Source organism: Nocardia sp. CNY236 (assembly GCF_000482385.1).
GTDB lineage: Bacteria > Actinomycetota > Actinomycetes > Mycobacteriales > Mycobacteriaceae > Nocardia.
Map to the genome: position 1 here is coordinate 57672 of NZ_AXVD01000017.1, position 57671 is coordinate 115342.

The window sequence follows — 57671 nt, forward strand, 5'->3', positions numbered from 1 at the left end:
TCGCCACCGGCGAGCGAGGATGCGAAGTGATCTCCTCGCTCGCCGGTCGCATCCGCACCCCGACCATGCCCGAGGGGCAGGTGCGAGTCGGTGGTTTCGGCGGCGCGGACGGACTGCGTGCCTGGCTCGTGGACAACGAGGTGGACCTGGTAGTGGATGCGACCCATCCCTTCGCCGAGGTCATCACCGCGAATGCCGCAATTGCTGCGCGCACCGCGGGGGTGCCGTTGATCCACCTGCGGCGTCCGAGTTGGGCGCCTCAGCCGGGGGACCGGTGGATTCGAGTGTCCGATCTCGCGGCGGCCGCACACGTGGTCACGGAGTTCGGTGAGCGGATCTTCCTGACCGTCGGCCGCCGCGGGGTAGAGGCGTTCGCGGACCTGACGCGGCAATGGTTTCTGATCCGGGCCATCGATCCACCCGAAGGCAAGCTGCCGGCTCGGCACGAAATACTGCTCGCCCGTGGTCCTTTCGCGGTCGAGAGCGAATCACGACTGATGGCCGCGCATCGAATCGACACGGTCGTCACCAAAGACAGCGGCGGCAGCGCGACCGAGGCCAAACTCGTTGCCGCCCGTGCGGCGGGGATCTCGGTTGTCGTCGTCCAACGCCCGCCTCTGCCGGAGGGAGGCCAGACCGTGGACAGCGTGGCAGAAGTCATGGGTCGGCTTCGCGCCATGCGAGCCGGCCTGGGATGAGCGCACGCGGGTGCGGTTGTGGCCGACCCGAAAGCCGTCATATCGACAGCCGACGCAGGCACTGCTAGCACAGATCAGCTACATGAACCTATGAAAAGTAGGTGATCTTTGTCGTTCGGCGGGGAATATGCGCTGAACGGTGAGCTTTCGTACGCTCCGTCCGTACGGGTGTCAACGGAAGGGGTGCACGGCATGACACCTCTCGTAACTGGTGCCACTGCCAATATCGGCAGATTGGTGGTCGATCATCTACGGGCGGCGGGGGCCGAGGTCCGGGCATTGACCAAAAATCCGAAAAAAGCTGCACTGCCTGCAGATGTCGAGGTGATCGAAGGATATCTCGGCGAACTCGACACGCTGCCACCAGCGTTCGAAGGCGTCGAGCGAACGCGTTGGAGTGGGCCGAGCAGATCCGCGGCAAAGGCGTGGTCGAGGCGGCGTATGGCGGCGCCACGTTCACACCCATAGACCTCGACGATATTGCCGCTGCTGCTGCGGCCGCACTTCTCCACCGCGGTCATCGTGGTACTGCCGACCTTCGAACAGATCACCGGTCGACGTGGAGTCACGTTCGCGCAGTTCGTCGCGGCGCACGCGGATATGTTCCGTTGAGCGAGTCCCGGACGGGTCGGGGGCGAATCACGCAATCCACCGTGGGCCGTCGAGGACCCGGGCTTCGGCATCGTGACGGTCAGCTGTCGAGCAACTCCGGCAGATGGTCGAACCATTCCAGCACTGCGCGTTCGTGGCGGATACCGAAATCTCGTGCGGCGCGGGCGAAGACGGACAGGGTGTCGGAGTCCTCGGCCAGGTAACGGGTGAGCCGTTGTTGGTGGATTTCTCGGTTGGCCAGGACGATGCCATCGAGTCGCGCGCGATCGAGATGCTCCCCGAACGAGAGGGTGAGCAGCAGTGGCGCCCGAATGGTCTCGCGACCGGGATCGCGGCAGACCCATTCTCGGAACGCTTCTCGTCCAGCGGTGGTGATGTGGAACGGCGTCCGTTCGCGAGCGCCGGTTTCCCCTTTCGTGACCAGCCCCGACGCGTCCATCGCTGCGAGTTCCCGATAGACCTGGCTTTGGGTGATCGTCCAGAAATCGCCGATTCGCCTGTGCGCCTCGGACACGAGGTCCCACCCCGACTTGGGGCCTTCATGCAAAAATCCGAGCAAAGACGCCGCTGTCGCGTTCAATGGCTTGTGTGTGTTCGGTGTGCGTGTGGTCGCGGTATCGGTCAACGACTGCTCCCTTCACTCTCGACGTTCCATAGTGGAATGTAAGCGGCATGTCGCGGCCACGACCTGTGCGATCCATGATGCGTAGGCGATCCTACGCGCCACCGGCTGCTGGGTCGCGTACCTGGCCGTAGCGTCGGGAGGTGTAGACACGGGCGCCGTGTTCGCTGTCGAAGGTCGTGGTGGTGGACGCGCCGATGATCAGCAGCGTGCGCATGTCCACTTCGGTGGGGTCGAGCTCGCCGAGCTGGACCACTCGGACCGACTCGGAAGGTCCGCCGACGTCGCGCCCGAGCACCACCGGAGTGCTGGGTTCGCGATAGCGCAGCACAATGTCGCGCATCGCACCCACCTGCCAGGTACGTTGCGGCGACGCCGGGTTGTAGACCGCGATGGCCATGTCGGCGGCCGCCACCGCCGAGAGCCGCTGCGCCACGGTGTCCCATGGCTTCAGTCGATCCGACAGCGAGATCGTTGCGTAGTCGTGCCCGAGCGGGGCGCCGACTCGGCTGGCCACCGCGTGGGCCGCGGTCATTCCCGGCAGCACCCGCACCGGTACTGCGCGCCATTGCGGATCGGTGGATTCTTCGATCACGGCCGCGGCCATGGCGAAGACCCCCGGATCGCCGGAGGAGACCACGGTCACGCGAGCGCCTCGTCTGGCCAAGTCCAAGGCCATCGCGGCGCGTTCGGACTCCACCCGGTTGTCGCTGGCGTGGCGGCGCTGACCGGGCCGTTGCGGAACACGGTCGAGGTAGGTGGTGTATCCGACCAGGTCGGTGGCGCACTCCAGGGCCACTCGCACCTCCTCGGTGGTCCATTCCGGCGCGCCGGGGCCCAGTCCCACGACGGTGACCTCGCCGATACAGTCGGTGGTGTCTTGCGCGGCAATTCGTCGGTCGGCGGTCGCGTCAGCGGAGGGCAACGGAGTGGTCGGCTGCGGTCCAGGCAGTACTGCGATGGCGAAGTAGGGGACCTCGGCGGCGTCGACCGCATCGGCGTGCTGGACGCGTTGATCGGGGGAACTTGCGCGTTCGACGTAGTAGGCGTCGGCGAGCCGACCGGAGTCGGCAAGGGCTTGGCGCACCGCCGGATAGGTTCGACCCAACTTCATGATCGCCGCGGCGTCGGTCGTGCGCAGTCGGCGGGTGAGTTCGTCGACCGGCATCGTGCCCGGAAGCACGGTGAGCACCTGCTCGCCCTCGACCAGCGGCATGTGTAGTGCGGCCGATGCGGCGCTGACCGAGGTCACTCCAGGGACGATATCGGTCTCGAATCGGTCGGCCAGCCGTCGGTGCATGTGCATGTACGAGCTGTAGAACAGCGGGTCTCCGGCGGCCAACAATGCGACCGTGCGACCAGCGGTCAGGTGCTCGGCCAGCCGTTCGGCGGCGTGTTCGTAGAATTCGTCGATCGCGCCGCGGTAGCCGCCGGGATGGTCGGTGGTTTCGGTGGTCACCGGGTAGATCAGATGTTCCTCCAGTTGACCCGGGCGCATGTACGGCGCCGCTATGCGGCGGGAGATACTGCGGCCGTGACGGGCGCTGTGGAACGCGACCACATCGGCGGCCTCGATCACTCTGGCCGCCTTGACCGTCACCAGTTCGGGATCGCCCGGGCCGAGTCCAACACCCCACAGCTTGCCCGGCGCACTCATTCCTGTTCGCTCGCGATCGCGTTCACTGCGGCTGCGGTGATGGCGCTGCCGCCGCGCCTGCCGCGAACCGTGAGGTATTCGAGGTCACCGGCATCGATCAGCGCGTCCTTGGATTCGGCCGCGCCGATGAAGCCGACCGGGATACCCAGCACTGCGGCCGGGCGGGGGGCGCCGGCGGCCAGCAGATCCAACAGGTGCAACAGTGCGGTCGGGGCATTGCCGATGGCGACGACCGCGCCCGCGAGTTCGTCGCGCCACAGCTGCACTGCCGCTGCGGAGCGCGTGGTGCCCATGCTCGCGGCGAGGTCCGGTACCCGTGGATCGGCGAGTAGGCATCGCACCGCATTGGCCGCGGGCAGGCGCGTCCGGGTGATGCCGGAGGCGACCATGGTCGCGTCGCACAGAATCGGTGCACCCGACCGCAGTGCCGCGCGCGCCGCGACGACCACTCCGGATGAGAAGGCGATGTCCTGCGCGAGATCCACCTGGCCGCTGGCATGGATCATCCGCACCACCACCTGCGCCACGTCCGGAGGGAACCCGTGGAGATCGGCTTCGGCGCGGATCGTCGCGAACGAGCGACGGTAGATCTCCGCCCCGTCGGTGAGGTAGTCGGCGCGCACATCGGACATGCGATCCACCCTATGGGTCCCTGGCCGCATCGCTCGGTCCGGGGCGTCGTCGTGGGCGAGCGGGTTGTGGACTCACGTACGCGGACGTTCGAGTATCCGGGACATCACGATCGAACTTCGCGTACGCCCCACCCGTGCGTTCTGCCGAATTCGCTCCACAGTCCCTTCGATCTCGGCCATATCGGTGGCCATCACGTGCACCAGGGCGTCGGCTTCCCCTGCAATGGTCCATACGCCGACCACTTGCGGAATCGGTTCCAGGCTGTGTTCGAGCTCGGCAGGGGAGATGTTGTCGCGGTAGTAGACCTCGACGTAGGCCTCGGTTGTCCACCCCAGGGCGGCCGGATCGACCACCGCGGTGAATCCGGTGATCTGGCCTTTGGCCACCAGTCGGTCGACTCGCCGCTTCACCGCGGGCGCCGACAGCCCGACCGCGCCACCGATCTCCTGGAAGGACGCGCGCGCGTGCTCGAGCAGGTGTTCGAGAATTCGACGGTCGAGGTCGTCCATGTCGCCGTTCTCCCATCACGCGCAATGAGCAGCCGATATCTGGGCCGGATGCACAACGAATCGTGCTTACCCGCGCAACAGTAGGCGATCTACTGTGGTCCGGCAGAGGTTCGCGTCGACCCCGGAGTTTCGTTGACATCTGTCGCTGCTCGCCCCGCCGCATCCGCCGCGCATCGGTCCTCGCCGCGGCGGTTCGTCATGTGTCGCCCCGACTATTTCGACGTCACCTATTCGATCAACCCGTGGATGAATCCTGCTGAGCCGGTCGACCGCTCGCGCGCGATCGGTCAGTGGGAGCAGTTGCGCGCCGCATACGAGCAGTACGGACACCAGGTCGATGTGGTGCCGGCTGTGCCCGGGTTGCCGGATATGGTGTTCGCCGCAAATGGCGGGCTGATCGTCGGTGATCGTGCCATGTCTGCGCGTTTCACCCATCCGCAACGTGCCGCCGAGGGTCCTGCCTTCCATCGCTGGCTCACCCGGTCGCAGCTGGCGGCTCCGGTCGCGGCTACGGAACCGAACGAGGGCGAGGGCGACTTTCTCGTCGTCGGTGATCGAGTCCTGGCAGGCATGGGGTTTCGTAGTTCACCCGCCGCGCACAACGAAGTGTCGCGCCATTTCCAGCTGCCGGTCGTCTCGTTGAGACTGGTCGACCCGCGCTTCTATCACCTGGATACGGCATTGCTCGCCTTGGGTTCCCACTCCGTCGCCTACTATCCGCCCGCGTTCGATTCAGCCGCCCGCGCGATCCTGGCCGACCTGTACCCCGATGCGATCGTCGCTACGGCCGCCGACGCCGCCGTGCTCGGATTGAACGGCGTCTGTGACGGGCGCAATGTCTTCCTCAGCAGTGGCGCCGACGAGTTGAGCGCGGCTCTGCGCGCCCGTGGCTTCCATCCGGTGGGGATCGATATGTCCGAACTGCGTAAAGCGGGCGGCGCTGTGAAGTGCTGCACTCTGGAAATCCATCGACGGTGATGGCCGATTCTCAGAGATCCGGCGGTGGGCTCGTCGAGGTGCTCGAGGAGCGGTCGATGCGATATCCCGCGTGCGTGGCCACGATGTCGGTGACCTGACCGCGCGGGCGGCCACAGCGGCGTTCGCAGCCGGACCAATGCTGGCGTCCACGCGGGGCGTCCTGCGTTGCGGTTGTCGACTCGCCCGCGGCCGTCTCGGGCGGCATGCGTCCGGTGCCGACCGCGGCGGCGGCGTCCGCCCGCACATCGGCGTGCGACTTCGCGCAGCCCGGCAGGCCCGCGCACGCGCTGACCAGGAGCCAGGGCGAATCGCGGTCGAAGATCAAACCCATCGGGGCCAGTACGCGCACCACGGTGTCGGCGGCTGCCTCGGACAGGTCGGTGAGCACCAGACTGCGCCACGGGGTGAGGATCGTCGGTCGTTCGGTTGCGGCGAGGAACTCGGCGGTACGCGCGGAGAGTGTGCCCAGCCGCACCCCGGCGCCCAGGCCGATCAGGCCATCGTTCTGCTCGAGCCACCCGATCGGAATGCTCGGTGTCGCGGTGAATTCGAGTCGATCGGCAGTGGGCGTGCAACCGAGCCGATCGATCAGGTGTCGCGAACCGTGTTCGATGTCGCTCAACCGCCAATAGTTCGACGTGTTCCCCCGCAGTTCGAGGAATGCGTGCGCCGCCGCGAGCACGACCTCGACCACATCTTCGGCCGCGAGACGCACTCCGCTGTCGCTGCCTGCCAGCACCAACGCGAATTCGCCCTGGGCGAGGGCGTGGACGCCGATGTCGGCACCGAGTCCGCTCACATCGCCGCGCCCGTCGTCGAGGGTGAACAACACGCGGCCAGGTAGATCGGCCAGTCGCGGCGCGGCCAGTATCCCGGCGTCGAGTGCGGCAGCCAGGGGGTGTACGTCGACGCCGCCGCCGATGCGTCCCGACAGCGGCGAGGCAACGATATTGCGTACTCGCTCGTGGGTGCGGCTGGGCACCATGCCCACCTCGGTGAGCCGGCGGGTCAATGCGCTCACATCGTGCACGCCGCGCACCTGGACGTTGCCGCGGGCAGTGAGTTCGAGTGGGCCATCTGCCGCATCCTGGGCGACCTGAGCGAGCGCGTGCATCTGTGCAGACTCGAGCCGGCCGCCAGGAACACGGATGCGCGCCAGCGGGCCGTCGGCCGCCTCGTGCAGCCGCAGCACCCCAGGACAAGAATCCGGACCACGTCGTGTCATCGCCGATCCAGCCTACGGCGCTGTGACGATCACTGCCCCGCCGGCTGGCCCGAATCGCAATCGGGCCCGGAGGCGGTATGGGCGCAACGAGCCCAGCCGGGCGGACAGGTACCATCGGCGTGCTCGGCGGGCGACGAGGAGCCGGCGACAGTCCCGCGCGGTGCGCCACCGAAGCGCGACCCTCTCCGGCGAGCAGCGAACCTCTGACGGGCGCCGCCCGAGGAAGGCTGCCACTGTGATCGTGCTGCTGTCCACCTCCGACACCGACTTGCTCAGTGCCCGCGCCAGCGGCGCCCCTTATCGGTGGGGCAATCCGGCTCGGCTGTTGCTCGACGACCTGCCCGCGCTGCTCGACGGTGCCGACGCGGTGATCGTGCGCCTGCTCGGTGGCAAGCGTGCGTGGGAGGACGGGTTGGCAGCGCTGCGTGCCAGCGGAATTCCGCTGGTCGCTGTCGGTGGTGAAAGCGCCCCGGACGCCGAACTGATGGAATGCTCCACTGTGCCCGGCGGTGTCGCGGCGGACGCGCACAACTACCTCGCCGCGGGGGGCCCGGACAATCTGCGCCAGTTGCACAACTTCCTGTCCGACACCGTACTGCTCACCGGACACGGCTTCGAACCGCCGATGCAACTTCCGAGCTGGGGAGAGCTGGACCGGGCCGGCGCCCCGCGAATCGACGGCCCCACGGTCGCAGTGATCTACTACCGCGCACAACATCTCGCCGGCAACACTGCCTATATCGAGGCGCTGTGCGCCGCACTCGAACAGTCGGGCGCGCGTGCGCTACCTCTGTATTGCGCGTCCCTGCGCAACGCCGAACCGGGCCTGCTCGCGGCGCTGCGTCGAGCCGACGCGCTGGTGGTGACGGTGCTGGCTGCGGGCGGCAGCAGACCGGCCACGGTCTCGGCGGGGGGCGAGGACGAGGCGTGGGATGTCGGTGCGCTGGCCCAACTGGATGTGCCCATCCTGCAGGCTCTGTGCTCGACCACCGGTCGGGAGCAATGGGCGGCCAATGACGACGGAATGTCACCGCTGGATGTAGCCACCCAGGTCGCGGTGCCGGAATTCGATGGGCGCATCATCACGGTTCCGTTCTCGTTCAAGGAGTTCGACGCCGACGGCCTGTCCACCTATGTGCCCGATCCCGAACGCGCCGCCCGTGTAGCCGGCATCGCTACCCGGCACGCCCGGCTGCGCCACATTCCGACCGCCGACAAGCGTGTCGTGGTCATGCTGTCGGCCTACCCCACCAAACATGCGCGTATCGGCAACGCCGTCGGTCTGGACACGCCGGCCAGCGCGATTCGTCTGCTCACCGCGATGCGTGCCGCCGGGTACGACCTGGGCGCGCCCGGCGACGTTCCCGGCTTGGACGAACAAGACGGTGACCTCTTGATTCATGCGTTGATCGAAGCAGGCGGACAGGATCCGGACTGGTTGACCGACGACCAGTTGGCAGGCAATCCGATTCGCATCGACGCGGCGACCTACGCCGCGTGGTTCGACACCGTGGCCGACGACTTGCGCGCCGCGGTCGTCGAGGCGTGGGGACCTCCGCCGGGCGAACTCTATGTCGATCGATCCTCCGACCCGGCCGGCGAGATCGTCATCGCCGCACTGCGCTTCGGCAATGTCGTACTCATGGTGCAGCCGCCGAGGGGTTTCGGCGAGAACCCCGTCGCGATCTACCACGATCCCGACCTGCCACCCAGCCACCACTATCTGGCGGCCTACCGATGGCTCGGTGCGACCGAGGGATTCGGCGCCGATGCGATGGTCCATCTCGGCAAGCATGGAAACTTGGAGTGGCTGCCGGGCAAGACACTCGGCATGTCCGCTGCGTGCGCGACCGACGCCGCACTGGGCGATCTCCCGCTGATCTACCCCTTCTTGGTCAATGATCCAGGCGAGGGCACGCAAGCCAAGCGGCGAGCCCACGCGACGTTGGTCGATCACTTGATTCCCCCGATGGCCCGAGCCGAAAGCTACGGCGACATTGCCCGTCTGGAACAGTTGCTCGACGAGCATGCCACCATCTCCGCGCTGGATCCGGCCAAGCTTCCCGCTATCCGGCAGCAGATCTGGACCTTGATGCGGGCGGCGAAAATGGACCACGATCTCGGGCTCACCGAGCGCCCGGACGAGGAATCCTTCGACGATATGTTGCTGCATGTCGATGGCTGGTTGTGCGAAATCAAGGATGTGCAGATCCGCGACGGGTTGCACGTTCTCGGCCAGCCCCCGGTCGCGCAGAGTGAACTCGACGTGGTGTTGGCCATGCTGCGGGCTCGCCAACTGTGGGGTGGCGAACACGCGGTGCCCGGTCTGCGTGAAGCGCTCGGCCTCGATGAGTCCGGCGGTGCGGCGCGCGAGCGAGTCGACGCCGTGGAAGCCAGCGCCCGCGCGCTGGTCGCGGCATTGCAGGCTGCGGACTGGGCACCGGATGCGGTCGACGCCATCACCGACAACGTGGAGGTTCGGCGTGTGCTGCGGTTCGCGGCTACCGAGGTCGTGCCGCGGCTGCGGCAGACCGGCGCGGAGATCGACCGGGTATTGCACGCCCTCGACGGCGGGTTCGTCCCCGCGGGCCCGAGCGGTTCGCCGCTGCGCGGCCTGATCAATGTCTTGCCGACCGGACGCAACTTCTATTCGGTCGACCCGAAAGCTGTACCGTCGCGACTGGCCTGGGAAACCGGGCAGGCGATGGCAGAATCTCTGGTGGAGAAGTACCGTACCGATCACGGTGCATTCCCACGCTCGGTCGGTTTGTCGGTCTGGGGTACATCCGCCATGCGCACCTCGGGCGACGACATCGCCGAAATTCTTGCCCTGCTGGGCGTTCGGCCGGTCTGGGACGAAGCCAGCCGGCGCGTCTGTGGGCTCGAGGTGATCTCGCTCGAGGAACTCGGGCGTCCCCGCATCGATGTCACCGTGCGGATCAGCGGTTTCTTCCGCGACGCCTTCCCGCATGTACTGGCCCTGCTCGACGACGCGGTCGGCTTGGTCGTCGACCTGGACGAGTCCGCGCAGGACAACTATGTGCGGGCGCACGCCGAGGCGGACATGGCGGTGCACGGCGATCGGCGACGCGCCACCATCCGACTGTTCGGTTCCAAGCCCGGCACCTACGGCGCGGGTCTGCTCCAACTGATCGACTCCAAGAGTTGGCGCACCGACGACGATCTCGCGCAGGTGTACACCAGCTGGGGTGGCTATGCCTACGGACGCGGTCTCGACGGCGCTCCCGCCGCGGAGGACATGCGCGGTGCGTACCGCCGCATCACGGTGGCGGCCAAGAACACCGACACCCGAGAACACGACATCGCCGATTCCGACGACTATTTCCAGTTCCACGGCGGGATGGTTGCCACCGTACGGGCGCTGACCGGCGCCAATCCAGAGGCCTACATCGGTGACAGCACGCGTCCCGACGCGGTGCGTACCCGGACGCTGTCGGAGGAGACCACCCGGGTGTTTCGCGCACGGGTGGTGAATCCGCGCTGGCTTTCGGCGATGCGGCGGCACGGCTACAAGGGCGCGTTCGAGATGGCGGCAACCGTCGACTACCTGTTCGGCTACGATGCCACGACCGCGGTGATGGCGGACTGGATGTATGAAAAGCTCGCCGATAGTTACGTTTTCGACGAGGTGAATCGCAAGTTCATGGAGCAATCCAATCCCTGGGCGTTGCACGGTATTGCCGAGAGATTGCTGGAATCTGTGGAACGAAAGCTCTGGGAACATCCAGAACCAGATACTCTCGATCGTTTGCGCAGAATCTACCTCGAAACCGAAGGCACATTGGAATAGTCGAAATACGTTGGCGGTGGCGCGGACCGGCGAACTGCTCGAGCACGCCGAGAAATTCGGACATCGACCTACTCCAGCTGTAGCTATGTCTATCATGCATGGCTAGTGAGATCTCCTGGCTGTATCCGGAACACGACGATCGCATCGGTTGGAGGATGGACAGGCTCATGACAATCGAGAAGTTGATGGCGACCACGCTGCTGACCATTGCCGCCACGGGTATCACGGCAGCGACGGCCTCCGGCCGGGCCGAGGTCTCGGCCCTCACGATCGGTGGGGTCGACCGGGGTGTGGTCTATACCGCGACTGCCGCGCCGGACCGGTCGAGTGCGACGATGACCCTTGCCTCCGGCACATTCGTCGTGACCCCGAATGCTGCGGTGTCGGTCCTGGCGCCCAGTGGCGAGGTGGTCGCGACCGTGCCGACCACGCTGCGCACTGCGACGAACGAGGAACTTCGGGTGGCCCCGACAATCGACGCAGCGGCAACCACATTGACGTTGACGCCGGTCAGGTCGGCGACCCCGGAACCGGGCGCTGCGCGGTTCATCGGCGACACCGGCAGCATCGTCGGCGGCGCATTGCTCGGCTGTGTACTCGGTGGGCTCGTCGGCATCGTCGTCTTCTTCATCGGAGCGGTGCCCGGATGTGTGATCGGCGGACTGATCGGAGGCATAGGAGGCGCCAACCAGTGAGCCGCGCCCGGGCGGCCTATGCCGGGCAGTGCCATGGCGAAGTCGGGAGGGTCACGATCGACCACACCCCTCGAGCGTTGCGCGGGCCACCTCGGCGATGACGTCGCCGATTTCGCCGCGCGCCCGGAATGCCGCCACTTGCCGGCACGCGCCATTGCCGCGGATGAGCAGGCGGGCGAACGCCTCATCGACGAATTGCCGATCGCCGGTCGCCTCGAGTGCGGGCGCGGCATGGTCGATCAACCGGGACAGCAGGGTCGGGACGGGCGCCACCTCGCCGTCGTGCGGGTCGACACCGTCGCCGACCAGTCCCGAACGAGCCGCCTTCCAGTACGCTGCCCTGAGCACTTCAGCCGACACCGCCGGTGCGAGCCGCCCGTCGGCCAAGGATTTGCGCGCCATGACCACGATTGCGCGTACCAAAGCGGCCAACAAGGCGGTTTCCTCGACCGTGGCGGGAATATCGCTGACGCGCACTTCGACGGTCGGGAATGCGACCGACGGGCGGACATCCCAGTAGACCATCTGCTTGTCCAGGATGCTGCCGCTGTTGAGCATCATCGCGACCATGCCCTCGTAGTCGTCGGCGGATTCGAAATACGGGGGTGGTCCGGCGCTGGGCCATCGCCGCCACAGAATGCTGCGCCAACTGGCGAACCCGGTCTCGGTACCCCGATAGATCGCGGAGTTGGCGGTCATGGCCAGCAATTGCGGTAGCCACGGCCGCAGGTAGTTGCTGACCTGGATCGCGGTCTCGCTGTCGGGGACGCCGATGTGCACATGACACCCGGACAGTCCCTGTTCATGGGCCAGCAGGCCGAAGTTCTGCGCGATGCGCCGATAGCGGGGGGTGTCGGTCACCGGGAACTCGTGTGGGACCGTCGGGGGGATTCCGACTGCGAGTAGTCGCCCGTCGTTGTGTTCGGCGCAGGAGGCAACGCTGCGGCGAAGGTCACGCAGTTGTTGCTGCAGCGTGCCGATCTCGGTGTGCACGCCTGTGCTGGCCTCGACTTGGCAGCGGGTCAACTCGAGTTGCAGGTCGACGCCGACATGCTCGGCGGTGCGCGCCACCTCGACATTGCGTGCCAGAGGTGCGCCGGTGCGTGGATCGGCCAGGAGAAATTCTTCTTCTACTCCGACGGTCACGCCACCATCGTCCATGCAGGTGAGAATACTCACGCCCCGAGGAGCGGGAAGGCGGTTCACTCCAGTGGACGGGGCCTGTCCATTCGTGGACCGCGGCGTGCGGCGTTCTCGACGCCCAACAGCGCATGGACCGACCTCGGGGTCCACCGGCGATCGGCGCCGGGACGGGTGGCCAGATACCCCGCAGTCGTCCACGGTGACCACCCGTGGGCCGTGCGCAGCCCCGTCGCCAAGTGCCGCAGGTAGGCGGGGGCCGGAGGGTTGCCCGGGAGGTCGCGATAACTCCAGGGAGCAGTGAACGTCAAGACGGGATGGCCCTCGTGGACGCCCGCACAGACCACTGTCTCGTACCTGCCGGGACCGAGGGTCGATATCCGCCTGGTGGTCACGTCGGCGAGGTCGACCACCGCGCCCGGACGGCGATACATTTCCTGAGCCGCGATATCGCAGAATTGGGTCGCGGACAGCAGATGCGCGTGCACGGGGACCTCCCCGGGGCAGTGCGGATCGTAGAAGGCACGCCCACCGGACCAACTGATGGATTCGGTGGCGAAGTAGAGCAATCCGGACAGCACGAGCGGCATGGAGCGGATCGGGTCGGCGGTGTCACGGCAGCCGGGTGTATGGCGCGTTGCGCCGTCGGGCAGGCCCCCGCGAAGGTAACTGCGCAACCTGGCCGGATTCATGTTCGAGCCGTAGGCGGCGTACCAGACCAGGTCGGTGTGTCGCGCCGACACCGCGCTCGGCCTAGGCCGATTCTGCCAGTCCCGCCGAGCGCCAGACGTCTGCGAGCTCGTCGAGTGGAAGGGCGAGCACGCGGCTGAGCGAGACGATGGTGCCGAAGGCCGGCGAAGGCAGTCGGCCGGTCTCTATCTTGCGTAGCGTCTCCGGTGAGATCCCGGCCGACCGGGCGACTTCGGCGAGGTCCCGGCCGGCGCGCGCGTTGCGCAGCGCCGCTCCGAGGCGGCGGCCCGCATCGATCTGCGCTGGGGTCAACGGAAGGCGCACCATTGCTTCACGCTACCGATGGTCCGCCACTGTGGGCAACCCGGTTCGATTCCAGCCGATCCCGACCGCTAGCATGGTATTAAAATACCGGTAGGGAGAGGGTCGATGGTCGAGTTGAAAAGCCGCGCGGAGATCGCGCGGATGCGAGAGACGGGGCGCTTCGTTGCCGAGGTACTCGGCGAACTGCGGGCGCAGGCACAGGTCGGGGTGAACCTGCTCGACCTGGAGGCCTATGTGCGTCGACGCATTCGTGAGCGGGGTGCGCAGTCCTGCTATTGGGACTACGCCCCGTCGTTCGGGCGCGGACCGTTTCGCAATACGGTCTGCCTGTCGGTGAACGACGCAGTGCTGCATGGGCTTCCATTCGACTATGCATTGCGCGATGGCGATGTGCTGAGTATGGACCTCGCCGTCGGCATCGACGGCTGGGTCGCGGATTCGGCAGTGACGGTCGTGGTCGGCACCGCCGCTGCCGAAGACGCACGGTTGGTCGAGGCCACCGAGCGAGCGCTGACCGCCGCGGTCGCCGCCGCGCTGCCGGGTAACCGCATCGGCGACATCTCCGCGGCCATCGGCGCGGTCGCCGAGGACTACGGCTATCCGGTGAACACCGAATTCGGTGGCCATGGCGTCGGTCGAAGCATGCACGAGGACCCACACGTGCCCAATCGAGGCCGTCGAGGTCGCGGATACACCTTGCGATCGGGACTGACCATCGCGATCGAACCGTGGTTCGCGCGGACGACCGACCGCGTCGTCACCGATCCCGACGGCTGGACGATCCGTTCGGCAGACGGATCGCGCACCGCTCATGCGGAACACACGATTGCCATCACCTCCGATGGGCCGCAGGTGTTGACGACCATCGAGTAGCCGCGCACCGGCACCGTGCGGTGCGGCCTTCAACGCGAGGACCGCGCCGGCTGCTGCCCGAATCGTCGATCGGGTGCACCGCCCGGGAAGCGGATACGCTGGCCTGCATGACGAATGCGTTGGGCGCCGTGGCCGGGGCCGACTATGTGCTGCTCACCACATACCGTAAGGACGGAACACCGGTCGCCACGGCGGTGTGGGCAGTGACCGAGAACGACAAGATCTATATCTGGACAGCAACCGACAGTTGGAAGGTCAAGCGGCTGCGGCGCAATCCGGCAGTCACACTGCAACCCTGCAGCGCAACCGGCAAGCCGCACGGTGAGGTGATCGAAGGCACCGGCAGGATCCTCGACGCGAACGGCACCGAACGCGTGCGTGCTCTCGTGCGACGCAAATACTGGCTGACCGGGCCGCTGGTCGTTCTCGGTAGTACGCTGCGTCGCGGCAAGTCCGGCACCGTCGGCATCGAGGTCGTTCCCTCTGCCTGATGGCGCCTGCCGCCGAGACCGTGGAGGTATCAGGTCGCTCGACTGACCGAGGACATGTGAAAGTCGGGAATCCGCACGGGCGGCATTGCGGTTCGGGTGAACCAGTTCTTCCCTTCGCGCGGCAAGGTGGCCTCGGTCGAGCCGACGTCGGTCGCCCGGCGCAGGAGGTCCAATGGGCTTTCGTTGAATCGGAAGTTGTTCACCGCGGCAACGACCTCGCCGTCCTCGACCAGATACACCCCGTCGCGGGTGAGTCCGGTGAGCAGCAGGGTCGCGGGATCGACCTCGCGGATGTACCACAGGGTGGTCAGCAGCAGGCCACGCTCGGTGCGTGCGATCATTGCGTCGACGGTGGCATCCGAGCCTCCGCTCAGCAGGAGATTCTCGCCGGGAACCGCCACGGGCGCGGCGTATTCGGCGGCCGTCGCACGCGGGTAGGTCAGCGCGGAGATCACCCCATCACGAACCCAGTCGACCCGCTCGATGGGCAATCCGTTGTCGAACACCGATATCGACTCCGACGACGCGGTCGCCGCGACGAACGGGCGGCATTCCAATCCCGGTGCGTACGGGTCCGAACAGAGCGTCAGCGGGATATCGGTCAGGCGCTCACCGACCCTGGTTCCGCCCGCCCGTGCAAATGCCGTGTGCCCCTCCTGCGCGCCCCGGCCGTCCATCGACCAGGCGAGGTAGAGCATCAGATCGGCGACCGCGGAGGGTGGCACGACGGTGTCGTAGCGCCCCGCCGGCAGCGCAACGGTGCGTTCGGCCCAGTCCAGCCGCCGCGACAGGGTGGCGAGCACCGCGGATACGTCGATGTCGGCGAAGTCTGCGGTCCCCATTCCGGCCCAGGCACTGCTGAGATCGTCGCCGTTGCCGCGCTTCGCGTTGATCTCCACCGAACCCACCGGTTCGACGAAGCGCCGCCGGATTCCGGTCGAGGTGCCCAGCCAGGTGGTGCGCACCTGATGATGAGCGAAACCGTACAAGTGATCCGCGCCGTCGAAGCCGGTGGCCAAGTCGTGCGCGAGGTCGGTGAATCTCCCGATGCTCGTCCCACCCGCCGGCTCGGCCCAGTCGTCGTCGACGGCGCCGGATTCCAGCAGGGGCATGGCGTCCTGCGCCGGTTCGGCGACCCGGGCAGCCGCCTCGGCGGCCCGCACCACCGATTCGATGTCCTCGCCGTCCATACCGGTCGAGCCGACCGTGCCGACGCGGGCGCGGGTAGGCCCGTCGCGAAACACCGAGATCACCGTCCAGTCCCGTGACACCGCCAGCCCATTGGTGGTCATCGAATCGCGCGCCCACCGCAGCGACGCTTCGTGGTGGTCGCGCACGATCACCATGGTCTCGTCCGCCGCTGCCAGCGACAGTGCTCGTTCCACGATTGCACTCGCCGCGAACAGCACCGTAGTCACCGCCCGGCCTCGGTTCGGGTGTTGAGCACGGTGATGCCGCGCGCCAGAATCGACGGACATCCATGGCTGACCGCGGCGACCTGACCCGGCTGAGCTTTACCGCAATTCGTTGCGCCGCCGAGTCGCCAGGTCGAGGGCCCGCCGATGGCTTCCATCGCCCCCCAGAAGTCGGTCGTGGTGGCCTGGTAGGCGACATCGCGCAGCTGACCGTGGAGTTCACCGTTGCGGATACGGAAGAACCGCTGGCCGGTGAACTGGAAGTTGTAGCGCTGCATATCGATCGACCACGACCGGTCGCCCACGACGTAGATGCCCTCGTCCACCCGGGAGATCAGCTCCGTGGTAGTGGTATCGCGCTGCGGGTCCGGTTGCAGACCGACATTGGCCATGCGCTGGATCGGGACGTGATGAGCCGAGTCCGCATAGGAGCAGCCGTTGGAACGGGTCGCGCCCAGTCGTGGTGCGAACACTCGGTCCAGTTGATAGCCGACCAGGATGCCGTCGCGGATCAGGTCCCATCGCTGCCCGGCGACTCCGTCGTCGTCGTAGCCGACGCTCGCCAGCCCGTGCGGTTCGGTGCGATCGGCGCTCACCTGCATGATCGGCGACCCGTATCGCAGGGCGCCCAGTCGGTCCGGGGTGGCGAACGAGGTCCCGGCACAGGCGGATTCGTAGCCGATGGCCCGGTCGTATTCGGTGGCGTGGCCGATGGACTCGTGGATCGTCAACCACAGGTTGGTCGGGTCGATGACGAGATCGGTCGGCCCAGCCCGCACGCTGGGGGCCGCCACCTTCTCGGCCAGCCATTGCGGGATCCGGTCGAGTTCACCATCCCAATCCCAGACACCATCGGCACCGGTGACGTACTCCCAACCACGACCCACGGGTGCGGCCAGTGTCCGCATCGACTCGAACACTCCAGCGGCGGCGTCCACCGTGATCGCGGTGAGGCTCGGATGTAGCCGAACCCGCTGCTGGGTGATCGCCGATCCTGCGGTGTCGGCGTAGAAAGTCTGCTCCTTGACCTGCAGTACGTCCGCAGTGACATGATCCACGCCGTCGGCGCAGGCCAAACGCCTGGAGTAATCCTGCAGCAGCGCGGTCTTATCGCTGGTGGGCACAGCGAACGGGTCCAGCTCATAGGGCGAGACCCAATGCACGTCGGCATAGCGAGGTTCGTCGGCCAGCTCGACGCGCTCGCGGTTGAGCGGGTGCAACGTCTTGGCAATGGTAACGGCGGTCGTGGCCACCTCCGCAGCGGTGTCGGGGGTCAGCGCGACATGTGAGGCGAAACCCCACGTGCCATCGATGATCACCCGCACCGCGAAGCCGAGTGCGCTGTGGTCGGTGACAGCCTCGACCCGACTGTCACGCACCCGGATCGATTGGGTCAGCAGTCGGTGTACCCGCAGGTCGGCATGTTGAGCACCGGCGCGGGTGGCCGCGGTGAGCGCGGCATCGGTGAGCGCGGCTGCGGGCAAAGCGAGAAACTCGGCGTCCACATCTCTGGTACTCCCGATGCTCACCCGCACCAATGTAGCCCTTGTCGGATCCCGACGGGGTAGTCTTTCTCGGACCCCGACGAGTAGTCTGTGTCGGACCCCGACGGATTGTGCGCCGCGCACCGCGGGAGCCGACCGAATGGTGAATGGTCGAACGGGTCACCCGACGGTGTGGACATGACCAGGACCGCCCCTACGCTGAACCCCGTGGATCGGATCAGTTCGTGGCTCCGGGACAAACCCATCGTCGCCGATTCGGCGCTGGCGAGCATCCTGCTACTGGTCACTGCTGTCGTGGCGGACAACGCCAAGACTGCACCCACCTACCTCGCTGTCAGTGCGCTGATCTGGATTCCGGTCGCACTGCGCCGCACCTATCCGCGGGCCGCAGCGCTCGCAGCCCTGGTGCTGGCGTTCGCTGCGTCCTTGGTGGGTTTGGCGGCCGACTCCGATGAAGACCTCTTGTTGCTGCCGCAATGCATCATGCTCTATACGCTGGTTGCCTATGTCGGTCGGCGCGCGGGATGGTGGTATCTGCTCGGCCTGCTCGGGCCATCGGCGGCGATGACTGCTCTGGTCGATCTCGGCGCGCAGCACATTGTCTTCCTTGCGGTGTGCTATGTGCTGTGCTGGACGCGCGCGGAGTTCGTCGGTGCGCGGCACGCCTACCATGCCGAGGTCGCCGCTCGACTCGCCGTCGCCGAGTCCGACCGGGAGCGCCGCGCCCACGATGCCGTGTCGGCCGAGCGCACCCGCATAGCCCGCGAAATGCACGATGTCGTGGCACACGCGGTGAGTGTGATCATCGTGCACGCCGACGGGGCCAAATATGTGCTCCGCCGCGACCAGGACGCAGCCGAACAGGCGCTCGCCACGATCGCCAGAACCGGCCGTGAGGCGCTGCGCGAGTTACGCAGAACCGTCTCCCTGCTGCGCACCGAACACGCCCCCGAGCAGCTGCCCCAGCATGGCGTGGCGGGCCTGGCGGCGACTACGGAGATGATGCGACGCGCCGGCCTCGCCGTCGAGCTCGAGTCGGTCGGCGCGCTCGACGACATCACGCCCGAGGTCAGTCTCGGTGTGCAGCGCATCGTGCAGGAATCGCTGACCAATACGCTGCGGCACGCCGGCCCGGTACCGAGAGCCTGGGTACGGGTGCGCCGCACCGACTCGCGCGTGCTGATCGACATCACCGATTCCGGGATACCGGAGGGCGCCGCCGCCCCTCTGGTCGAGGGTGCGGGCCTCGGGCTGGTCGGGATGCGTGAACGCATCGCCGTACTGGGCGGCACCTTGAGTGCGGGGCGTGAGGCCGATGGCGCCTGGCGGGTGTGTGCGAGCATCCCGTTGGACCCCGACTTCCCGGAGTGACCAGGTGGCCGACTCCATGGGTGACCGGTGGGCCGAGCCGGTATCGGTCACGTCCGGCCGACTCACCGATGTGGGCGCGGACGATACATTGGGAGCGTGCCGATTACCATTCTCGTTGTCGATGATCAGGAACTGATGCGCATTGGACTGAAGATGGTGCTCGGCGCACACAGTGACATCGATGTCATCGGGGAGGCCGCCGACGGTGCAGCCGCAGTCGCCGAGGCAGCGGCGCTCCGCCCGGACGTCGTGTTGATGGATGTGCGGATGCCGGTCGTCGACGGGGTGGCGGCAACCACCCAGATCGTGCAGGCCGGGCACGGCAGTCGGGTGCTGGTGATGACCACCTTCGATCTGGACGATCATGTTCTGCAGGCGTTGCGCGCCGGGGCGAGCGGGTTTCTGCTGAAGGACACGCCGCCGGAGGACCTGGTCTCGGCGATCCGTAGCGTCGCCGTGGGTGATGCCGTGGTTTCCCCCAAGGTCACGAAGCGACTGGTGGACCGCTTGATCGCCGAAGACCCGGTGCGTCCCCTGGATCCGCGCGTGCTCGATCCACTGACCACTCGCGAGCGTGAGGTGCTCGAGCAGATCGCTGCGGGGCGCTCCAATGCAGAGATCGCGCAGCACCTGTACTTGTCCGAGGCCACTGTCAAGACACATGTGGGCCGGGTATTGACCAAGCTCGGTCTGCGCGACCGGGTTCAGGCGGTGGTGATGGCCTACGAGACCGGGCTGGTACGCCCAGGACGTTGACCGGTGGTCCCGACCCATCCGCACTCTTGTCCGCGTGACCGGGAGCAAAATCCGGCCGTCGGACGTTGACTCGGTACATCGCCGGAAAGGGTCGTCATGGCTGCATTGATGTTCGTGCTGTATGCCACCGTCGAGATCGCAGCGTTCGGTGCGGTCGGTTGGTGGATCGGCGTACTGCCGACCATCCTGGTGCTGCTCGCCGCGTCTGCGGTGGGCATGCTGATGGTCGCCGCGCAGGGGCGACGCGTACTCGAGCAATTGCGCCGAGCCGGTCGCGGGCAGGTCGGGCCGGACGTTGTCGTGGCCGACGGCGTCATGGTGGCCGGGGGCGCAGTGCTGCTGTTCGTACCCGGGCTGGTCACCTCCCTGTGCGGTCTGTTGCTGCTTGTACCCCCGGTGCGCCTGCTACTGCGCCCGGTGCTCACCGCGGTCGCCGCCCGCCGATTCGCCGAGGCCACTGCTCGGGCGCCCTATGGTGGCGTGATCATCGATGCCGACTCCGTGATCGACGGCGACCGAGGGATCGGCGCCGAGACCAGGTGAATGGCGGCACGGCCCGGATTCGGCGGGGCGGGCCACGACGAGCGACGGCACGATGAACGACGGACCGAATCCGCCGAATCGGGCATACGGCAAACTGGTGTGTCGTGAGTACCCAGTTGCTGACCGGCGGTCGCTTCTATAGCGCGAGTGCACCCGATGCCACGGCCATGGCGGTTACCGACGGGACCGTCGTGTGGCTGGGCGCCGAACAACCCGGGCGCGCCCTGCATCCGGATGCCGAGATCATCGACCTGGACGGCGCCTTCGTCGCCCCGGCGTTCGTCGATCCACACGTGCACGTCACAGCGCTGGGCCTCAGACTGACCGGCCTCGATCTGTCGCAGGCGACCTCACTGCGAGACTGCTTGCACCTGCTGGGCGCATTCGCCGATACCCACCCCGGCGACACGGTCCTGGGCGATGGCTGGGACGAGACCACCTGGCCGGAAGGCCGACCACCCACGGTCGAGGAGATCGATGCCGCGGTCGGTGTGGGCCGAGCGGCCTACCTTGCACGGGTGGACGGGCACTGCGCTGTTGCATCCTCTGCCCTCCTGGACACGGTGCCCGGACTGAGCCGTACCGACGGATTCGTTCGCGGCGAACCGGTCCGCGCCGATGCGCACCACCGGGTGCGCGAAGCCGCTCTCGCGAGCCTGTCTCGGCAGCGACGAGATCGGGCACGCGCGGCGGCGCTGGACCACGCGGCCGCCCGGGGCGTGGTCGCGGTCCACGAATGCGCGGGACCACAGATCGCCGGGCGCGCCGATGTAGCGGAGCTGTTGCAATTCGACCACGGGGTGCAGGTCAGAGCGTATTGGGGAGAAGCGGTGCGCAGCGCGGAGCAGGCCCGCGCCCTGATCGCCGAGCTCGGCGTCCATGCCCTCGGCGGCGACCTGTTCGTCGATGGCTCCATCGGGTCGCGGACCGCATGGCTGCGCGCACCGTACGCCGACGAGTCGGGTTGTGGACGCTCCTATCTCGACGTCGAGGCAATCGCCGATCACGTGCGTGCATGCACCGTCGCCGGAATCCAAGCGGGTTTCCATGCCATCGGCGATGCCGCCATCGACGCAGTTGTCGCGGGGATCGAGCAGGTGGTCGAGGAACTCGGCGGCCCGGCGGTCGCCGCACTCGGACACCGTGTGGAGCATGCGGAGTTGCTCGCCGACGAGCACATCGGCAAGCTTGCTCGCTGGGGTGTGATCGCCAGTGTGCAACCGGCATTCGACGCCGCCTGGGGAGGAACCGACGGTATGTACGCTGCTCGCCTGGGCGTCGAGCGTGCTGCAGCGTTGAACCCACTGTCCGGGATGGCCTCGGCGGGTATTGCCCTCGCAGTGGGCTCGGATGCGCCGGTCACCGCGCTGCATCCGTGGGCCGCGGTGCGGGCTGCGGCCAACCATCGGACGCCCGGATTCGGTCTGTCACCGCGCGCTGCCTTCGCCGCGGCGACCCGCGGCTCCTGGCGTGCAGGCGGGGTGCGTGACGGGGTGGCGGGCACGCTCGTACCCGGCGCGCCTGCGTCTTACGCGGTCTGGGAGGCGGACGAACTCGTGGTCGCCGCGCCGGCCGACTCGGTTCAGCGGTGGTCCACCGATCCCCGGTCCAGAGTGCCGGGCCTTCCGGCGTTGGAGGATGATGCACCGCTGCCGAGGTGTTTGCGCACGGTGCATCGAGGAGCGACGATCTATGCGGCATGACCTGAGCTCGGCGATACGGACAGCGGCGGGTACCGCGTGCCGAGCGGCGGCGGTCCGCGGTCAGGTGGTGGCTCGATGACGATGCGGCCAGTGCCGGGGTGGCATTCGATGCCGGCCACGATGCTGTCGGCGGCGTCGGAGGCGGTGGGTAGGCATCCGGCGTGGGCGCGCCTGGCGGCCGCGACCCTTGCCGGGGTGCTGCTGTTCGCCAGCTTTCCGCCCCGGTCGTGGTGGTTGCTCGCGCCGCTGGGGGTCGGTGTGCTCACTCTTGTCGTTCGTGGGGTCGGTACCCTGCGGGCGGGCTTCGGGTACGGCTTCGTGGCGGGGGCGGCGTTCTTCGTTCCACTGTTGCCGTGGACCGGGATCTATGTGGGTCCGGCGCCGTGGTTGGCGTTGTCCACCGCCTGCGCGGTCTATGTGGGTGTGTTCGGAGCGCTCGCGCGGCTCGTGGGCACGCTGCCCGGCTGGCCGCTCTGGGTGGCGCTGGCATGGAGCATCGCCGAGTGGGGCAGATCCAGCTTTCCATTCGGTGGATTCCCGTGGGGCCGTCTGGCATTCGGTCAAGCCGACGGCTGGTTTCTATCGCTGGCGGCACTCGGCGGAGCCCCCCTGGTCGGATTTGCGGTGGCGCTCACCGGAACCGGCGCGGCGGCATTGGTATCGCACATGTGGTCGAGTCGAGTTTTCCGTGATGCGTCGGGGAGGGGCGCCGCATCGGACGATGGTGGCACTTTCGCGAAATTGTTCTCGCATGCCCGTTTTGCGGCCGAACTGCCGTATATCACAGCGGTTTTCGCCTGTGCGGTCATGCCTTTGGCTGCGCTGCTGTTTCGGCCGATTGCATTTGCTCCGGGCGATTCCCACCGAACGGTCACCGTCGCGGCGATACAGGGTAGTGTTCCACGACTCGGATTGGACTTCAATGCCCAAAGGCGGGCTGTGCTGGACAATCATGTGCGGCGCACGGAACAATTGGCCGCCGATGTGGCGGCCGGCCGCGTTCCGCAGCCCGATGTGGTGATCTGGCCGGAGAACTCCTCCGACATCGATCCGCTGCGCAATGCCGATGCTGCGACGGCGATCACCGCGGTGGCGGTGCGGATCGGTGCGCCGATTCTGGTGGGTGCGGTATTGGTCGATTCGGATCGAACCACGACGAACACGGTGATCGTCTGGGATCCAGCGGCGGGTCCGGGGGAGCGGCACGACAAAAAGATCATTCAGCCCTTTGGGGAGTATCTCCCCATGCGGGGCTTTTTCCGGTTGTTTTCCGAATACGCCGATCGGGCCGGGTATTTCGTACCTGGCAGTGGCGATGGCGTCGTCCATGCGGCAGGCATAGATATCGGTATCGCCACCTGCTACGAGGTCGCCTTCGATCGTTCGTTCGACGACGCGGTGCGTGCTGGCGCCCAAGTGTTGGCCGTGCCGACGAACAACGCGACCTTCGGTGACAGCGAGATGACCTATCAGCAGTTGGCCATGTCGCGCCTACGGGCGGTCGAGCATGGGCGGGCGCTGGTCGTCGCGGCTACCTCGGGGGTCAGCGCGATTGTCGCGGCCGACGGGAGTGTACGGCAGGAGTCGGTGTTGCTCGAGCCCGCTGCTTTGGTCGCAGAAATCCCGGTGCGCAACGACAACACTATCGCAACCCGAATGGGATCTGCGGTGCAGCCGCTGTTCGCTATTATCGGTGGTGCCGCCGCGGTCACCGCGGTCTTTCGGCGGAGGGCAAGGAGTAACGATTGCCTGGCCACATGCGATGTCGTCATTGATCGGCCGATCGTGCGACGAAATCAGAGATAACCGAACATCAGTATCTTTTTGCCCCGTCATCCGAAAACAACAGGTGTGGCACTGGGTTGCGTACTATTCGCCTACAGCTGAACCGATTTGCGAAGTATCATTGAGAAATCTGGTCGGGCCGGTAGGGTTTCGGTTCGGCAACGTCGAGTCGCAATACGAGTCGCAATATTTGCGGAAATGTGACCAACCAAAGTTGCCTTCTGCCAAAGGCGTTGGATGTGAAAAAAGTCCACAACGCCGGCGATCCGGCTGATGTGATGCTTCGAATCATAGGACGTGAATCACGTCCTTCGGCTGGCGCATGCGCGCTTGCTGTCGTGGTGCTCGGGGAGTTGCGTCTACAGCGGCAGAACGGAGTGATTTGATGAGTTCATTGGCCACCTATCGTGTCGACCAATGTTCATCCGACGAATTTTCGGCACAACCGTTTGCTCTGTCACCTGCACAGACGGCTCTCTGGTACGCACAGCGCATCCGTCCCGATGTACCTTTGAACATCTCTCAATGGGTCGAGATCCATGGCGACCTCGATGCAGGTCGTTTGTTGTATGCAATCGAGCGTTTCGGCGCCGAGACCCAGGTGGGTCAGGTTCGCCTGGTGGAGATCGATGGTGTCCCGTACCAGGTCGTCGACCCGGTACGCCGGCCGGCGTGGGTACGGATCGACTTGCGCTCCGAGCCCGATCCTCATGCGGCGGCTCTTCGTTGGATGCACGAGCACACCAGTTCACCGATCGATCTGGAGCACGATTCGCTGACCTTCAATGCGGTATTGCGAATCGGGGACGCAGACTACATCTGGTATTCGTTTGCTCACCATATTGTTATCGACGCTTACGGAGCGATGAACGCGCTCACCCGGACGGCCGAGATCTATACCGCGCTGGAGAACCGGACCGAACCGTCCACGTCGCGAGCGACGTCGCTGGCCGAGCTGTATGCAGGTGAGGCCGACTACCACGACTCCCATCGCTTTCACAGTGATCGCGAATACTGGTTCGAGAAGCTGAGGGGAGTCGGCGATCCGGTCAGTCTCGGTGGCGTCAAGGTCACCGCGGATACCCACGACGCGGGTCGCAGACTGGTCAGCGAGGTGCTGCCCGAGGACTACCGCTCCGCATTGGATGCGGTGACCAGCGCGTGCGACACGACCGATCCGGCCGTATTCGTGGCCTCGGTAGCGGCCTACATCCGGTCGGTGACCGGTAACCCCGATGTGGTGTTGAGTCTGCCCGTCGCAGCACGTACGACGGTGTCGCTGCGGCGATCGGCGGGCGTGGTGTCCAATGTGGTGCCGATCCGATTGAATTTCGACGACGCGATCACGGTATGCGAGCTGGTGAAGGCGGCCGAGTTGCAGATCACCGGCGCGCTGCGTCATCAACGGTATCGGCACGAGGCCATCCGTCGCGACAGCGGTTACTCTCGCGATGCACGCGGGTTCTTCGGCCCGATGGTCAATATCATGCTCTTCCACGGTGAGTTGCGGTTCGGCAGCTTGGTCGGTTCGATGCACCTGCTGGCGACCGGCCCGGTGGAGGATCTGTCGGTCAATGTGTACTACGGAGCCGGTGGCAACTTCCACGTCGACTTCGAAGCCAATCCACGGCTGTACGGCGAGACCGAGATCACCGACCATCACGCCCGCTACCTGGACTTTCTCGACCGGTTCCTGGAGGCCGATCCGAAGGACCCGGTCGAATCGCTCGTCGCGATCACCCCCGCCGAGCGCGAGCACGTGCTGTGCGAATGGAACGCCACCGAGGTGCCTCGGCAGGAAGGAACTCTCGCCGATCTGTTCGCCGAGCGCGCGGCGCTCGACCCGGACGCCATCGCACTCGAATTCGGCAACGAGATCCTGACCTACGGCGAGTTGGACGCGCGAGCGAACCGCCTGGCCCGAATGCTCATTGCCCACGGCGCCGGTCCGGATACGACCGTCGGGCTGTGCCTGCGGCGTAGCCTCGACTTGGTCGTCGGCATGTATGCGATCGTGAAGTCGGGAGCGGCCTACCTTCCCTTGGACACCGATCATCCGATCGAGCGGATCGAGCAGATCGTGCGCGACGCCGAGCCGCTGTGCGTGCTCACCGCGGCCCGAGACGGCCTCACGCTGTCGGATGCGGCGAAGCGGCTGGATATCGACACCGAACGCGCATCGAGGTTCGACGATGCGCCGGTCACCGATGCCGACCGTCGTGGCCGGCTACGACCCGATCATTTGGCGTATGTGATCTTCACCTCCGGCTCGACCGGAAAGCCCAAGGGCGTGGCCGTGACTCATGCTGCGATCGTCAATCGGTTGCGGTGGATGCAGCACAGCTATCCGCTCGACGGTACCGATGCGGTGCTGCAGAAGACTCCGGTGACCTTCGACGTGTCGGTGTGGGAGTTCTTCTGGCCTTTGCAGGTCGGGGCACGCTTGGTCGTGGCCGCCCCGGATGGTCACCGCGACCCGCTCTACCTCGCTCGGATCATCGCCGAGAAACAGATCACGACAGTGCACTTCGTGCCGTCGATGCTGTCGGTGTTCGTCGCCGAGGCCGATCTGCACGACTGCACCGGTCTGCGCAGGGTGTTCTGCAGCGGTGAGGCATTGCCCGCCGCTACCGTCCGTGAATTCTACGCGGCGTTGCACGAGTCCGACCTGTACAACCTGTACGGACCGACCGAGGCGGCCGTCGATGTCACGGCTGCGTCGTGCGCGCCCGAACGCAGTAGTGTCTCGATCGGGTCGCCGATTTGGAACACCCGAACCTACGTGCTCGACAGTCGACTGCAGCCTGCCCCTCCTGGCATCGCCGGCGAACTGTACCTCGCCGGTATCCAGCTGGCTCGCGGTTATCTGGGACGGCCGACGCTGAGTGCCGATCGGTTCGTCGCAAATCCGTTCTCCCCGGGCGAGCGCATGTATCGCACCGGCGACCTGGCACGGTGGCAGGTCGGTCGCTCCGACTGCGAATCGGGCGTATTGGAGTATCTGGGTCGCAGCGATTTCCAGGTCAAGATCCGCGGTATGCGTATCGAACTCGGGGAGATCGAGGCAGCATTGCTCGACGACCCAGCTGTGGCCCGCGCGGTCTGTGTCGCCCACCGGGGGCGGACCGGCGACGAGTTGGTGGCCTACGTGGTTGCGGCACCGCCGCAGGAGGACCCCACACCGGCGGACCCGGCAGCGATGGCGCACGGGGCGATGGACACAGCTTCGGTTCTGACCTCCCTGCGACGCAGGTTGCCGGAGTACATGGTGCCGACCTCACTGATGGAACTCGACGAGCTCCCGTTGGGTAGCAACGGCAAGATCGACCGCAAGGCGCTACCCGAGCCGGTCGTCGCCGAGACCACGATCCGCCCGATCACCGAGCCGCGTACCGAGATCGAGCGGGTTCTCGCCGGGATCTTCGCCGAGGTTCTCGATACCGAGATCGGTGTCGACGACAGCTTTTTCGACAAAGGCGGCAATTCACTGGTCGGCGCTCGGGCGGTGGCCAGAATCAACGCCGCACTCGGAACGGCGTTGACCATCCGCGACCTGTTCGAGGATCCGACGATCGAGGCGCTGACCGGGCGATTCGGCGCGCGAAGCTCCGATGCTTCCGCGCCGCGGTTGGTGCCTGCCGAACGGCCGGAGCGGATACCACTATCGCAGGCACAGCAGCGACTATGGATTCTGAACCGGTTCTCCGAACACGCCGCCGCATACAACATGCCGCTGGCCGTCCAGGTCGACGGCCCCTTGGACGTGCAAGCATTGCGGTGGGGGCTGGTCGACGTCATCGCCCGGCACGAGAGTCTGCGTACCACGTTCCCCGACACCGAACAGGGACCCTATCAGCTGATCCACCCAGCAGAAGCCATCCCGTTGGCTCTCGATCCGATCGATGTCGACGATGTCGACGTGGCCGCGTTGGTGACCGAATTCGCCAGTTACGGATTCGATCTGCGCAACCAGGCGCCGATTCGGGTGGCGTTGTACCGTACCGGGCCGCAGCAGCACGTCTTCCTGGTCGTGTTGCACCACATCTGTAGCGATGGGTGGTCGATCGCGCCCCTGGCCCGGGACCTGATGACGGCCGTGGCGGCACGAGCACGCGGCGACGTGCCGCAGTGGACTGCGCTACCGGTGCAGTACGCCGACTTCGCGCTGTGGCAGCGCGACCTGCTCGGTGAAGAGTCCGACGAACACAGCCCGCTGAGCCGCCAACTGAACTACTGGCGCACGACGCTCACCGGACTGCCCGACCAACTCGATCTCCCGCTGGACCGACCGCGCCCGCTGCACCGGTCCACTGTCGGCGCGCGGGTTCCGTTCACCGTTCCCATCGAAATTCGCCGGGCCGCAGTCGAGTTCGCGGCCAGCCGAGGCGTGAGTATGTTCATGGTGCTGCACACGATCCTGGCCAGTGTGCTGTCGCGGTTGTCCGGAAGCAGGGACATCGCGATCGGAACCCCGATTGCCGGGCGCGCCGATCCGGCCTTGGACGAACTGGTCGGAATGTTCGTCAATACGCTCGTGCTGCGCACCGACGTCGACCCGGCCATGGGATTCGACGGCATGCTGGACGTGATCCGGGAGACCGACCTCAACGCCTTCGCCAACGCCGACGTACCGTTCGAGCGACTGGTCGACGTGGTCAATCCCGAGCGTTCCCCTGCCCGCCACCCGTTGTTCCAGGTGATGTTGTCCTACGACCACGCGCCGGACCTGCACATCGAACTGCCCGGTGTGCGCGCCACCGAGATGCCGATCAGCTGGGACGTCGCCAAGTTCGACCTGCAACTGGTGGTCCACGACGACGCTACCGACGGGCCGCTGTCTGCCGAATTCGGCTACGCCACAGATATTTTCGACGAGATCACGATTCGCTCCCTGGCCCGCCGATTCGTCACGATGCTGGCCGGTGGCGTCGCGGCACCCGACCTACCGATGGGGGACCTGCCGATCTTGGATCACGCCGAGCACGAAGCCCTGGTGCCCATCAGCGGCGCCCCGGCCGAGCCGGCGACCACCCTGGCGATGCTGCTCACCGACACCGCGGCCCGGGTGCCGGACGTGATCGCCGTACGGTACCTCGGCACGGACACCACCTACCGTGAGCTCGACCACCAGTCCAATGTCCTGGCTCGCGCTCTCATCGATCACGGTGCGGCGCCCGAGGCGATTGTCGCGATCGCCCTGCCCCGCGGGTTGGACGCGATCGTTGCTGTATGGGCGGTCGCCAAGACGGGCGCAGCGTATGTGCCGATCGACCCGAGCTATCCCAGCGAGCGGATCGCTCACATGATCGGTGATTCGGGCACGGTACTCGGTCTGACCGACGCCGCGGGGATTGCCACCGTGCCTACGGAGCACAGTGGCGAGGATGCGGTCGAGTGGTTGGTGTTCGGCTCGCCGGAGCTGTCGGCCGAACTCGCCGAGCAGTCTGCGAACCCGATCACCGATGCCCAGCGGCGCCATCCGATGCGGGTGGGCAACCCGGCATATCTCATCTACACGTCTGGATCCACCGGTATCCCCAAGGCGGTCGTCGTCACCCACGGGAGCATCGCCTCGTTGGCCGCCGAGCAGACGTCCCTGTTCGAGGTGTCGGATTCGTCTCGGACATTGCACTTCTCCTCGCCGAGTTTCGACGCGTCGGTGCTGGAAATGCTGCTGGGGTTTGCCGCGGGCGCCACCATGGTGATCGCGCCCGCGGGCATGTATGGCGGGTCCGAACTGGCCACGTTGCTGCGCGCGGAGCGGGTCACACACGCCTTCGTCACGCCTGCGGCGTTGGCCACCGTGCCGAACGACGGGTTGCCCGAGCTGGAGGCGGTCATCGTCGGCGGCGATGCCTGCTCGGAGGAGCTGGTCGAGACCTGGACCACCGGACACCGCATGCACAATATGTACGGACCGTCGGAGGCCACCGTCGCTGCCACCGCGTCCGGGCCGATGACCGCCGGCCAACCAGTGCCCCTCGGCCTGCCCGTGCGCGGCAGCCGACTGTTCATCCTGGACCACAGGCTGCACCCGGTTCCCCCGGGCACTCCGGGTGAGTTGTATCTGTCCGGGTCCGGCTTGGCTCGTGGCTACCTCGGTCGTTTCGGCCTGACCGCGCAACGCTTCCTGGCCAACCCCCATGGTCGACGTGGCGAGCGCATGTACCGCACCGGTGACCTGGTGGTCATGCAACGGTCGGGACAGCTGCGCTTCCTCGGGCGGGCCGACGACCAGGTCAAGATCCATGGCTTCCGCATCGAACCGCGTGAGGTCGACAACGTGCTGCGCAGGCATCCGGGTATTCGATTCGCACTGACTCTGGTGCATGCCGACGAGCGTGGCCGTAGTCGGCTGGTGTCCTATGTCACCTCCGACCGGCCGGTGGATTCGCGGGAAATCGTGGAGACCGCACGTCAGCGGCTGCCCGGATACATGGTGCCCGCATCGGTGATGGTCTTGGACGAGGTCCCGATCGCCCCCTCGGGCAAGCTGGACCGAAAAGCGTTGCCGAAGCCGGTGTTCGCTGCTGCAGGGGCATCCCGGCCACCGGTCACCGAGCTGGAGCGGAAGGTCGCGGGAGTCTTCGGCACGATCCTCGGCCACCCGGTCACCGGCGCCGAGGACAGCTTCTTCGATCTCGGTGGAAACTCACTGTTGGCGACCAGGCTCGCCGCCGCGGTGCAGGCCGAGTTCGGCGTGGAACTGCCGGTGCGGACGATCTTCGAGACGCCGACCATCGCCGGAATCGCTGGGCAACTGGACAACGCGCCGCAGACGCAGAGACCGGCCTTGGCAGTACAGACGCCGCGTCCGGCGCGTGTGCCCTTGTCGCTGCCGCAGCAACGCGTATGGTTCCTCAATCGCTACGCCCCGGAGTCGGGCGCCTACAACATTGCCTTCGTGATCCATATCACTGGTGCATTGGATGTACCGGCCATGCGCGCGGCGCTCGCCGACCTGGTCGGGCGTCACGAAGTGCTCCGAACCATCTTTCCCGAGGACGCCGAAGGCGCACAGCAGGTGGTCTTGCCGATCGAGCGGGTAGCGCCGAATCTGGTGGTCACCGATCACGACGAATCCGGCGCGCACACCGCGCTGGAGGCGCTGGCACACACCGGATTCGATCTGACCACCCAGACGCCGGTGCGGTTGTCGTTGATGCGGACCTCGCCCGAGCGGTATCTGCTCGGTATCGTCGTGCACCACATCGCAGCCGACGCCTGGTCGCTCGGCCCGCTGGCCAAAGACCTGGCCACCGCGTACGTCGCTCGACACGACGGTGACTCGCCATCGTGGGCGCCACTGCCGGTACAGTACGCCGACTTCGGGCTGTGGCAGCGCGCCTGCCTCGGCGCGGACACCGATCCCGACAGTGTCGCGGCAACCCAGTTGCGGTATTGGCGAACCGCGCTCGAAGACATCCCCGACCAGCTGCCGCTGCCCTACGACCGACCGCGCTCGGCCACACCGACGCAACAGGCCGGGACCGTGCGATTCTCTGTGCCGGAGTCGGTGCAACACGATCTCGCCGCAGTCGCGCGCGACCAGGGCGTCAGCATGTTCATGGTGGTGCGCTCGGCGTTCGCCGTATTGCTGCGCTGTGTCACCGGTGGTCGCGACATCGTGATCGGCACGCCTGTGGCCGGCCGTAGCGATATCAAGCTCGACGACGTGGTCGGGATGTTCGTCAACACCGTGGCATTGCGCTCCGACGTGGATCCCGATCGCACCTTCACCGACCTCCTGCACGCCGATCGCAACACCGAGTTGGCCGCCCTGGCGCACGCCGACGTCCCGTTCGAGCGAATCGTCGAGGAGCTCGGCAGCGAGGCACGAGCATCGGGGCTGCACCCGCTGTTCCAAGTGGCACTGAGCATTCAGGACGGGCCGGCGCCGCCGCTGCGTCTGCCCGGCTTGGCGCTGCGCGCAGAGCCGTTGGACATCGCACTGGCGAAGTTCGACCTGGAACTGCGCGTGGAGAATCTCGGCCTCGGCGTCGGCGATCCGCGCAGCAGCTTCGAATTCGTCTATGCTGCAGACCTGTTCGACATGTCGACAGTGGCGGCATTGGCCGAACGATTCGTGACCGTGCTCGCCGCGATTGCTGCCGATCCACGCGTCCTCGTCCGCGAGATCGACGCACGCACCGACCACGAGCGCCGCACCCTCGCCCCCGCACGCGGAGTGCCCGGCGCCGAACCGTGCACGCTGGCCACCTACATCACGGACACGGCGCAGCGGTATCCGCAGAACACCGCCCTGTGCTCCGGAACCACCTCGATGACCTACGCCGAGGTCGATCGACAGTCCAATCGGTTGGCGCGGGCACTGATCGCCCGTGGGCTCGGCCCAGGAGACCGGGTCGCGCTCGGTCTGATTCGTTCGATCGACTCGGTGGTGGCGACGTTGGCCGTTGCCAAGTCCGGCGCCGCGTTCGTGCCGATCGATCCGAAATACCCCGCCGACCGCATTCGGCAGATGCTGGTCGACTCCGGGTGCGCGCTCGGCGTCACGGTCAGCGCGCATGTCGACCGGTTGCACGCCGGCGCCCCTGCAGGACGGGACCTCGAGTGGCTGTTGTTGGACCGCGCGGCATTCGGCGCCGAGCTTGCCGCACACGACGATGCCTACATCGATGATCGAGAACGCACCCGATCGATTCAGGTGGCCGACCTGGTCTACCTGGTCTACACCTCCGGATCCACCGGTACGCCGAAGGGCGTCGCGGTGACCAACAGAGGTCTGTCCAATCTCGCGCACGAGATCCGCGACCGGATCGGAATCGACGAGCATTCTCGGACACTGCATTTCGCCACCCCCAGTTTCGATGCGGCGATCCTCGATCTGTTGATGGCATGGGGGGCCGGTGCGGCTATGGTGATCTGCCCCACGGATATCTACGGTGGCGACGAACTGGCAGCGCTGATCGAACGTGAGCGGATCAGTCACGGCTTCCTGACCCCGGCCGCTCTGGCCACCATCGACCGTGAACGGTGGCCGCTGCCGCACTTGCGCGGACTGCTGGTCGGGGGCGAGGCGCTGGCGCCGGACCTGGTGGCGCGATGGGCGCCGGATCGTCTGATGTGCAATGTCTACGGCCCGACCGAGACCACCGTTGTCATCACGATCTCCGGTGCACTGCACAGCAGTGAACCGATCACGATCGGCAGTCTGGTGCGCGGAGCGCGTGCGCTGGTGCTCGACGAGCGATTGCGCCCGGTTCCGGTAGGCGTGCCCGGCGAGCTGTATCTGTCGGGGCAGGGCGTGGCGCGGGGATACCACGACCGCTTCGGGCTGACCGCCTCGCGGTTCGTCGCCGATCCCTATGGCCCGGCCGGCGCCCGCATGTATCGCACCGGTGACGTGGTGCGCTGGAACGCCGCAGGCGAAGTGGTGTATCTCGGCCGCAGCGACCACCAGGTCAAGCTGCGCGGCTTTCGCGTCGAACTCGGCGAGATCACCGCGGTGCTCGGTGAGCACCCGGCGGTACGGTTCGCATACACCGAGGTGCGCCGGATCGCTGGCGTCGACCGAATTGTCGCCTACGTCCAGCCCGCCGACGGCATGGCCGGGGTCGATGTCGACGCCGTGCGCGCAGCGGTCGCCGACCGCCTGCCGGTGCACATGGTGCCGGCGAGCATCACACTGCTGGACACCATCCCGTTGACTCCGGTCGGCAAGCTGGACACCAAGGCATTGCCCGAACCACAGTTCGCGGTGAACCCGACTCGTCACGAGCCCAGGACCGCGATGGAACGTCTGGTCGCCGGGGTGATGGGCGAGTTGGTCGATGCCGACGACATCCGAGCAGAAGACAGCTTCTTCGACATCGGCGGAAACTCCTTGCTGGCCACCCAATTGGTTGCCCGCCTGGCTTCCGCCACAGGGGTACGGCTGGCCGTTCGTACCGTGTTCGCGACTCCGACGGTGGCCGAGTTGGCCACGCTCGTGGACACCGGCACGCAGTCCGACCAGACCCGTCCCCCCCTGCGCCGGCGTGAGCGACCCGAGCGAGTCCCGCTGTCGGCCGCACAGCGGCGACTGTGGTTCCTCAACCGATTCAACGCCGGCGTGACGGACACCGACCGGTCCGCGGGCGCCTACAACGTGCCGCTCGTGCTGCGGATCACCGGGCGCCCGAACGTCACCGCGCTGGCTCGCGCACTGGATGCGGTGCAAGCCAGGCACCAAACGCTGCGCACCGTGTTCCCGGAGATCGACGGCACACCGAACCAGGTCGTTCTCGATCCGGCCGAGGCGGCGATCTCGATGGCCCGCACGACCGTGCGGGCACACGACCTCGAAGCCACGGTGCGGCGTTTCGCCGCGGTGGGCTTCGACTTGTCCACCGATGTCCCGATTCGCGCCGCACTGATCACCGTTGCAGCCGGTGACCCGAGCGATTGCGCGGAGTCCACAGAACACGTTCTCGTCGTGGTCGCGCACCATATCGCCATGGACGGCTGGTCGCTCGAGCCACTGGCCGCCGACGTCTCGATCGCCTACCGTGCCGCCTGCGCCGGCCAGGAGCCCGACTGGCCGGAACTCGAGATCCAGTACGCGGACTACACACTCTGGCAACACGATGTGCTCGGTGACGAGGACGACCCGGACTCCGCCGTGCGCGGACAACTCGACTACTGGCGCACCACCTTGGCCGGGATTCCGGAATTGTTGACCGTTCCGGCCGACCGCCCCCGGCCTCCGGCGCCCAGCTACCGAGGCGGCACCGTGGAGTGCGCGGTGGATCGGGTCACACACCGTGAGCTCCAGATGATCGCTGGTAGCAACAATGTCAGCGTGTTCATGGTGCTGCATGCTGCGCTCGCGGTGTTGCTGCACCGGATGACGGCTGCCGACGACATCGTCGTCGGCTCACCGATCGCCGGCCGCGGCGACGCCGCATTGGACCGGATGGTCGGCATGTTCGTCAACACGGTGGTTCTGCGCACGTCGATCGACCCCGACGCTCGGTTCACCGATCTGCTGCACACGGTGCGTGAGACCGATCTGGATGCCTTCGCGCACGTAGATCTTCCGTTCGAGCGACTCGTCGAGGTACTCAACCCGGCCAGATCCCGCGCGCATCACCCGATGTTCCAAGTGATGTTGTCGGTCCGCAACGAACCGGTCGGCGGACTTCACCTGCCGGGATTGCAGATCGAGGCTGTCGACCTGGATACCGGCGTGGCCAAGTTCGACCTGCAATTCACCCTGACCGAAACGCAGACCGCGCAGCGGGATCCGGCCGGCATCACCGTCGCGGTGAACTATGCGACCGACCTGTTCGACGAGTCGACCGCGCAGCGACTCGGTCGGCGATTGACCCGACTGCTGGCTGCGATTGCCGCCAATCCCACCACCGCGGTCGGCGATCTGGAACTGCTCGATCCCGCCGAATGGTCGGAACTGGCTCCGGTGCGCGGCGCGAAACCGGACCGCCCGGTGACCTTCCCCGAGGCGTTCGACCAGGCGGCGAATGTCGACCCCGAGGCGGTCGCCCTGGTCTCGGACGGGGTGGCGATGACCTACGACACCCTCGATCGTTGGACCAACCGGATCGCGCGCGTGCTCATCGCGCGCGGTGTCGGCCCGGAAACACTGGTGGCGCTGGGTATTCCGCGGTCGGTGGAGTCGGTGGCGGCGGTGCTCGCGGTGGCCAAGGCGGGCGCGGCGTTCGTCCCGGTCGATCCGCTGTACCCGGACCAGCGCATCGCCCACATGTTGTCGGATTCCGGTACGACGTTGGGCATCACGCTGTCGGGCCATCGCGACCAAATGCCCCAGGACACCGACTGGATCGTGTTGGACGACCCACACGTGCATCGACTGGTGCACGACTCGTCCGACGCCCCGATCCTCGACACCGACCGCAGCGCGCCACTGCGGGTCGACAATCCCGCCTACGTGATCTACACCTCGGGATCGACCGGCATCCCCAAGGGGGTCATGGTCACCCACGGTGGGTTGTCCAACTTCGCCGCCGAAACCGCCTACCGCTTCAACGTCCAGCCCGGAAACCGGGTCCTGCACTTCGCCACACCGAGCTTCGACGCGGCGATGCTCGAACTGCTACTGGCGCTCGGGGGTGCGGCGCAACTGGTGATCACCCCGCCCGGGGTCGTGGGCGGCGACGAACTCGGGCGGGTGTTCGCCGAGCAGCGAATCACACACGCGTTCATCACCACCTCCGCCCTCGGGACCGTCGATCCCACCGGGATCACCGAACTGCAACATGTCCTGGTCGGCGGGGAAGCCTTACCGCCGGACCTGGTGACCCGATGGGCACCCGGGCGCAACCTGTACAACGTCTACGGTCCCACCGAGACCACGATCGTCACCGTCATTTCCCACCCGATGACCCCCGGCGAGCCGATCACCATCGGCGGCCCCATTCGCGGGGTCAACGCCGCGGTCCTCGATGCTCGCCTGCACCCCACACCGATCGGCGTGACCGGTGAACTGCATTTGGCCGGCGACGCATTGGCTCGCGGCTACTTGAACCGGCCCGGGCTGACCGCGCAACGGTTCGTGGCCAACCCGTTCGGCAAACCAGGGGAGCGGATGTACCGCACGGGCGATTTGGTCCGGTGGTGGAACGGGGCGAGAGGACCCGAGCACGGTGCCCACGGCACGCAGGAGATCGAATACGTCGGTCGCACCGACCACCAGGTCAAAATCCGCGGCTTCCGGATCGAACTGGGTGAAATCGATGCCGCACTGGCAGCGCACGGGCAGGTCGCATTCTCCACGACGATCGGGCACCGCGCTCCCTCGGGCGCGACAGCACTGGTGTCGTATGTGAAGGCGCACCCAGGGGTCACGCTCACCGCGACCGAACTGACCGACCACCTGGCCACGTTGGTGCCGAACTACATGATTCCGCAATCGATCATGCTGCTCGAAGACGTGCCGCTGAGTCCGGTGGGCAAACTGGATCGGACTCGATTGCCCGAACCGGTGTTCGCCGCGGCCGAAGGCTATCGCGCACCGACCACACCGATGGAGACCGCCTTGTGCGCGGCCTTTGCCGACGTGCTCGGCATGGAGACGGTGGGTGTCGATGACGGGTTCTTCGAACTCGGCGGCAACTCGTTGCTGGCGACGAAGGTCGTCGCCCACGTGCGGGAGGCCGGCATCGACCTTCCGGTGCAGTTGATGTTCGGTGCCGCGACACCCGCTGCCATCGCGGCGCACCTCGACGGCGCACAAGCGGACGCCGACGCGGCCGTCGCCGCGATGCTGCAACCGGTGCTGCCGATCCGCCCGAGCACCGCGCAAAGCCCGCCGCCGCTGTTCTGCATACACCCGGCGATCGGCTTGGCCTGGTGCTACTCGGGGTTGCTCGCCCATCTCGCGCCGGATCGCCCGGTCTATGGGCTGCAAGCCCCCCATGTGGCGGGAGAGCCGGACTACACGACGATCACCGAGGCCGCGCGCAACTACGTGGCCATGATCACCACGATCCGACCACAGGGGCCCTACTACCTGCTGGGCTGGTCGCTCGGCGGCCTGATCGCACACGAGGTGGCCGTACAACTGCAGCAGGCCGGCCACGAGGTCGCACTGGCGATGATGGACAGCTACCTGCTGTCCGACGAGTTGATCGACCAAGCGACCCCACGCGTGTCGGAGATCGTCGCCGAGTTCGGCGCCGAACTCGGCGAGGACATCGATCCGGATCTCAGCGTGCGCGAGGCAGCCGCGTTGTTGCGGGAGCGCCCCGGACCGTTCGCGGCGCTGACCGTCGAACACCTGGAGCGGTTGTACGCTGGCTATGACAACGGCGCTGTGCTCGCGCACAGCTTCCGGCCCCGCATCTTCGACGGCGATCTGGTGTTCTTCACCGCGGGCGAGGACGAGATCAACCGAACCCAGCCGGACCGCAACTCCGCAACGTGGCAGCCGTTCATCACCGGTGCAGTCCACGACCACGAGCTACGGTGCGAACACTCCCGGATGACGACGCCGGAAGCGCTGGCGGTGATCGGGCCGGTGCTACGGGCTTGGCTGGAGACGAGGGAGATGCACCGGTGAGTTTGGCGGTCGAGGTCACAGGCCTACTGAAAAACTATGGCAAGGTCCGCGTGTTGGACGAGATCGACCTGCAGATTCCTGCCGGCACGGTCATGGGCTTGCTCGGTCCCAATGGCGCGGGCAAGACCACGACCGTGCGGATCGTGACGACATTGCTGAAACCGACGGCCGGATCGGTGCGGGTGGCCGGCGTCGACGTGCTGCACAATCCCGCTGCAGCGCGCAAGCGGATCGGCCTGTCGGGCCAATACGCCGCGGTGGATGCCAACCTCACCGGCTACGAGAACCTGCGCATGGTGGCGCGGTTGTATGGCATGTCGACGCGACAGGCCACCGCGCGCGCCACCGAACTCCTCGGCGTGCTCGGACTCGACCACGCTGCCCACCGCAGAGCGGGCACCTACTCCGGCGGTATGGCCCGGCGACTCGACTTGGCAGGCGCGCTGGTCGCCCAGCCCGCGGTGGTTGTGCTGGACGAACCGACCACCGGTTTGGACCCCCGCGGCCGGATGGACATGTGGCGGGTCATCGGCGAACTCGTCGATGACGGCACCACGGTCTTGTTGACCACACAATATCTGGAAGAGGCCGATCTGCTGGCCGATCGCATCACGGTCATCGACCACGGTCGGGTCATCGCGCGTGGTTCGGCCGACGAACTGAAGACCTCCATCGGCGGTGATCGCCTCACCGTCACCCTGGCCACCGGGCAGGACGCCGGTCCCGCGCTGGCGGTACTGGCTCATGTCGGTGTCGGAGAACCCAGTCACGAGGCCGGCACCAGCGAGGCATCGGTGGTGGTGGGCGATGGCTCGCGCACCATGGTGGAGGCGTTGCGTCGCCTCGATGACGCTGGGGTGTGCGTAGTCGATGCCGCGGTGAACCGCCCGAGCCTCGATGACGTATTCCTGTCTCTCACCGGCAAGCCCGCCCAAGCGCCGGCTACCGAACCTCAGATCGATGACGTCCACGAGGAGATCATGTCGTGAGCACGGCAGTGGCTACCGTAAAAGCGTCTCCGACCGGCCCGGAAACAGCCGCCGTCCAGGTGGCGGCCGGTCCGCGGTTTCGGCTGCTGCGCGATAGCGCGATCGTCGCGCACCGCAACCTGCTGACCATCCTGCGCGTGCCGACGCTGTTGCTGACCGCCACCCTTCAGCCGCTGATGTTCGTGTTCCTGTTCGCCTACATCTTCGGCGCATCACTGGGCGGCGGCCAGTATCGCGAATTCCTGCTCGCGGGCATCTTCACCCAGACGGTCGCATTCAACGCGGCCTTCACCACCGTCGGGCTGGCCGGCGATCTGCAGAAGGGCATCATCGACCGGATGCGTGCGCTGCCCATGTCGCGGCTGGCGGTGTTGATGGGTCGTACCTTGTCGGACCTGGTGGTCAACATTCTCAGCGTTGCCGTCATGGTGGGGTGCGGCTATATCGTCGGTTGGCGAATCCACGGCAGCGCCGCAGACGCTGCGTTGGCATTCGCGGTGATTCTGCTGTTCGCGTTCGCGATGTCGTGGGTGGGCGCGCTGACCGGCTTGTTGTCACCGACCGTCGAGGTCGCCCAGAGCGCTGGGCTGATCTGGCTGTTTCCGCTGACGTTCATCTCCTCGGCGTTCATCTCCGCCGAGACACTGCCCGGTCCGTTGCAGACGATCGCGGAATGGAATCCGATCACCGCAGTAGCGGCGTCCGGACGCAAGTTGTTCGACAACGGCGCGCCGCCGACCTTCGTCGCCCCCACCGGTTGGCCGGCCGAGCACTGTATCGAATATGCGGTGATCTGCTCGGTGGCGATCCTGGCTGTCGCAATGCCTCTGGCGCTACTGCGCTACCGCAAGGTAGCCAGCCACTGACCACAATGCCGCCGGAAATCCGGCACCGTGTGCCAGGAGCGCCGACCGAGTTGTCACCGCCGGGCCACGTCACCGCCGGGCCGTATCGAGTGACGTGGCGTTCGTTGAATCAGGCGCGCCGGCGGGTCTTGAGCAGATCGAGCCGCTCTTTGAGCAACTCGTCGAGTTCCTCCTTGCTGCGGCGCTCCAGCAGCATGTCCCAGTGCGTGCGCGGCGGCTTGGCCTTCTTGGTCTCCTGGGCGGTGCCCTCGATCAGCACCCCTTCCTGACCATTGCGGCACAGCCAGGTCGGTGGAATATCGGCATCGTCGGCGAACGGCACGTCGAATTCCTCGCCGTTGTCGGTCCGATACCGGGCAATCCGACGCGGTGCCAGGTCGTGGTCGCGGTCGGTCTCGTAGCTCACCGCTCCGAGCCGGCTGCCTCGGAGTACGCGATCTGCCATGGTGTGCCTCTCCCTGTGTGCTCGAATCTCGTGCGCTGCGTCTTGCTGCGTCTCGTGCGCTGCGGCCGCGTCCGTGCGGCCGAACCACGTCCGCGCGAGCGGCGCAGCGCCCGCCGGACCTGGAGTACAACGATCGAGCTTGCGTCGTGGTTCCCGTCGTGGCCGCGATGAACCGCTCTATTCTAGTGCCATCCGTGCGTCCAGTCCGCCAGGCCCGCGCACGTGGGTGATCGGTCGCGTCGGCGGTTGGTCGAGTCGGCGCTCGGCGATTAGTGTTCTGCGTCATGTCGCGCCGCTTGCTGTCCTGCCTGTGGTGTGGGCGGGAGATCATCGAGTCGGACGCCGGCCGCCGTCGCCGGTATTGCCGTCAGTCCTGTCGACAACGCGCCTACGAACACCGCAACAGTCTGAAAGGGACCGGAATTCCCGACGATTCCGTCGTGCTCAGCGCCCACGAGGCGGCCAACCTGGCCGACCGTTGGTTCGCTGCTCGCTGTGCTGCCGAAGACGTTGCCACCGCAATCGACGAAGGTGCGACGCTCGAGGAGTTGCGGGCGTTGGGCAAGGCCCTGGTCGAACTCGCCCGCGATGCCGAACGTCTCCGCTGATCAGTACTCCGGTCCGACCCCAAGTGGCGCTCCGCGCCGAGTCGAGGGTAGAACAGATGAGCTGTCACCCAAGATGTGGGGAGTTACAACGTGAACGTGTCGGAGTTCGTCTACAACGTCGTAGTCGTCACGCACCTGCTCGGAATGGCTGCTGTGGTCGGTGGCTACGTCGCTGCACAGCCGGTGGTTTCCGAACTGATGGTCTGGGGTGCGCGGCTGCAGATCGTCACTGGTCTGATCCTGGTCGGAATGGCCGAGTCGATCGATTCGATCGGCAAAGATCCGAACATGGTGAAAATCGGCCTCAAACTGGGGCTGGCCATCGCGATCGCCGCCTTCGCCGAGATCGGACACGCGGATGCCAAGCGGGGCAAGTCCGTGGCCTGGATGACCCACGCAGCCGGCGGGTTGGCGATTGCCACTGTGCTGATCGCGGTGTTGTGGACTGCGACCCTGTTCGGGGGGGCTATGCCCGGCATCTACAACGGTCATTCGCTGCTGGAGGCGTGAACTGGTCGTTCCGGCGAACCATCCGCCGGAATCCGTGCCATCAAGCAGGGGCGAACTCCACCGATCATCTGTCGGCGATCGGCAAGAAGTTCTCTTGGGCGATCTCGGAGCCGTCGATGAGCGCGCCGTCGAGTCGTGGCCGCAGAGCGCGAGCGCGCACGTCGCCGCTGGCGCACGCAGATCGCCGAAGTGCACTCGGCGAGAATCTCAATGTGCTTCGAACAGCGACTGCCCGAGATAGCCGCCGGGTGCGGTCACGCCGGGCGGGATTGCGAACACTGCGGACCCGATGGGTGTGGTCCAGGTGTTGAGCGCGTCGAATTCCGCGAGACGGCCTTGGACTGGGAGGAACTGGGCGTTCACGTCGCGTTGATAGGAAACGAACACCAGACCCGAGTTCGAGATCTGGCCTGGTCCGGGGGCATCGTCGTAGTTGTAGCCACGGCGGAGGAACCGTTCCGTGTCGTGCGTGTGGTGGGCGCGTGCGATATGCGACGACGGTGGAATCACCGGCAGGCCGTGTGCATCCACCGCTGTGAAGTCCGGCTCGTCGAACTCGTCGGTCCCGGTCAGCGGTGCTCCGTTGCTTATGGTGCGGCCGACGGTCAGCTCTCGTCCCGCCTGGTCGATTTCATCCCAGGTGTCCAGTTCCATGGCGATTCGTCGCACCACGCACGAGGTACCGCCGGCCAACCATGGCTGGGTCGCGCCATCGTCCCAGACCAGGCGGGTGAAATCGGCCGTGTCGGGAACGAGGTTCACCGTGCCGTCGACCTGCCCCATCAGATTGCGTGGGGTGGCGCCCGGCGCGGCGTCGCGGAAACCGCGCTGCACCCACCGCACGGTCACCAACGAAGCCACACTCCGGCTGAGGGTCCGCACGGCATGTGACACCGTGGTCACCTCGTCGGCACAGACCTGCAGCAGTAGATCGCCTCCGGTCCAGGCCGGTTGGAGCCGGTCTATGGTGAACTCCGGCAACGGCTGCAGCCACTCCGGTCGGCGATCATCGAGGTCGGCAACGGAGAACACCGCCGGCCCGAAGCCCACTGTGATGGTCAGCCGTGCCGGTCGCAGCGCCAGTTCGGGCTCGCTATCGGCCAGTGCAGGGTCACCGTGGGTGAGCCGGGCGGCGTCGCCCGTCCAGATCTTCAGCAGGCCGATGAGATCGTCGCGTGTCGTGCCAGGTTTCAGATCGAAGGTGACGAACGCTGCCGACGACGGCGGGGTGGTCGCGACGCCCGCCTGGTGCGTTCCGTAGAACGCGACCGTGGCATCGGGATCGGAGTCGGTTTCGCCGCGCCCTGTCAGTGCGACGACGCCGAGGCCGAGTCCGGCGGCGCCCGCCACGGCGCCGCCGCTCAGAAGTCGGCGCCGGTTGATCTGCCCTGTCCGCGTGCGCCTCGGCTCAGCCACTGTGTGCGGGGGTCTGCGCGCCGGATTGCGACTCGCCGTGCCCGTGGTCGGGGACGTAGTTCTCCTGATTGCCCGAGTAGTCGCGCGCCTGGGCAGTGAATGTCGTGGTGGAGCCGTCATCGAAGGTCAGGGTGACCGAGGTCTCCGCACCGGTGCGCAGCGGTGCGCGCAGGTCCATGAACATGATGTGATCCCCGCCCGGCTGGAGGTGCTTCTCGCCGTGGGCCGGAATCGAGAAACCGTCGCGTTTGGGCCGCATGATCTGCGTTCCGTTCTCCATGACACTCTCGTGCAACTCCACTCGATCGGCCGCCGGGCTACTCGCCGACACCACAGTGCGCGCCGTATCGCTGTCGTTGTGCAGATTGGCGAACGCGGCCGACATCCCGGTCTCGGCCGCCTTGGCCCATTCATCGGAAATGGTCACCACATCGGCCGACGACCGTGCCTCCGACTCGGAATCCGACGAGCAGGCAACCATGAGGAAAGACGCCACAGCAGCGGCTACCACACCCAGCAGCACGCGTGCGGGGCGAAATGGCGTGCGAGGTGAGACGCCGGTGTCGATATTCATGGAACTCCAAAGGTGTAAGACGACCGATACGCATCGGGCCGGCAACCGACTCGACAGGGCGTCGAACCCAGTCCGAGCCGGGACACCACGGCCGACCGCTGCATACTACCGTTCGTCGTAGAGATCTCTGCGTGGATGGGGCACACGAGCCATCATGACCCGTCCGCCGGTGGCCGCTTCGCCTGGTCCCGGTGAGCGTGGCCAGGGATCACGGCCGCGTGAACCAGGTTGTGATCGGAGACCCCGCCCACATCGTCGACCGATGCGGTGGCGACGGTCGCTCCGTGTGTGACGATGTGATCGATATACCGTGCCCGCGCGGTCGATGTGGGCGGCCGAGTGGGCAACGCGCCCGCTGCGTACCCCGCCGCCTCGAAGTCGTTGCCCAAGCCGGTGAGGATCGAGGCGTGTTCGGTATTGAAATCGCCCAGCATTACCACGGCGCGATCCGACACATCGGTGACGAGCTCGGCCAGCCGCGACAGTTGCTCTACGCGCCGACGGTTGCCCGTGACATGAGTGGCGATCACCACCACCTCGCCCGCATCGACCACGAGGGCGCCCTTGCCGCTGTCGTTGGCGAACGATTCGGCGACGAGCTGCTTGCTCGGCCCCGTAGTCAGCACCACGAGATACTCGCTACCGTCGAGCAGCGAACTGGGTACCCGACGTGGCGTCGGTACCCGCGGGTAGCGCATCGCGTGCAATGTACGGTCGGGCAAGGCAACCCGCAGATCCGCCAACTGGTCTCCGCTGACTTCCTGCAACGCCACGATCCGTTCGGTGCGCTCGGCCACCCGAGCGGTGATCGCAGCGATTCGGGCGCGCTCGTCCGGCCAACGCGTCACGACATCCTCATACCAGTTCTCGGCATGGACGCGATGCAGAACGTTCCACGTAGCCACCGTGATCATCCCAGTGATGGTAGGTGACATGGCGAAACCGATTGCGACGCGACGTGTACCGAACCGGCTGGCGCTGCAACCGAGCGTGTGGTCAGATCATGGCGAACGAGGCAGCGAACCATGCCAGCAACACCAGCACGGCGCCGACCGCCGCGCCAGGGTACAGCGCTCGACCTTGCCTGGCCGCCGTGCCCGACAACACCGCACCGATGACCAATCCGGCAACCCCGCCGCCGACCATGATCACCACCCCCGCGCTCGTGTCGGCGCGACACTCCGGTGTCGACTCGCAGATTCCCTCGGCCATCAGAAACCATGGGGCCAAGACCATCGACATCGCGGCCAATGCCGCGGGGAGAAACCACAGCACCGCGCTGGCGACCAGATCGATGGAGCGCGGCGGGGCGACTGTGCGGATTTCGGGTTCACGCGTCGGATAGCCGGAGCGGGTCGCGCCGTGGGACACCTGGTTCAGGTAGCCGTGCATCGTGTCTCGCTATCGGGTTGGGTGAGTCGACCGGGCCGAGGGAAGTTATACACCAGCAGCGACCGTGCCGACATGATCATGATCTCACGCCCAGCAATCCTGTCTCCGTACGGCTTCCGCCGCAGAACAGACATCGACGCCAGCACCGCACCCCCGCCGTCGATACACTGGCCCGGTGAGCGCACCCCTACCCGGACCGGTGCCGATCGTCGATGACGTGGATACCGTGACCTCACGCGGCCACGAGGACGATCCGACGACAACCGGCCTCGGTCACGCCACCGTCGCGTCGCTGTGGGAATCGGTGCAATCGTGGTATCGCATGGGCACGACCCCGGCGATCCAGGTATGTGTGCGACGCAACGGCGCGATCGTGTTGAACCGCGCCATCGGCCACGCCTGGGGCAACGCACCCGGTGATCGGGCGGACACGGCCGGAGTGCTGGTAACCCCGGACCTGCCGTTCTGTGGCTTCTCGACCGCGAAAGGCGTTGCCGGTGCCATGATGTTCCTGCTCATCGAACAGGGAGCATTCGCTCTGGACGATCGGGTGTGCGACTACATTCCAGAGTTCGCGACACATGGCAAGGCGGCCATCACGATCGGTGACGTGCTCTCGCACTCTGCCGGCATTCCTTTCCTACCGCCCGCCTATCGGGGCATCGACGTGATCGCCGACGAAGAGTTGGCCGTGCGCGCACTGGTCGATCTCGTTCCGAGCTGGAAACCCGGTCGCTTCCGCGTGTACCACGCGCTGACCGGTGGTTTGATCCTGCGCCTGCTGGTGCAGCGAGCAACCGGAAAACGCCTGCGTGAGCACCTCGCCGAAGAGGTACTCGAGCCCTTCGGCTTTCGGTGGACCAACTTCGGGGTCGCTGCCGAAGACATCGACGGTGTCGTGCCGAGCGTTCGGATAGGTCCCGCGCCCTCGCGGCTGACCCGCCATCTGGCCCACAAGGCGATCGGCGGAGAAATGGACCGAACCCCCGGCCTCGCCGAGCGATTCCTGACCGCCGAGCTTCCGTCCGGAAACCTGGTCACCACCGCAACGGAATTGGCCAGGTTCTACGAGATCCTCACCCACGGCACACCCGACGGCCGCCGCATCATCCGACCGCAGACCTTGGCGCGAGCGGTGCAACCCGCCCGCTGGATTCCCGGCGTCGCGGGACGAGTCAGTCGAGCAGGCTTCGAACTCGGCGCACGCAGATCGAAGTTCGGACGCAACACCACAGCCCATTTCGGGCGCAGCGGACTGACCACCCAGTACGGCTGGGCCGACGCCGCACGCGGACTGTCCGGCGCAATCCTCACCAGTGGCAAAGCCGTCGCCGACGCCGATCGCCCATGGCGGTTGGTCGCACAGATCTCCGCGGCCGTGCCTCCCGACCGCCAGGACCCATGATCATCGCGGCATCGGTACCCGGCGTCGGCCGGGTGACAGTGTCATAGCAACCCACCGCGACGCGCGCGGTCCAGGACATCCACCCGAGAATTAGACCCCAACTTGGCGTAGATGCCCCGCAGATGAGTCTTCACCGTATTCACCGACACCCCGAGATCGGCTGCGATCTGCTGAGCTGTGCGCCCCGACGGCAACTGCTTGAGCACCGTCATTTCGGTACGCGTCAGCGTGGGATAGGTCGCAGGACGCTCGATCGCAGGATGCCGGCGCACCAACTCGGCGAAACCCTCCGCCCGGCCGAAACGACCGGAATAGCAGTCCAACAAGCCCACAGCTGCAGGCACGTCCAGAAACGGGCGGACCAGCCGGTGAGGCGCCGCTGCGCCGAGCGCACGCTCGAGCGCAGCAAGAGCCTTGGTCGGCACACCGCTGTCGTGCTGGAACCACGCATACAGCAGCCACCCGGTGATCGCGCAGCTCGGACGCATGCCGCTCAGGTCGTCGAGTATGGGCTCCAGGATGACACCCAGCGCCCTGGGACGATCGGAAGCCGCCGCCACGGCCGCACCGACCAGACGAACCTCGGGCGAGTCGCCGACCACGTCACGGGACCGATCGACGATCAGCTGCGCCATCGCGGCATCGTGCACCCGCGCCAGCGCCCAGACCGCCGACAGGATCAGCCCACTGGTTGCCACCGACAACGCTCGGTGTTCGACCAGCGCCAGCAGGCTCCGGCGCAATGCGTCGGCGGCTGGGGACTGCTGCTCGGCGCACTCGAGGTCCAACAGCCGCCCGACCGCATACCCATGCCACCCCGCGGCAGGATCCCAGGACCCGTCGTGGTCGACGCGCTCGGACAGTGCCGTGTGCACCGGACCCGGATCCAGTGGCTCGCCGTGCAGGTACGCGCCATAGGCAGCGATCGCGGTCGCCTGAACCGCATCGGTCGAATCCACGAGTCCATGGCCGTCGGCGAACGCCACCGCGTGAGCCGCTCGCGCACGCATCGCCGATGCAGCATCGACGACCTCCGCTGCGAACGCCAAGCGGGTGAGCGCACGCAACACGAGTCGCGGGCGGCAAGCATGCTCGGCCAGCGCCAGACTCGCCCGCAGCAATTGTTCGCCCTGCGCGACCGCGCCCGCAGCAACCTGCGCAGTCGCGACTTGAATCGCGACATACGCGTCGATGTCGGGATTGCCGATCGGCGCGAACTCCTGCGGCGACTCACCCACCATGTCCCCGCAGTTCGCTCCGAGGTCGATCATCGCTGCCCAGGCCAGCGCCTCCACCACCTCGGCCGAAACGACCGATGTCTTGCTCGCGCGGCGTACGGTCGCGGTGTCCAGGCACGCGCGGGCGGCCCGAACGCTGCCGTGCCCGAGCGCATCGACCACCCGAACCAACCACAGAAACGGATCGTCCAGCAGCGTCGGCGCCGAACGCGCGAGCTCCCCGAACAACACCTCGCCATCGCCGTCCAAGACCATACGCAGCGCGAACTCGGACAGGAACGCATACAACTGCTCCCGATCGGGCACAGCAAGCAGATGCGGCAGCGCTGTCGCCGGCAGACCCACCGAACACAACCACCGGGCCGACTGCGCGTGCAACTCGACACACAGCTGCGGCCCGAGCCGACGCGCCTCGGCGACGAAGTAGGCACGCACCATCGGATGACAGGTGAACCACACCTGCTCGTCACGCACAGTGGAATTGATCGGGAAATTGATTCGGTCGAGTTCCCGAAGACAATGTCCGGCGCCACCGCCCACGAGCTCGTCGGCGAGCTGTTCGGTGAACGAGACGGCAACACTGGTGTAGGTGAGGAATTGCCGCAATGCGGGCTGCAGCACCTCGATGAGTTCACTGACCAAGAACTCCGCCACCGCTGGCACAGGCCGCGCAAGACCGGACAGTGCCGCAGTCCGATCGTCGGGCGCGCCGGCGATATGTGCCGCGCCGATTCGGACCAGCGCGGCCCAACCATCGGTCAGGGAATTGATCGTCTCGAGCTCCGAATCGGTGAGCTCACACCCGTGAGCGCGACACAACATGTCGATCTGCTCGGGTGCCAAAGTGAGTTCCTGCGTCCCCCAGCGAGTCAGTCGCGCCTGCAGCTCCAAGACATGCCAGCGAATCGGCGGCGCGACACGCGCACACACCACCGTCGTGACGCTCCGGGGTGCATGCTGCAGAAAATACTCGACGCCCGCGAGCGCGAACGGGTCGGTGATCAAGTGAGCATCATCGATCACCAGTACCGTCGGCGTTGTCTGGGCGGCCAACGTTTCGGCCAAAACCGCCGCTTCGGCAAGCGGCGAGCCAGGACGCCCGGCGCTCACCACCCCGAAGCGAGCATGCAGCGTGGCCCACAGCATCGCCGCGTCATCGAGCTCCTCGGTAACGGTGAGCCAGGCTATGTCGTGTTCGCCCACGGCCCGACGCGCCCAGTCCGCCAACAGCACCGTTTTTCCCGTTCCCGCCGGTGCACACAACAACAGCACATGTCCGTTTCCACTGCTCGATACGGCGTCCAGGCCAGCGTGCAGATCCGCCCGTGCGATCGGGGCGAACGGCAGCAGCGGCACCGCGTCGCCCCTCTCCGCCGCGGCTGCCCCGCGTCCTAGAACAGCAATGTGCGATGTGGTCACCGTGCCTCCCGGACCCTGTGCAGACCGATACCCGACTGCGCCTGGTGTCGGGAACGTACCCGGCCCAGGTCCGCTCGACCCCATTGCCAGCGCTCGTTATCGAAATTTCATCCCGCGGGCAGGCGCCGATGCCCGACCTCACCCGAACTGGGGGAGGCGCCCGACCGATGGGTGATGAAGATTCGAAAGGCGTCCAACAATTCCCGAGAAAGGAGGCGACGATGACCCACACGACCGAAACCGAACCGCACCCGGTGCGTCAGGGCGTCGCGGCGGGAACATCCATCGCCGCCGCGATTCTGATGTCGACCGTCGGAGTGCTGTCGATTTTCGAGGGCATCTCCGCTGTCGCCGAGGACGATCTGTACATCGTCGGGGCCGAATACGTCTTCGAATTCGACACCACCGCATGGGGTTGGATCCACATAGTGCTCGGCATCTTCCTGGTTGTGGCCGCACTGGCCTTGATGACCGGCGCCACGTGGGCCAGGATCACCGCGATATGCGTGGCCGCCGTGTCGATCCTGGGAAACTTCATGTGGTTGCCGTACTACCCGGCATGGTCGATCCTCGTGATCGCACTCGATGTCGTCGTGATCTGGGCGATCGCAACATGGAAGCCGGAGGCGATCTGACCACGAGAACCGGCACGGCCGGCTCGGCATCCACACCGTCAGCCGGTGCGCGATGCCGAGCCGACCCGTCACCGCACAGCCTCGAACCCACCCCCGCCGTTCCCGGGGTGGAACCGATCTGTTATCTACTGGCTACGATTGTTTTCGATTGCACACGTTCGGTAACCGCGAAGGGACTATCTCTATGGCACGCAAAGTCGTCGTGACACTGATCGATGACTACGACGGTGAATCTCAGGCCGAGGAAACAGTGTCTTTCGCCTTGGACGGCGTGGCCTACGAGATGGACTTGTCCACAGACAATGCCGGTCAGCTCCGTGGATTCTTCGAGCAGTGGGTTCCGCACGCCCGCAAGGTCCGCCGTGCCCGGAGGACCCGCACAGTGCAACGATCCGCGAACGATCGGGAACAAGCCACGGTCATCCGGGAATGGGCGCGCCAGAACGGCATCGACGTGTCCGCACGGGGGCGCATCGCAGTCGAAGTGGTCGAGGCGTACAAAAAGGCCAACGGCTGACCCGAACCGCCGTCGGTGACCCGCGGCGAGCGGCGTTTGCCAGCTACGACTGTGGGTAGCTGCCGGATATGACAGTTTCACTGCGCGGAGTCGTTTCGTCGTGGTGGTTCGAAGCGCCGTCCGCCGTAGCGGCGGAGGCGGTGCTGGCCGGCGTCGAACTGGCCGTCGATCTGGGAGCCATCGCGGCGCAGGCGCCGACGCACGCCAAGACGGCGGGCGCGTCGTTGCTGAGTCGGGCACGCGAAGCGGAACTGCACACCGAGCCCATGGCATCGGTCGATCCCCACCGGATCCCGACGTCGGACCGCCACCCCGCGGACCGGGTCCGCCCGAGCCGCCCCGACACCCTCACGCGGGGCCAGACCCCGCAACGCCGTTCACGATTCCACGCATCGACCGACCGCATCGGCGCCGCGCTCACCAACGGCCTGGGCGAACTGCGTGAGCTGCTGGCAGCGATCGGGTCGCTCGACACCGACACCGTGACCGACGCTCTCGACGGCAGTCGCGTCCGCGACCGTACCGCCGATCCAGAGCCGGTGTCGACTGCCGGAATCCAGCTCACCAGCGACATATGCGCGATCGGGGTATCGACCGTATCGGCCGCGCTCCCGGTGTACGGACCCGCTCGCGTACTCCGTGCACTCGCAGCATTCGCCGATACCCAACCCCGCATCCGTGGCCTGCTGGAGCAGCAACTCGGCCGACAACGGACAGACCTGGGACTCAGTACAGCCAACGCCATCGGCCACGCCGTGGGCAATCGCGCCGCTGCCGGCACAGCCAATCTATTCGTCGATATCGTGTACCGAAGTCTCACCCTGACCGAGGCATTGGCCTCGAACGCGCAACGACGCCGGTGGACCACCGAACAACACAACCGAGCCCTCGACACCCCACCGTCGGCGCCACCCACCCGAGTGGTCGAGATGCCGCGGGGACCGATCGAGCGGGTTGCCGACGAAACGGCCGCAGGCGCCCTCATCGGTGCAACCACCGCCGTTCTCGGCGGTCGCGGGCTGCTCAGCGCGGCCGACGCCGTCGAACTCGGCGCGCCCAAAGCAGCGGTCGCCAGCCGCGAAGCCTACAGCGCCGTAGTCTCGACGCTGCTGTCCCGAGCGGGGGTGCTCACCTTGCGCCCACGAGTCTGGCGACGACTGGACCGGCTGTCTGCGCTCGTGGTCGACGGCGAGGCATTGCTCACCGCCCGCAGAATGGTGCTCGCAGCCGAAACCACCGACGAGAGGTGGTCGCCCGCCGAAGTCTGGAGCGCCGGTCAACGCCTGCTATGGACCCAGGACACCGAGGACCCCCTGGGAAACCTCGCCCGCACGACCGACCGGCACGCTCCACGCGAGCGCCGCCACGTGTTGGTCCACCCCAAGACCGGCACACCCGACCGCGGCGCAACACGTCGCCCGGTCTGGCGAGAACTCCGCGACGACGGCACCCGTGTCGGTCGAGTGCTCGTCGGACACGAACTCGACCGACACGCGCACGCAATACTCGAGCGAGCCCGATCGGCGGGACTGCGCGTCATCCTCGTCGCCGGCGCCGACGCCGCAGAGCTACGATCGCTGTCCCACGACGTCATCGACCCCAGCCGGTCACTGCGCAAAGTCGTGCACGACCTCCAACGCGACGGACACCTGGTCGCGGTCCTGAGTCGGTGTACCCAGCCTTCACTGGTCTACGCCGACGTCGCGATCGGATTGGCCGGCCAGGACGATGCAACCACACTGCCACCAACCGTGGACCTGTTGTGTCCGAATCTGGCACACGTCCACCGAATTCTGGGCGCGGTCGGCCCCGCCCGACAAGTCAGTGAACGCGGTCGCTCACTGGCATTGTCCGCAGCCGCCGTCGGTGGTCTCCTGCTCGCCGTCGCCCCGGACCGAAGCGGCCGCGCAGCACCCGGCACAGCCGCCCATCTCACGGGCCTGCTCACCGGCGCCTACTGCGGCTGGCGTGCCGCCTGGACCCAGCCTCGAACCCCCCTCACCTCACCGGTGTCCTGGCACGCACTCGAACCCGACGACGTCATGAGGCGGCTTCCCTCGACCCTTCCACCTGCGGACCGGATCGAGCCCCCAGGACCGATTGCCATCCCAGGACTGGCTGTTGTGGCATCTGCGGTGTCCTTCGCCCGCCAGTTGCGCCGCGAACTCGGCGATCCCCTCACACCGATCCTTGGAGTCGGGGCGTTCGCCACCGCCATACTCGGAGCACCATCGGACGCCGTGCTGCTGTCGGCGGTGCTCATGGTCAACGCGGTCGTTTCCGCATGGCAACGGCAGCGGGCAGAGGGTGCGCTACACCAACTGTTCGAGGGCGAACAGCTCACCGGCCGCGTGGTCGACCGCAACGAACTCGACGCCGACCGCTGCGGCGAGCACCTTCTGCCCGCGAACCTGCTCGCCATCGGCGACGTCATCGTGCTGCGGCCAGGCGACGTCGTCCCTGCCGACGCGCGACTGCTGCGCGCAGACAATCTCGAACTGGACGAATCAAGCCTCACCGGTGAATCCGTGACCGTCGCGAAACAGGTCGCCGCGACCCCCGGCGCGGTCCTGAACGACCGAGCGTGCATGGTCTTCGAAGGCAGCACCGTGGTCAGCGGAACCGCCTCCGTGATCGTTGTCGCAATCGGACCCGACACCCAGGCCAGCCGTGCCGCAGCAGGAGCCATCCCACCCGAAAAGGGCGGTGTCCAAGCGCAGCTGCGCCGGTTGACCGAACGCACACTGCCGTTGACCCTATCGGGTGGCGGCGTCGTGACCGGACTGGGACTGCTACGCAACAGGCCACTGCGATCGGCGATCGGCGACGGTGTGGCGGTTGCGGTCGCAGCGGTACCCGAGGGACTTCCTCTGGTGGCCACGGTCGCCCAGCTCGCCGCCGCACGCAGGCTCTCCCGACACGACGTACTGGTGCGAGCCAGTCGGACCGTCGAAGCATTGGGCCGTGTGGACACCCTCTGCTTCGACAAGACCGGTACGCTCACCCACGGTCGGCTTCGTTTGACCGTGCTCGCCGGCCTCGAGCAGCAATGGCCGCTGCATACCGAGTCCACGGCTGCACGAAGACTATTGTGTGCTGCGGCGCGTGCCTGTCCAGACGCAGGCGTGGAACCGATCGTGCACGCTACCGACCGCGCCGTGGTGGACGCAGCCCGCGACGCACTCGGCCACGATGCCTTCCGCTGGAACCAGAGCCAGGCGATCCCGTTCGAATCCAACCGCGGCTACGCCGCCACCGTCGGGCACACCGCCCACCAACTGCACCTGATCGTGAAGGGAGCGCCCGAAGTCGTCCTGGCCCGCTGCAACACGGTGCGGGTGGGGGACACCGGCAGCCTGCCGCTCATCGACGCGACACGCCAGCGCGCAGAAGCCGCCATTCGTGACCTCGCGGAGCAGGGTCTGCGGGTGTTGGTGGTGGCCCACCGCGATCTACTCACCGAGCCCGACGATGTCGAAGCGATGGTCGACGACCTCACTCTCGTGGGCTTCCTGGGACTGGCCGACACACCACGCCAGCAGAGTCGTCCACTCGTCGACGCCTTGCGCCGCAACGACATCAGCGTCCGCATGATCACCGGCGACCATCCGGTGACCGCGGCGGCCATGGCCCGGCAATTGGGCATCGACGCCAGCGAGGTGGTCACGGGCGCCGACCTCGACGGTCTGGACGACACCGCACAGGCCGAATTGATCGAACGGAGCACCGTCTTCGCCCGGGTCGACCCCGAACAGAAGGTGCGCATCGTTGCTGCGCTCCGCCGCGCGGGCCACGTCGTCGGAATGACCGGCGACGGCACCAACGACGCTGCAGCGATCCGCACCGCCGACATCGGAATCGGACTGGCGACACACGGTTCTGCGGCGGCCCGCAACGCCGCCGACTTGGTGCTGACCACGCCCGACCCGCTCGCTTTGCTGCATGCTCTGGTCGAAGGGCGTGGGATGTGGCGCCGGGTCACCGACGCTGTCGGCGTTCTGGTCGGCGGTAACGCCGGCGAAGTGGCGTTCACGCTCTACGGCACGGCGCTCAGCGGTCGAGCCCCCCTGGGCACTCGACAATTTCTCTTGGTGAACATGTTGACCGATATGTTTCCCGCCATGGCGCTGGCTTTGTCCCGAGACCGCGACCAGGCCGATCCCGCCGTATCGGACAATCCGTCCGCAAAGGCACAGAGCCTCGCGCAGAGCCTCGCTCGTCGCCCGCCCCCACGTCTGAGCACCGATCTACTGCACGCACTCGCCGTGCGTGGTATCGCCACGGCCACCAGCGCATCGACCGCATGGACTCTCGGACGAGTGACCGGCACCCGCCGTCGTGCCGCCACCATCGGTTTGGTCGCACTCATCGGCACCCAGCTCGGACAGACCCTGGTTTCGGGCCACCGCAGTCCCTTGGTGTGGCTCACGACAGCCGCGAGCGCAGCGATGCTGGGCGCCATCGTGATGACTCCCGGATTGTGCACCTACTTCGGTTGCCTACCGCTGGATCCGGTTGGCTGGACGATCGCAGCCACCTGTGCGGCGAGCGCCACCGCCGCCGCGGTGTTCGTTCCTCGGCTATTGCCCGAACCACTGCTCCAGATCCCGGATTCCCGTCCCTGACTCCCGTCTTCGACTTCGTCCCCAGGGCTGCCGCAACCCAGGGCTGGTGCATCGGCCCAGGGCCATTGCGTCTACGTATGCGGTGGAGGAAGGTGAGTATGTCCGGTGGCGCCACCGGGGTGCCACCCCGACCGGGGCAGGAGGTGGCCCGTGTACGCACGTTCCAGCACGATTTCGGCCCAGCCGTCGTCTATCGACGACGGGATCGCTCACCTGCGCGACGAGGTGATGCCGCGTCTGCCGGAGATCGAAGGGTGGGTCGGGTTGTCCCTGATGGTCGACCGGTCGACCGGGCGATGCATTGCAACCACTGCATGGGACTCCGAGGCCGCAGTGAATGCCAGCGGCGCTCGAGTGCAACCCCTGCGCGACGGTCTGGCCCGGATGCTCCATGGGCGGGTCGATCGGGTCGAGCAGTGGGAGATCGCGGTGATGCACCGAGACCAGCCGGCCGGTCACAACTCCCGTACCCGGTGCACGTGGGGGCAGGTCGATCCGCACCGGATCAGCGGGTTGGTCGACACATTCAAGACGGAGGTGTTGCCGCAGACCGAGATGATCGACGGGTTCCGTAGCGCGAGTCTGCTCATCGATCGACAAACCGGGCGGGCCGTGGCCGCTACCGTGTGGGCAAGCACGGTTGCCATGGAGGCCAGCCGTGAACAGGCGAATCGGATCAGGGTTTCCTCCAACCAGCGACTCGGCGCCAATGTGCTCGAAGTAGCCGAGTTCGACTTGGCATTCGCCCATCTGCGGGTGCCAGAGATGGCGTGACCGCATCCGGATATCGGGCCGAGGCATGGTCGGCGTCGGCCCGATCGGCTTCGAGGTCGTGTTACCTCGAAGGTTATGGCCGAGACCAGAGGACGTTCATAAGATCGGGGGAGTGGACACCTCGACGGTCGGCGATCTGCTGCGGCACTGGCGTTTGGAACGTCGCCTGAGTCAACTGGAACTGGCCGGCCGGGCCGACACTTCCGCACGCCATCTCAGCTTCATCGAAACCGGACGCGCGAAGCCCAGCCGCACCATGATCGCCCATCTGGCCGAACACCTGGAAATTCCTTTACGCGAGCGCAATCGGGTACTGCTGGCCGCAGGCTACGCGCCCGCATACACCCAACCTGCCTGGGACACACCCGCCATGGACGCGATTCGCAGCGCAATGCGGCGGATTCTCGCTGGTCACGAACCGTACCCCGCGCTCGCGATCGACCAGAACTGGACGATGGTCGACGCCAACAGCGGAGTGACCACGCTCCTCGAGGGTGTGGACCCCGCGTTGATCGCTGCGCCGATGAACGCCCTGCGGGTGAGTTTGCACCCGGATGGCATGGCGGGCCGCATCCGTAACCTCGCCGAATGGCGCGGCCACGTCTTCGCCCGGCTGACACGACAGGCCGAGGTCACCAGGTCCCAGCAATTGGTCGACCTGCTCGAGGAATTGCGTTCCTACCCTGGCGGTGAGGTGCAGCTCACGCTGCCCGAACCCGACCAAGCCGTGGTGCCCTTGGTGATCGAGCACGCAGGCGCCCCCCTTTCGCTGCTCAGCGTCACCACAGTGTTCGGTTCGCCGATGAACGTGACCGTCGCCGAGTTGGCCATCGAATCCTTCCTCCCCGCCGACGAGGATACGATGCGGCGCTTGACCGCGGATTCGCGATGATCAGTGGCGCGCGGTTGTCCACCCTGCTCGGTACGCGGGTCCGGGTCGTCTTCGATTTCGGCGCAAGCCATGCCTGGACACTGCACCGTGCGGAGCTCGCGGATGGCAGGGTGGTCTTCGTCAAAGCTGCGCCGGAGCCGACGCGCGTTTTCACGGCCGAATCGACCGGTTTGTCCTGGCTGCGCCACGGGGATGCCGATCATGCCGAGGTGCCAGGGTCCATCGATGCACCGGTGGTGCGGGTACTCGCCGCCGACGATCGAACGCTGATCGTGCCCTGGCTCGAAGACAGCGGGCCGACACCGGTCGTTGCAGACCGATTCGGTCGTGAACTGGCCGCAATCCATGCGCGCCGCCCAGAGCTGTTCGGCGCTCCGTGGGCAGGCTGGATCGCGAACCTACCGCTGTCCAATGCTCAGACATCGGGTCCGTGGGCCGGGTGGTACGCCGAGCACCGCCTCGCACCGTATCTGCCACGCGCGGCCCCGTATCTCGGCACGGAAGGAATCCGCCTGGTGGAAAAGGTGATCGACCATATCGACGCCCTCGCCGGACCTGTCGAACCTCCGGCCCGCATCCACGGTGACCTCTGGGCGGGCAATATCGTGTGGACCTCCGAGCGAGCGATGCTCATCGATCCGGCCGCACACGGTGGCCACCGCGAGACGGATCTGGCGATGCTCGCCCTCTTCGGTGCGCCCTACCTGGACCGCGTGTGTGCTGCCTACCACGAGACCTTTCCACTCGCTGACGGATGGCGTGCCCGTACGCCGCTACACCAGTTGCACCCTCTGCTGGTGCACATGGTGTTGTTCGGTGCGAGCTATCGTGCACAGACGCTCGCCGCGGCCAGCGCGGCGCTCGCGGGGTGACGAATCGAATCTGTTCTCAACATGCCCAGCAGGAGTTCAGCGCGATTATATATGTAAATACGTAGATATTAGCATTGACTAATGTGTTGATTATCGAGCAACCAGCACCAAACCTGCCAAGAACAGGAAGTTCGTTCAGAACACCTGATTCGTATGTGGCTCCGATGCATACGAATCAGGCCTCGGTGCGGGGGATTCCTCACCGAGCAGGGGTAGTGGACTGTGCGATCGGCTGTGATAGTCGTGAAGCGAAGTCACGACTGAGTGATGGTGTACCAGAGGAAGGCGAGTGCGCCGAGTGTGAACATCGGTGACATGATCCAGGTTTCGACTTTGTTGCCGGTCCGATCGATGATCGGAAAGCTGATTCGGATGCCGATCGGCCAGAACAGGCGGCATCCTCGATCGGTCAGGCAG

Annotated in this window: 41 protein-coding genes and 1 pseudogene (2 of these 42 cut by a window edge); 25 read left to right on the top strand and 17 right to left on the bottom strand. The window is 66.5% G+C overall.

Annotated elements, in window-relative coordinates; translation table 11 throughout:
* The 3 genes and pseudogenes from K940_RS0112185 to K940_RS33915 all read left to right on the top strand — a co-directional run.
* Positions 1 to 698 carry the 3' portion of a cobalt-precorrin-6A reductase gene (locus K940_RS0112185; protein WP_051407118.1) on the top strand. 13 nt of this gene lie to the left of the window's left edge, so only the last 698 of its 711 coding nucleotides appear in the window; its start codon lies off the left edge, out of view; its stop codon occupies positions 696 to 698.
* Between the two features lie 192 nt (positions 699 to 890).
* A pseudogene (locus tag K940_RS0112190) lies at positions 891 to 1082 on the top strand (SDR family oxidoreductase); the annotation flags it as partial.
* 96 nt (positions 1083 to 1178) lie between these two features.
* Positions 1179 to 1310: a hypothetical protein gene (locus tag K940_RS33915; protein WP_255342587.1), complete on the top strand. Its 132-nt coding sequence runs from the start codon at positions 1179 to 1181 to the stop codon at positions 1308 to 1310.
* Positions 1311 to 1389: 79 nt separating this feature from the next.
* Here K940_RS33915 and K940_RS0112200 read toward each other — a convergent pair whose 3' ends face one another.
* The 4 genes from K940_RS0112200 to K940_RS0112215 form a co-directional block, all read right to left on the bottom strand.
* Positions 1390 to 1935 (bottom strand): PadR family transcriptional regulator, encoded by a 546-nt coding sequence (locus K940_RS0112200; protein ID WP_028477788.1) that lies wholly within the window; start codon positions 1933 to 1935, stop codon positions 1390 to 1392.
* A gap of 91 nt (positions 1936 to 2026) precedes the next feature.
* The gene (locus tag K940_RS0112205; RefSeq protein ID WP_028477789.1) at positions 2027 to 3589 is read right to left on the bottom strand and encodes a precorrin-2 C(20)-methyltransferase; all 1563 of its coding nucleotides are present in this window, start codon (positions 3587 to 3589) and stop codon (positions 2027 to 2029) included.
* Complete coding sequence (locus K940_RS0112210; protein ID WP_028477790.1) at positions 3586 to 4221, bottom strand: precorrin-8X methylmutase; 636 nt, start codon at positions 4219 to 4221, stop codon at positions 3586 to 3588. The genes K940_RS0112205 and K940_RS0112210 overlap by 4 nt, the downstream gene beginning before the upstream one ends.
* A gap of 72 nt (positions 4222 to 4293) precedes the next feature.
* Complete coding sequence (locus K940_RS0112215; protein ID WP_028477791.1) at positions 4294 to 4731, bottom strand: Lrp/AsnC family transcriptional regulator; 438 nt, start codon at positions 4729 to 4731, stop codon at positions 4294 to 4296.
* Positions 4732 to 4863: 132 nt separating this feature from the next.
* On the opposite strand from K940_RS0112215, the gene ddaH reads away from it, so the two are divergent.
* Positions 4864 to 5709 carry a dimethylargininase gene (gene ddaH, locus K940_RS0112220; protein WP_231390348.1) on the top strand — a complete coding sequence of 282 codons (846 nt, stop codon included), beginning with the start codon at positions 4864 to 4866 and terminating at the stop codon, positions 5707 to 5709.
* 10 nt (positions 5710 to 5719) lie between these two features.
* On the opposite strand, the gene cobG is transcribed toward ddaH, so the two are convergent.
* Entirely contained in the window at positions 5720 to 6934 is a 1215-nt protein-coding gene (gene cobG / locus K940_RS27980; RefSeq protein ID WP_051407119.1) for a precorrin-3B synthase, read from the bottom strand.
* Between the two features lie 235 nt (positions 6935 to 7169).
* Between cobG and cobN the strand changes: the two genes are divergently transcribed.
* Together cobN and K940_RS0112235 are read left to right on the top strand one after the other, a co-directional pair.
* Entirely contained in the window at positions 7170 to 10745 is a 3576-nt protein-coding gene (gene cobN, locus K940_RS0112230; protein WP_028477793.1) for a cobaltochelatase subunit CobN, read from the top strand.
* Positions 10746 to 10912: 167 nt separating this feature from the next.
* Positions 10913 to 11440: a hypothetical protein gene (locus K940_RS0112235; protein ID WP_028477794.1), complete on the top strand. Its 528-nt coding sequence runs from the start codon at positions 10913 to 10915 to the stop codon at positions 11438 to 11440.
* Positions 11441 to 11491: 51 nt separating this feature from the next.
* Here the strand turns inward: K940_RS0112235 and K940_RS0112240 are convergent, their stop codons facing one another.
* Genes K940_RS0112240 through K940_RS0112250 form a run of 3 tightly spaced genes read right to left on the bottom strand, consistent with a single transcriptional unit; the run spans position 11492 to position 13597 of the window.
* Positions 11492 to 12601 (bottom strand): glutamate--cysteine ligase, encoded by a 1110-nt coding sequence (locus tag K940_RS0112240; protein ID WP_028477795.1) that lies wholly within the window; start codon positions 12599 to 12601, stop codon positions 11492 to 11494.
* 41 nt (positions 12602 to 12642) lie between these two features.
* A complete protein-coding gene (locus K940_RS27985; RefSeq protein ID WP_231390349.1) occupies positions 12643 to 13323 on the bottom strand; it encodes a histone deacetylase in 681 nt (226 codons plus the stop codon).
* Positions 13324 to 13333: 10 nt separating this feature from the next.
* A complete protein-coding gene (locus K940_RS0112250; protein WP_028477796.1) occupies positions 13334 to 13597 on the bottom strand; it encodes a helix-turn-helix transcriptional regulator in 264 nt (87 codons plus the stop codon).
* 102 nt (positions 13598 to 13699) lie between these two features.
* Between K940_RS0112250 and map the strand changes: the two genes are divergently transcribed.
* Together map and K940_RS0112260 are read left to right on the top strand one after the other, a co-directional pair.
* Complete coding sequence (gene map / locus K940_RS0112255) at positions 13700 to 14467, top strand: type I methionyl aminopeptidase (protein WP_028477797.1); 768 nt, start codon at positions 13700 to 13702, stop codon at positions 14465 to 14467.
* A 107-nt stretch (positions 14468 to 14574) separates the two neighbouring features.
* Positions 14575 to 14958: a PPOX class F420-dependent oxidoreductase gene (locus K940_RS0112260; RefSeq protein WP_028477798.1), complete on the top strand. Its 384-nt coding sequence runs from the start codon at positions 14575 to 14577 to the stop codon at positions 14956 to 14958.
* Between the two features lie 29 nt (positions 14959 to 14987).
* Here K940_RS0112260 and K940_RS0112265 read toward each other — a convergent pair whose 3' ends face one another.
* Both K940_RS0112265 and K940_RS0112270 read right to left on the bottom strand, forming a co-directional pair.
* Complete coding sequence (locus K940_RS0112265; protein WP_028477799.1) at positions 14988 to 16364, bottom strand: metallopeptidase TldD-related protein; 1377 nt, start codon at positions 16362 to 16364, stop codon at positions 14988 to 14990.
* Positions 16365 to 16372: 8 nt separating this feature from the next.
* The gene (locus K940_RS0112270; protein WP_369797503.1) at positions 16373 to 17902 is read right to left on the bottom strand and encodes a TldD/PmbA family protein; all 1530 of its coding nucleotides are present in this window, start codon (positions 17900 to 17902) and stop codon (positions 16373 to 16375) included.
* Between the two features lie 153 nt (positions 17903 to 18055).
* On the opposite strand from K940_RS0112270, the gene K940_RS0112275 reads away from it, so the two are divergent.
* From K940_RS0112275 to K940_RS0112315, 8 genes are all read left to right on the top strand, one after another.
* Entirely contained in the window at positions 18056 to 19249 is a 1194-nt protein-coding gene (locus tag K940_RS0112275; RefSeq protein WP_155980823.1) for a histidine kinase, read from the top strand.
* A 96-nt stretch (positions 19250 to 19345) separates the two neighbouring features.
* Complete coding sequence (locus tag K940_RS0112280; protein ID WP_028477802.1) at positions 19346 to 20005, top strand: response regulator transcription factor; 660 nt, start codon at positions 19346 to 19348, stop codon at positions 20003 to 20005.
* A 96-nt stretch (positions 20006 to 20101) separates the two neighbouring features.
* Complete coding sequence (locus K940_RS0112285; protein ID WP_028477803.1) at positions 20102 to 20548, top strand: FxsA family protein; 447 nt, start codon at positions 20102 to 20104, stop codon at positions 20546 to 20548.
* Between the two features lie 104 nt (positions 20549 to 20652).
* Complete coding sequence (locus K940_RS0112295) at positions 20653 to 22251, top strand: amidohydrolase (protein ID WP_028477804.1); 1599 nt, start codon at positions 20653 to 20655, stop codon at positions 22249 to 22251.
* Positions 22252 to 22371: 120 nt separating this feature from the next.
* Positions 22372 to 24057 carry an apolipoprotein N-acyltransferase gene (gene lnt, locus K940_RS27990; RefSeq protein WP_051407132.1) on the top strand — a complete coding sequence of 562 codons (1686 nt, stop codon included), beginning with the start codon at positions 22372 to 22374 and terminating at the stop codon, positions 24055 to 24057.
* A 364-nt stretch (positions 24058 to 24421) separates the two neighbouring features.
* The gene (locus K940_RS27995; RefSeq protein WP_036528383.1) at positions 24422 to 38077 is read left to right on the top strand and encodes an amino acid adenylation domain-containing protein; all 13656 of its coding nucleotides are present in this window, start codon (positions 24422 to 24424) and stop codon (positions 38075 to 38077) included.
* A complete protein-coding gene (locus K940_RS0112310; RefSeq protein WP_028477806.1) occupies positions 38074 to 39066 on the top strand; it encodes a daunorubicin resistance protein DrrA family ABC transporter ATP-binding protein in 993 nt (330 codons plus the stop codon). The genes K940_RS27995 and K940_RS0112310 overlap by 4 nt, the downstream gene beginning before the upstream one ends.
* An 83-nt stretch (positions 39067 to 39149) precedes the next feature.
* Positions 39150 to 39932 carry an ABC transporter permease gene (locus K940_RS0112315; protein ID WP_028477807.1) on the top strand — a complete coding sequence of 261 codons (783 nt, stop codon included), beginning with the start codon at positions 39150 to 39152 and terminating at the stop codon, positions 39930 to 39932.
* Between the two features lie 109 nt (positions 39933 to 40041).
* Here the strand turns inward: K940_RS0112315 and K940_RS0112320 are convergent, their stop codons facing one another.
* A complete protein-coding gene (locus tag K940_RS0112320; protein WP_028477808.1) occupies positions 40042 to 40377 on the bottom strand; it encodes an RNA polymerase-binding protein RbpA in 336 nt (111 codons plus the stop codon).
* Positions 40378 to 40661: 284 nt separating this feature from the next.
* Between K940_RS0112320 and K940_RS0112325 the strand changes: the two genes are divergently transcribed.
* Entirely contained in the window at positions 40662 to 40985 is a 324-nt protein-coding gene (locus K940_RS0112325) for a hypothetical protein (RefSeq protein WP_028477809.1), read from the top strand.
* Positions 40986 to 41129: 144 nt separating this feature from the next.
* On the top strand, positions 41130 to 41495 hold the full coding sequence (locus K940_RS28000) for a hypothetical protein (RefSeq protein ID WP_051407134.1): 366 nt from the start codon (positions 41130 to 41132) through the stop codon (positions 41493 to 41495).
* A gap of 207 nt (positions 41496 to 41702) precedes the next feature.
* Here K940_RS28000 and K940_RS0112340 read toward each other — a convergent pair whose 3' ends face one another.
* The 4 genes from K940_RS0112340 to K940_RS0112355 all read right to left on the bottom strand — a co-directional run bounded on the left by K940_RS0112340 (position 41703) and on the right by K940_RS0112355 (position 44877).
* Positions 41703 to 42911, bottom strand: coding sequence for a Dyp-type peroxidase (locus K940_RS0112340; protein ID WP_028477810.1), 1209 nt, complete (start codon positions 42909 to 42911; stop codon positions 41703 to 41705).
* A complete protein-coding gene (locus K940_RS0112345; RefSeq protein WP_155980824.1) occupies positions 42904 to 43485 on the bottom strand; it encodes a copper chaperone PCu(A)C in 582 nt (193 codons plus the stop codon). The genes K940_RS0112340 and K940_RS0112345 overlap by 8 nt, the downstream gene beginning before the upstream one ends.
* 152 nt (positions 43486 to 43637) lie before the next feature.
* Complete coding sequence (locus K940_RS28005; RefSeq protein ID WP_051407120.1) at positions 43638 to 44399, bottom strand: endonuclease/exonuclease/phosphatase family protein; 762 nt, start codon at positions 44397 to 44399, stop codon at positions 43638 to 43640.
* Between the two features lie 82 nt (positions 44400 to 44481).
* Positions 44482 to 44877 (bottom strand): hypothetical protein, encoded by a 396-nt coding sequence (locus K940_RS0112355; protein ID WP_028477812.1) that lies wholly within the window; start codon positions 44875 to 44877, stop codon positions 44482 to 44484.
* 175 nt (positions 44878 to 45052) lie between these two features.
* On the opposite strand from K940_RS0112355, the gene K940_RS0112360 reads away from it, so the two are divergent.
* Positions 45053 to 46282, top strand: coding sequence for a serine hydrolase (locus K940_RS0112360; protein WP_028477813.1), 1230 nt, complete (start codon positions 45053 to 45055; stop codon positions 46280 to 46282).
* 41 nt (positions 46283 to 46323) lie between these two features.
* On the opposite strand, the gene K940_RS0112365 is transcribed toward K940_RS0112360, so the two are convergent.
* Positions 46324 to 48939: a LuxR C-terminal-related transcriptional regulator gene (locus tag K940_RS0112365; RefSeq protein ID WP_028477814.1), complete on the bottom strand. Its 2616-nt coding sequence runs from the start codon at positions 48937 to 48939 to the stop codon at positions 46324 to 46326.
* A gap of 221 nt (positions 48940 to 49160) precedes the next feature.
* On the opposite strand from K940_RS0112365, the gene K940_RS0112370 reads away from it, so the two are divergent.
* From K940_RS0112370 to K940_RS0112395, 6 genes are all read left to right on the top strand, one after another.
* Positions 49161 to 49574, top strand: a complete 414-nt coding sequence (locus K940_RS0112370; protein ID WP_028477815.1) for a hypothetical protein — start codon at positions 49161 to 49163, stop codon at positions 49572 to 49574.
* 184 nt (positions 49575 to 49758) lie between these two features.
* Positions 49759 to 50091, top strand: a complete 333-nt coding sequence (locus K940_RS0112375; RefSeq protein ID WP_028477816.1) for an Lsr2 family protein — start codon at positions 49759 to 49761, stop codon at positions 50089 to 50091.
* Positions 50092 to 50159: 68 nt separating this feature from the next.
* A complete protein-coding gene (locus K940_RS28010) occupies positions 50160 to 54716 on the top strand; it encodes a cation-translocating P-type ATPase (protein ID WP_051407121.1) in 4557 nt (1518 codons plus the stop codon).
* Positions 54717 to 54866: 150 nt separating this feature from the next.
* On the top strand, positions 54867 to 55490 hold the full coding sequence (locus K940_RS0112385) for a hypothetical protein (RefSeq protein WP_028477817.1): 624 nt from the start codon (positions 54867 to 54869) through the stop codon (positions 55488 to 55490).
* 112 nt (positions 55491 to 55602) lie between these two features.
* Complete coding sequence (locus tag K940_RS0112390) at positions 55603 to 56382, top strand: helix-turn-helix domain-containing protein (protein ID WP_051407122.1); 780 nt, start codon at positions 55603 to 55605, stop codon at positions 56380 to 56382.
* Positions 56379 to 57254 carry a fructosamine kinase family protein gene (locus K940_RS0112395; RefSeq protein ID WP_028477819.1) on the top strand — a complete coding sequence of 292 codons (876 nt, stop codon included), beginning with the start codon at positions 56379 to 56381 and terminating at the stop codon, positions 57252 to 57254. Before K940_RS0112390 ends, K940_RS0112395 begins: the two co-directional genes overlap by 4 nt.
* A gap of 254 nt (positions 57255 to 57508) precedes the next feature.
* Here K940_RS0112395 and K940_RS0112400 read toward each other — a convergent pair whose 3' ends face one another.
* Positions 57509 to 57671, bottom strand: partial view of a metal-dependent hydrolase gene (locus tag K940_RS0112400; RefSeq protein WP_028477820.1) — the 3' portion only. 551 nt of this gene lie beyond the right edge of the window; the window shows 163 of its 714 coding nt (coding positions 552–714); the start codon falls outside the window, past its right edge; the stop codon is at positions 57509 to 57511.

Coding starts and splice junctions, on each gene's coding strand:
- K940_RS0112285 (WP_028477803.1), top strand. CDS start 20,102: ATGGCTGCATTGATGTTCGTGCTGTATGCCACCGTCGAGATCGCAGCG.
- K940_RS0112250 (WP_028477796.1), bottom strand. CDS start 13,597: ATGGTGCGCCTTCCGTTGACCCCAGCGCAGATCGATGCGGGCCGCCGC.
- K940_RS28005 (WP_051407120.1), bottom strand. CDS start 44,399: ATGATCACGGTGGCTACGTGGAACGTTCTGCATCGCGTCCATGCCGAG.
- K940_RS28000 (WP_051407134.1), top strand. CDS start 41,130: ATGGCTGCTGTGGTCGGTGGCTACGTCGCTGCACAGCCGGTGGTTTCC.
- lnt (WP_051407132.1), top strand. CDS start 22,372: ATGCTGTCGGCGGCGTCGGAGGCGGTGGGTAGGCATCCGGCGTGGGCG.
- K940_RS0112215 (WP_028477791.1), bottom strand. CDS start 4,731: ATGGACGACCTCGACCGTCGAATTCTCGAACACCTGCTCGAGCACGCG.
- K940_RS0112395 (WP_028477819.1), top strand. CDS start 56,379: ATGATCAGTGGCGCGCGGTTGTCCACCCTGCTCGGTACGCGGGTCCGG.
- map (WP_028477797.1), top strand. CDS start 13,700: ATGGTCGAGTTGAAAAGCCGCGCGGAGATCGCGCGGATGCGAGAGACG.
- K940_RS0112275 (WP_155980823.1), top strand. CDS start 18,056: ATGACCAGGACCGCCCCTACGCTGAACCCCGTGGATCGGATCAGTTCG.
- K940_RS0112370 (WP_028477815.1), top strand. CDS start 49,161: ATGACCCACACGACCGAAACCGAACCGCACCCGGTGCGTCAGGGCGTC.
- K940_RS0112235 (WP_028477794.1), top strand. CDS start 10,913: ATGACAATCGAGAAGTTGATGGCGACCACGCTGCTGACCATTGCCGCC.
- K940_RS0112345 (WP_155980824.1), bottom strand. CDS start 43,485: ATGAATATCGACACCGGCGTCTCACCTCGCACGCCATTTCGCCCCGCA.
- K940_RS0112205 (WP_028477789.1), bottom strand. CDS start 3,589: ATGAGTGCGCCGGGCAAGCTGTGGGGTGTTGGACTCGGCCCGGGCGAT.
- cobG (WP_051407119.1), bottom strand. CDS start 6,934: ATGACACGACGTGGTCCGGATTCTTGTCCTGGGGTGCTGCGGCTGCAC.
- K940_RS28010 (WP_051407121.1), top strand. CDS start 50,160: ATGACAGTTTCACTGCGCGGAGTCGTTTCGTCGTGGTGGTTCGAAGCG.
- K940_RS0112320 (WP_028477808.1), bottom strand. CDS start 40,377: ATGGCAGATCGCGTACTCCGAGGCAGCCGGCTCGGAGCGGTGAGCTAC.
- K940_RS0112375 (WP_028477816.1), top strand. CDS start 49,759: ATGGCACGCAAAGTCGTCGTGACACTGATCGATGACTACGACGGTGAA.
- K940_RS27995 (WP_036528383.1), top strand. CDS start 24,422: ATGAGTTCATTGGCCACCTATCGTGTCGACCAATGTTCATCCGACGAA.
- K940_RS0112240 (WP_028477795.1), bottom strand. CDS start 12,601: ATGGACGATGGTGGCGTGACCGTCGGAGTAGAAGAAGAATTTCTCCTG.
- K940_RS0112325 (WP_028477809.1), top strand. CDS start 40,662: ATGTCGCGCCGCTTGCTGTCCTGCCTGTGGTGTGGGCGGGAGATCATC.
- K940_RS0112260 (WP_028477798.1), top strand. CDS start 14,575: ATGACGAATGCGTTGGGCGCCGTGGCCGGGGCCGACTATGTGCTGCTC.
- K940_RS0112210 (WP_028477790.1), bottom strand. CDS start 4,221: ATGTCCGATGTGCGCGCCGACTACCTCACCGACGGGGCGGAGATCTAC.
- K940_RS0112355 (WP_028477812.1), bottom strand. CDS start 44,877: ATGCACGGCTACCTGAACCAGGTGTCCCACGGCGCGACCCGCTCCGGC.